General features: G+C 67.4%; 41 protein-coding genes and 1 pseudogene. 23 read left to right on the top strand and 19 right to left on the bottom strand.

The genetic code is table 11. The features are described 5' to 3' along the window. Window positions 1-155: 155 nt before the first annotated feature. Window positions 156-587 (top strand): PaaI family thioesterase, encoded by a 432-nt coding sequence (locus A5652_RS25640; RefSeq protein ID WP_369805875.1) that lies wholly within the window; start codon window positions 156-158, stop codon window positions 585-587. Window positions 588-652: 65 nt separating this feature from the next. Here the strand turns inward: A5652_RS25640 and A5652_RS25635 are convergent, their stop codons facing one another. The 4 genes from A5652_RS25635 to A5652_RS25620 all read right to left on the bottom strand — a co-directional run bounded on the left by A5652_RS25635 (window position 653) and on the right by A5652_RS25620 (window position 4,368). Further along, window positions 653-2,038, bottom strand: coding sequence for an NAD(P)/FAD-dependent oxidoreductase (locus A5652_RS25635; protein WP_067358651.1), 1,386 nt, complete (start codon window positions 2,036-2,038; stop codon window positions 653-655). Window positions 2,039-2,230: 192 nt separating this feature from the next. Then, window positions 2,231-2,611: a DUF4189 domain-containing protein gene (locus tag A5652_RS25630; protein WP_067358649.1), complete on the bottom strand. Its 381-nt coding sequence runs from the start codon at window positions 2,609-2,611 to the stop codon at window positions 2,231-2,233. A gap of 115 nt (window positions 2,612-2,726) precedes the next feature. After that, window positions 2,727-3,644: an LLM class F420-dependent oxidoreductase gene (locus tag A5652_RS25625; RefSeq protein ID WP_067358646.1), complete on the bottom strand. Its 918-nt coding sequence runs from the start codon at window positions 3,642-3,644 to the stop codon at window positions 2,727-2,729. A 52-nt stretch (window positions 3,645-3,696) separates the two neighbouring features. Then, entirely contained in the window at window positions 3,697-4,368 is a 672-nt protein-coding gene (locus A5652_RS25620) for an SDR family oxidoreductase (RefSeq protein ID WP_067358645.1), read from the bottom strand. Window positions 4,369-4,551: 183 nt separating this feature from the next. On the opposite strand from A5652_RS25620, the gene modA reads away from it, so the two are divergent. The 6 genes from modA (at window position 4,552) to A5652_RS25590 (ending at window position 10,002) form a co-directional block, all read left to right on the top strand. Next, on the top strand, window positions 4,552-5,328 hold the full coding sequence (modA, locus tag A5652_RS25615) for a molybdate ABC transporter substrate-binding protein (RefSeq protein WP_067358641.1): 777 nt from the start codon (window positions 4,552-4,554) through the stop codon (window positions 5,326-5,328). A gap of 8 nt (window positions 5,329-5,336) precedes the next feature. Beyond that, on the top strand, window positions 5,337-6,131 hold the full coding sequence (locus tag A5652_RS25610; RefSeq protein WP_067358639.1) for an ABC transporter permease: 795 nt from the start codon (window positions 5,337-5,339) through the stop codon (window positions 6,129-6,131). 2 nt (window positions 6,132-6,133) lie between these two features. Further along, a complete protein-coding gene (locus A5652_RS25605; RefSeq protein WP_067358636.1) occupies window positions 6,134-7,234 on the top strand; it encodes a sulfate/molybdate ABC transporter ATP-binding protein in 1,101 nt (366 codons plus the stop codon). Window positions 7,235-7,355: 121 nt separating this feature from the next. Then, window positions 7,356-8,489, top strand: coding sequence for an alanine and proline-rich secreted protein Apa (locus A5652_RS25600; RefSeq protein WP_067358634.1), 1,134 nt, complete (start codon window positions 7,356-7,358; stop codon window positions 8,487-8,489). A gap of 137 nt (window positions 8,490-8,626) precedes the next feature. Next, complete coding sequence (locus A5652_RS25595) at window positions 8,627-8,926, top strand: GlsB/YeaQ/YmgE family stress response membrane protein (RefSeq protein WP_067358632.1); 300 nt, start codon at window positions 8,627-8,629, stop codon at window positions 8,924-8,926. Window positions 8,927-8,973: 47 nt separating this feature from the next. Continuing rightward, on the top strand, window positions 8,974-10,002 hold the full coding sequence (locus tag A5652_RS25590; protein ID WP_067358630.1) for a zinc-binding alcohol dehydrogenase family protein: 1,029 nt from the start codon (window positions 8,974-8,976) through the stop codon (window positions 10,000-10,002). A gap of 7 nt (window positions 10,003-10,009) precedes the next feature. On the opposite strand, the gene A5652_RS25585 is transcribed toward A5652_RS25590, so the two are convergent. The 4 genes from A5652_RS25585 to A5652_RS25570 all read right to left on the bottom strand — a co-directional run bounded on the left by A5652_RS25585 (window position 10,010) and on the right by A5652_RS25570 (window position 15,221). After that, entirely contained in the window at window positions 10,010-10,771 is a 762-nt protein-coding gene (locus A5652_RS25585) for a CPBP family intramembrane glutamic endopeptidase (RefSeq protein ID WP_067358627.1), read from the bottom strand. Between the two features lie 105 nt (window positions 10,772-10,876). Further along, window positions 10,877-13,270: a phosphoketolase gene (locus tag A5652_RS25580; RefSeq protein WP_067358625.1), complete on the bottom strand. Its 2,394-nt coding sequence runs from the start codon at window positions 13,268-13,270 to the stop codon at window positions 10,877-10,879. A gap of 44 nt (window positions 13,271-13,314) precedes the next feature. Further along, on the bottom strand, window positions 13,315-14,175 hold the full coding sequence (locus tag A5652_RS25575; RefSeq protein ID WP_067358623.1) for an SDR family oxidoreductase: 861 nt from the start codon (window positions 14,173-14,175) through the stop codon (window positions 13,315-13,317). A gap of 128 nt (window positions 14,176-14,303) precedes the next feature. After that, entirely contained in the window at window positions 14,304-15,221 is a 918-nt protein-coding gene (locus A5652_RS25570; protein WP_067358621.1) for an undecaprenyl-diphosphate phosphatase, read from the bottom strand. Between the two features lie 212 nt (window positions 15,222-15,433). Between A5652_RS25570 and A5652_RS25565 the strand changes: the two genes are divergently transcribed. From A5652_RS25565 to A5652_RS25555, 3 genes are all read left to right on the top strand, one after another. Continuing rightward, window positions 15,434-17,842, top strand: coding sequence for a CoA transferase (locus A5652_RS25565; RefSeq protein ID WP_067358619.1), 2,409 nt, complete (start codon window positions 15,434-15,436; stop codon window positions 17,840-17,842). A gap of 53 nt (window positions 17,843-17,895) precedes the next feature. After that, the gene (locus A5652_RS25560) at window positions 17,896-19,380 is read left to right on the top strand and encodes an acetyl-CoA acetyltransferase (protein ID WP_067358616.1); all 1,485 of its coding nucleotides are present in this window, start codon (window positions 17,896-17,898) and stop codon (window positions 19,378-19,380) included. Between the two features lie 113 nt (window positions 19,381-19,493). After that, window positions 19,494-21,620, top strand: a complete 2,127-nt coding sequence (locus tag A5652_RS25555) for an NAD-dependent epimerase/dehydratase family protein (protein ID WP_067358614.1) — start codon at window positions 19,494-19,496, stop codon at window positions 21,618-21,620. A 3-nt stretch (window positions 21,621-21,623) separates the two neighbouring features. On the opposite strand, the gene A5652_RS25550 is transcribed toward A5652_RS25555, so the two are convergent. The 6 genes from A5652_RS25550 to A5652_RS25525 all read right to left on the bottom strand — a co-directional run bounded on the left by A5652_RS25550 (window position 21,624) and on the right by A5652_RS25525 (window position 28,162). Next, window positions 21,624-22,349, bottom strand: coding sequence for a DUF72 domain-containing protein (locus tag A5652_RS25550; protein WP_067358612.1), 726 nt, complete (start codon window positions 22,347-22,349; stop codon window positions 21,624-21,626). A gap of 7 nt (window positions 22,350-22,356) precedes the next feature. After that, the gene (locus tag A5652_RS25545) at window positions 22,357-22,983 is read right to left on the bottom strand and encodes an endonuclease (RefSeq protein WP_067358610.1); all 627 of its coding nucleotides are present in this window, start codon (window positions 22,981-22,983) and stop codon (window positions 22,357-22,359) included. A 41-nt stretch (window positions 22,984-23,024) separates the two neighbouring features. Next, on the bottom strand, window positions 23,025-23,357 hold the full coding sequence (locus tag A5652_RS25540; protein WP_067358608.1) for a TfoX/Sxy family protein: 333 nt from the start codon (window positions 23,355-23,357) through the stop codon (window positions 23,025-23,027). Window positions 23,358-23,397: 40 nt separating this feature from the next. Beyond that, window positions 23,398-23,787: a nitroreductase family deazaflavin-dependent oxidoreductase gene (locus A5652_RS25535; protein WP_067358606.1), complete on the bottom strand. Its 390-nt coding sequence runs from the start codon at window positions 23,785-23,787 to the stop codon at window positions 23,398-23,400. A 719-nt stretch (window positions 23,788-24,506) separates the two neighbouring features. Then, complete coding sequence (gene lon / locus A5652_RS25530) at window positions 24,507-26,828, bottom strand: endopeptidase La (RefSeq protein ID WP_197514106.1); 2,322 nt, start codon at window positions 26,826-26,828, stop codon at window positions 24,507-24,509. 92 nt (window positions 26,829-26,920) lie between these two features. Continuing rightward, the gene (locus A5652_RS25525) at window positions 26,921-28,162 is read right to left on the bottom strand and encodes an alpha-hydroxy acid oxidase (protein ID WP_067358601.1); all 1,242 of its coding nucleotides are present in this window, start codon (window positions 28,160-28,162) and stop codon (window positions 26,921-26,923) included. A gap of 18 nt (window positions 28,163-28,180) precedes the next feature. Here A5652_RS25525 and A5652_RS25520 point away from each other — a divergent pair, with 18 nt between their 5' ends. Beyond that, entirely contained in the window at window positions 28,181-28,618 is a 438-nt protein-coding gene (locus A5652_RS25520; RefSeq protein ID WP_067358600.1) for a DUF1810 domain-containing protein, read from the top strand. A 156-nt stretch (window positions 28,619-28,774) separates the two neighbouring features. Here the strand turns inward: A5652_RS25520 and A5652_RS25515 are convergent, their stop codons facing one another. The 3 genes from A5652_RS25515 to A5652_RS25505 are packed head-to-tail and all read right to left on the bottom strand — an operon-like array spanning window position 28,775 to window position 31,276. Further along, window positions 28,775-30,091, bottom strand: coding sequence for an alpha-amylase family protein (locus A5652_RS25515; protein ID WP_369805873.1), 1,317 nt, complete (start codon window positions 30,089-30,091; stop codon window positions 28,775-28,777). Window positions 30,092-30,113: 22 nt separating this feature from the next. Next, complete coding sequence (locus A5652_RS25510) at window positions 30,114-30,650, bottom strand: alkyl hydroperoxide reductase (RefSeq protein WP_067358598.1); 537 nt, start codon at window positions 30,648-30,650, stop codon at window positions 30,114-30,116. Window positions 30,651-30,688: 38 nt separating this feature from the next. Then, on the bottom strand, window positions 30,689-31,276 hold the full coding sequence (locus A5652_RS25505) for a peroxiredoxin (protein WP_067358595.1): 588 nt from the start codon (window positions 31,274-31,276) through the stop codon (window positions 30,689-30,691). Between the two features lie 102 nt (window positions 31,277-31,378). Between A5652_RS25505 and A5652_RS25500 the strand changes: the two genes are divergently transcribed. The 4 genes from A5652_RS25500 (at window position 31,379) to A5652_RS25485 (ending at window position 34,318) form a co-directional block, all read left to right on the top strand. Next, a complete protein-coding gene (locus A5652_RS25500) occupies window positions 31,379-32,314 on the top strand; it encodes a hydrogen peroxide-inducible genes activator (protein WP_067358593.1) in 936 nt (311 codons plus the stop codon). A 26-nt stretch (window positions 32,315-32,340) separates the two neighbouring features. Further along, window positions 32,341-33,042: an EthD domain-containing protein gene (locus A5652_RS25495; protein WP_067358591.1), complete on the top strand. Its 702-nt coding sequence runs from the start codon at window positions 32,341-32,343 to the stop codon at window positions 33,040-33,042. A gap of 9 nt (window positions 33,043-33,051) precedes the next feature. Then, on the top strand, window positions 33,052-33,495 hold the full coding sequence (locus tag A5652_RS25490) for a PPOX class F420-dependent oxidoreductase (protein WP_067358589.1): 444 nt from the start codon (window positions 33,052-33,054) through the stop codon (window positions 33,493-33,495). Window positions 33,496-33,568: 73 nt separating this feature from the next. Then, complete coding sequence (locus tag A5652_RS25485; RefSeq protein ID WP_067358586.1) at window positions 33,569-34,318, top strand: enoyl-CoA hydratase/isomerase family protein; 750 nt, start codon at window positions 33,569-33,571, stop codon at window positions 34,316-34,318. 8 nt (window positions 34,319-34,326) lie between these two features. Here A5652_RS25485 and A5652_RS25480 read toward each other — a convergent pair whose 3' ends face one another. After that, on the bottom strand, window positions 34,327-34,512 hold the full coding sequence (locus A5652_RS25480) for a bacterioferritin-associated ferredoxin (protein ID WP_067358583.1): 186 nt from the start codon (window positions 34,510-34,512) through the stop codon (window positions 34,327-34,329). Window positions 34,513-34,847: 335 nt separating this feature from the next. On the opposite strand from A5652_RS25480, the gene bfr reads away from it, so the two are divergent. From bfr to A5652_RS25440, 8 genes are all read left to right on the top strand, one after another. Beyond that, complete coding sequence (gene bfr / locus A5652_RS25475; protein WP_067358580.1) at window positions 34,848-35,327, top strand: bacterioferritin; 480 nt, start codon at window positions 34,848-34,850, stop codon at window positions 35,325-35,327. Between the two features lie 87 nt (window positions 35,328-35,414). Continuing rightward, window positions 35,415-37,487 (top strand): MDR family MFS transporter, encoded by a 2,073-nt coding sequence (locus A5652_RS25470; protein ID WP_067358578.1) that lies wholly within the window; start codon window positions 35,415-35,417, stop codon window positions 37,485-37,487. A 65-nt stretch (window positions 37,488-37,552) separates the two neighbouring features. Then, complete coding sequence (locus tag A5652_RS25465; RefSeq protein WP_067358575.1) at window positions 37,553-38,047, top strand: carboxymuconolactone decarboxylase family protein; 495 nt, start codon at window positions 37,553-37,555, stop codon at window positions 38,045-38,047. A gap of 79 nt (window positions 38,048-38,126) precedes the next feature. Then, window positions 38,127-39,011 (top strand): TIGR03854 family LLM class F420-dependent oxidoreductase, encoded by an 885-nt coding sequence (locus A5652_RS25460; protein ID WP_067358655.1) that lies wholly within the window; start codon window positions 38,127-38,129, stop codon window positions 39,009-39,011. Window positions 39,012-39,070: 59 nt separating this feature from the next. Continuing rightward, window positions 39,071-40,423 (top strand): glutamine synthetase family protein, encoded by a 1,353-nt coding sequence (locus A5652_RS25455; protein ID WP_067358573.1) that lies wholly within the window; start codon window positions 39,071-39,073, stop codon window positions 40,421-40,423. Between the two features lie 11 nt (window positions 40,424-40,434). Beyond that, window positions 40,435-41,544, top strand: coding sequence for an amidohydrolase family protein (locus A5652_RS25450; RefSeq protein ID WP_067358570.1), 1,110 nt, complete (start codon window positions 40,435-40,437; stop codon window positions 41,542-41,544). A gap of 31 nt (window positions 41,545-41,575) precedes the next feature. Continuing rightward, window positions 41,576-42,409, top strand: a complete 834-nt coding sequence (locus A5652_RS25445) for a lysophospholipid acyltransferase family protein (RefSeq protein ID WP_067358569.1) — start codon at window positions 41,576-41,578, stop codon at window positions 42,407-42,409. Then, a complete protein-coding gene (locus A5652_RS25440) occupies window positions 42,409-42,843 on the top strand; it encodes an SRPBCC family protein (protein WP_067358567.1) in 435 nt (144 codons plus the stop codon). The genes A5652_RS25445 and A5652_RS25440 overlap by 1 nt, the downstream gene beginning before the upstream one ends. 42 nt (window positions 42,844-42,885) lie before the next feature. On the opposite strand, the pseudogene A5652_RS27275 reads toward A5652_RS25440, so the two are convergent. After that, a pseudogene (locus A5652_RS27275) lies at window positions 42,886-42,996 on the bottom strand (nuclear transport factor 2 family protein); the annotation flags it as partial. Window positions 42,997-43,265: the final 269 nt, after the last annotated feature.

The raw sequence follows: 43,265 nt of genomic DNA, 5'->3' as shown, positions 1-43,265 counted from the left end.
GTCGAGAGATACCGACCGTGTGAGCGTCCTGAGGGCTGCAGCGACCCCCGGTCTACTCGATCGGCGAGCCCCGTGCCTTGACGGCACGGGGCTCAGCCGTTTTCCGCGCCAGCCTTCCGCCGCGAGCCTGCTCGTTGCGGTCATGGTGTAGACACATGGACGTGCCAGAGCCGCAGAAAACGATCCTCCCGCCGGACTTCGCTGCACCCTTCGACCGCGAGATCGGGCTGCAATTCACCGAACTCAGCCCCGACGGCGCCCGCGCACAGCTCGAGGTGACGCCCAAGCTGTTGCAGCCAATGGGTTTGGTTCACGGCGGCGTTTACTGTTCGATGATCGAGAGCATGGCCAGTGTGGCCGCCTACACCTGGTTGGCGACCCGCGGCGGCGGAAATGTGGTGGGGGTCAACAACAACACCGACTTCCTGCGCTCCATCGGCTCCGGCACGGTGTACGGCGCCGTCGAGCCCATCCACCGCGGGCGAAGCCAGCAATTGTGGTTGGTCACCATCACCGACAGCGACGACCGGGTAGTGGCCCGCGGTCAGGTGCGACTGCAGAATCTCGAGATCCGCGACAGCCGATAAGCCGCGCGGCGACCGGCCTTCAACTAAATGCGCTGTCCGGCAATCTCGTTGGATGACGCCGGCGGCTAGCTGGCCCGCCTGGCCGCCGGCCGTTTGGTCTCGGCCGCGAGCACGGCCAACTGTTCGAGCCGGGTGCGGGCGAACGCCTGCTGCTCGGTGATGGTCAGCTGACCACGCCGGGTGCTCAGGAACGTCACCGTCCAGGACAGCAGCGTACTGATCTTGGTCTTGAACCCGACCAGGTAGACCAGGTGCAGCACCAGCCACGCGAACCAGGCGAACAGGCCGCTGAACTCGACCGGACCGATTTTGGCGACCGCGGAGAACCGCGACACCGTGGCCATCGAGCCCTTGTCGAAGTACTGGAACGGCTCCCGCTCGGCCGGGTTGGCGCCGCCGAGTTCGGCCTTGATGGTGCTCGCGACGTACTTGGCGCCCTGAATGGCGCCCTGCGCCACGCCCGGCACGCCCTCGACGGCTGCCAGGTCGCCGATGACGAACACGTTCGGGTGGCCGGGCACCGACAGATCGGGCAGGACCTTGACCCGGCCAGCCCGGTCCAGCTCGACGGACGACTGATCGGCAAGGTCGCGGCCCAGCGGGCTGGCTGACACGCCGGCGGACCAGACCTTGCAGGCCGATTCGATACGCCGGACGGTGCCGTCGGAGTCCTTGACGGTGATGCCGTTGCGGTCGACATCGGTCACCATCGCGCCCAGCTGGATCTCCACGCCCATCTTCTCCAGCCGGGCCGCCGCGCGCTGACCCAGCTTGTCGCCGAACGGCGGCAGCACGGCGGGCGCGGCGTCGAGCAGGATCACCCGCGCCCTCGTCGAGTCGATGTGCCGGAAGGATCCCTTCAGCGTGTAGGACGCCAATTCCGCTATCTGCCCGGCCATTTCGACGCCGGTGGGGCCGGCCCCGATCACGGTGAACGTCAGCAGCTTGGCGCGCCGCTCCGGGTCGCGAGACCGCTCGGCCTGTTCGAACGCGCTTAGGATCCGGCCCCGCACCTCGAGTGCGTCGTCGATCGACTTCATGCCCGGGGCGAACTCGGCGAAATGGTCATTGCCGAAATACGACTGGCCGGCCCCGGCGGCGATGATCAAGCTGTCGTAGGGCGTGTCGTAGGTGTGCCCGAGCAAGTCGGACACCACGAACTTGCCCTCTAGATCGATGTGCGTGACATCGCCGAGCAGGACCTGAACGTTGCGCTGGCGGCGCAGGACGACGCGGGTGGGCGGCGCGATATCGCCTTCGGACACAATGCCTGTCGCCACTTGGTACAGCAGCGGCTGGAACAGGTGATGTGTGGTGCGGGCGATCAGTTTGATGTCCACGTTGGCGTGCTTGAGTTTCTTTGCCGCGTTCAGTCCGCCGAATCCCGAGCCGATGATGACGACCTGGTGACGGCGCTCCGGTCCAGCTGGGGTTCCTGGCTGGGGGCTCATGTTTCCGCTGCTCCTGACGGGGGGCTTCTGGACGCGCGACTGCGATTAGCCACCACGCTAGTAACGCGGGTACCCCGCCACCTAACTGATACGCATGTGTTGTTTGCAACACTAACGGTGTGCGGAAGTGAAATACCTGGTGGACGCCGGCGAGTGTGGCGTAGATATCAGCCTAGCGATGCGAGGCCGGCGTCACGAACTGGAGCCTTCGCCCGCGCAGTGGTCATGGCCTCCCTGAATCGTTCCGCCGGGTGCGCGCCCCAGCGCCGCAGCCTCCGCCTCTTCGCGTGTCGGACCCCAACCCCCGAAGTATCTGGACTTGGCCGAGTTCAAGACGAGGGCCAGGCACCCACCCTCCCCGCTGGCCAGCAGGCGACAGTCGCTGATGCTCTTGCGGCACGTCTCCATTACCGCCTTCTCGGCCGCGCCCTGGCTGGCCGCTCCGTCGGCGATGTTGATGCGGCCCGTGGAGTCCGATATGGCCATGGCGATCCAATTGTTGTCGGCGAGCGCGACGGGGGTCGGGGCGAACGCCACGCCCACCGCGATCGCCACCAAGGCTCGTTTCTTCATCGCGGTCCCGGCCCTTCGCTTCTGCGCTGCGCCGTTGCGGCACAGGTGAACGCTGCTACACGGAAGTATTACCGCGCCACGGCCGATTCGCGACTCCACACACGAACGGCACCGTTTACAGGCCCACGAGCGGACGCAGCGCTTCGCCGGCCGCCTCGATGACGCCGGGTGTGTAGAAGGGCAGATTGATGATCACGCCGTCGACGCCCGCATCGATCACCTTGGTCTTGAGCTGATCGGCGACCGAATCCGGCGTGCCGACCACCATCCGCTGTGTCATCTCCGCGGGAATCTGGTCGAGGCTGGCGTTTTCGTCGATCAGCACCGTGGTCAGCGTGCTGGTTTCCAGGGTCGCGGGGTCACGACCCACCTCCTCGCAGGACCGGCGCACGGCCTCCAGTTTGCGCGGCAGCTCGTCGAAACCCGCGATCACGTTGAGGTGGTCGAAATGCCTTGCGGCGAGCGGGATTGTCTTCTTCTCGCCGCTGCCGCCGATCATCAGCGGAATGTGGTCCCGGAAGCGGGGGTTGGCGAACGCCTCGCTGGCTTGATACCACTTGCCCGAGAAGGTGGCCCGCTCGCCCTTGATCATCGGCAGGATGATGTTCAGGGCCTCGTCGAGCCGATTGAATCTGTCGGTAAAGGTGCCGAATTCGAAGCCGAGCTGATCGTGCTCGAGCCGAAACCATCCGGTACCGATCCCCAGAATCGCGCGGCCCTGACTCACCACGTCCAGCGTGGTGATGATCTTCGCGAGCAGACTCGGATTTCGGTACGAGTTGCCGGTCACCAAGGTGCCCAGCTGCACCCCCTCGGTGGCGGTGGCCAGCGCCCCCAGGGCGGTGTAGGCCTCCAGCATCGGCTGGTCGGGTGAGCCCAACGTCGGCAGTTGGTAGAAGTGGTCCATCACGAAAACCGAGTCGAATCCGGCGGATTCGGCTTCGCGGGCCTGGGCGATGACAGTGGGGAAGAGTTGCTCAACCCCGGTGCCGTAGGAGAAGTTGGGAATCTGCAGACCGAGTCGAATAGCCACGAGAACCACCGTAGCGATCGGCCTCGAGCGGGAGAAGGGTGCGCGCTACGCCTCAGGCGAAACGAGCCAGCGCGCCGTGACTCACGTGCAAGGTCTGGCCGGTGATGTGGCGAGCCGCCGACGTGGTCAAGAACAACGCCAACCTGGCGGCCTCGGCGGCCACCGGCGCCGGCGTGCGGGAGAGGCCGTCGTAACCGGCCTCGGCGCTGCGTCCACTCGCGACGACGTTGACCGTGATGCCGCGGGTGCCGAAAATGCTTGCCTGCCCGGCGGTCCAGTTCGACAGCGTCGCCTTGATCGCGGCGTCGGCGCTTCCCGCCGGCGGGTTCTCGGGCACCACACTGATGATGGAGCCGCCCGAGCGAAGGTGGTCACCAACGGCCTGCACGGTCAACACCGCCGAAAGCACCGTCGCGTCAAGGGCATTGCGCCAGGCGTTGGCCGTGTCGGCGATCGAATAGGCCCGCGGGTCGCCGGCGTCCCAGGTGGGCGACGGCACGTTGACGATGGTGTCCAAATGATGCGGAAACAGGGGACGGGCTTCTTCGAGGCTGGCCGGGTCGGTGGTGTCGCAGACGATCGCGTCGACCTCGAGCTCCTTGGCGGCGATCTCCAGTTCGCTCTTCCGTGCGCCCACGAGGGTCACTTTGTGGCCGTCGTCGCGGAAACCCTCGGCTACCGTGCGCCCCAGGTCAGTATCTCCACCGGTAACCAGCACCTCCATGCCATGGCCTCCTCATGTTCACGCGTTATGGCATCGGTCCCAGATATGTTACTGGACAGTAGCTAGTCGGCGAAACTCTGCCCGTCGCGACGCGCGGATCGTTTGGGTAACTATTTGGCCGCTACTTTCTTGCGGAGATTCAACCGCGAAGCGGCCGCATCATCGGCGGGCTAGGGTTCATTCATGCGTCGGATCGGGATCCTGGCCGCTGCGGTTTCGACGGTACTTCTGGCTGGCTTGATCGGGTGTAGCCCGAAGTCGCCCTCGTCGCAGACCTCGCCCGCACCCGGCAAGATCATGGTGTTCGCCGCTGCGTCGCTCAAGCCGGCGTTCACCCAGATCAGCCAGCAGTTCAAAAACCAAAATCCGGGCATCGGCGTCGACTTCGAGTTCGCCGGTTCGTCCGACCTGGCCACTCAGTTGACGCAGGGCGCGACCGCCGACGTCTTCGCCTCGGCCGATACCGCCCAGATGGACAAGGTCAGCAAGGCCGGATTGCTGTCCGGCAACCCGACGAACTTCGCGTCGAACACATTGGTGATCGTCACCGCGCCGGGCAACCCGAAGACCATTAATTCTTTTGCCGATCTGGCCAAGCCGGGCCTCAACGTGGTGATCTGCCAGCAACCGGTGCCGTGCGGGGCGGCGACCCAGCGCGTCGAAGACAGCGCCGGGGTTCGTCTGCACCCGGTCAGCGAGGAACTCAGCGTCACGGATGCCCTCAACAAGGTCACCAGCGGCCAGGCCGATGCCGCGCTGGTCTATGTCACCGACGCCAAGTCCGCCGGCAACAAGGTCGCGACCGTGAACTTCCCGGAGGCCGCCGGCGCGGTGAACGTTTATCCCATCGGAGTACTGAAGAAGGCGCCGATGGCCGCGCCAGCACAGAAATTCGTCGACCTGGTGACCTCACCGACCGGGCAGCAGATCCTGGTCCAGGCCGGCTTCGCGAAGCCCTGAGGCCGGACATGCACCGCCCGACGGATCTGCCCCGGTGGGTGTATGTCCCCGCGGCGGTCGGGGCCCTCTTCGTGACGCTGCCGCTGCTGGCCATCGCGGTCAAGGTCGATTGGCCCCATTTCTGGTCGCTAATCACCAGCTCGTCGTCGAGTACGGCGTTGTTTCTGAGCCTGAAGACCGCCGCCGCTAGCACGGTGCTCTGCGTGGCGCTCGGGGTGCCGATGGCGCTGGTGCTCGCGCGCAGCACGGCACGCGTGATCCGGTTAATTCGGCCGCTGATCCTGCTGCCCCTGGTGCTGCCGCCCGTGGTGGGCGGAATCGCGCTGCTGTACGCGTTCGGGCGGCTCGGTTTACTCGGGCGCTACCTGGAAGCCGCGGGTGTCAGCATCGCGTTCAGCACCACCGCCGTGGTGCTCGCACAGACCTTCGTCTCGCTGCCGTTCCTGGTGATGTCTTTGGAGGGTGCCGCGCGCACCGCTGGCGCCGATTTCGAGGTGGTGGCCGCGACGCTGGGGGCGCGTCCAAGCGTCGTCTGGTGGCGCGTCACCCTGCCGCTGCTGTTGCCGGGCGTGGTGTCGGGGGCGGTGCTGGCCTTCGCCCGCTCGCTGGGCGAGTTCGGCGCGACGCTGACGTTCGCCGGATCCAGGCAGGGGGTCACCCGCACGCTGCCGCTGGAGATCTACCTGCAACGCGTGACCGATGCGAACGCCGCTGTGGCGCTGTCGATCCTGCTGGTGGTGGTGGCGGCGCTGGTGGTGTTGGGCCTTGGCACCCGCCGGCTAACCGGAAGCGACACCGGGTAACCATGAGCGAATTGCAGCTGCGCGCGGTCGTTGCGGACCGCCACGTGGACGTGGAATTCTCCCTGGCCGCCGGCGAGGTGCTTGCCGTGCTCGGACCCAATGGCGCGGGCAAATCGACCTTGCTGCATGTCATCGCGGGGCTGCTTCGTCCCGACGACGGGGTGGTGCGGCTGGGCAACCGGGACCTGACCGACACTGCGGCCGGGATCAACGTGGCGACCCACGACCGCCGGGTCGGGCTGCTGCTGCAAGACGCGCTGTTGTTCCCGCACATGAGCGTTGCCGCCAACGTCGCGTTCGGACCGCACAGCCGGCGCGCGAAGCTACGCCCGGCCCGCGCCACCCAGAGGGCGACGGCGCTGCGCTGGCTGCGGGAGGTGGATGCCGAGCGCTTCGCCGCCCGGAAGCCGCGACAGCTCTCTGGCGGACAGGCCCGGCGAGTCGCGATCGCCCGGGCGCTGGCGGCCGAACCCGACGTGTTGCTCCTAGACGAACCACTGGCCGGCCTCGACGTCGCCGCGGCGGCCGCGATCCGGGCGGTGTTGCGCAACGTCATCACCCGCATCGGGTGCGCGGCGATCCTGGTCACCCACGACCTGCTGGACGTGTTCACCATGGCCGATCGCGTCCTGGTGCTGGAGTCCGGCAAGATTGCCGAAATCGGCCCGGTACCAGAGGTTCTCAGCGCACCGCGCAGTCATTTCGCGGCCCGCATCGCGGGCATCAACCTGGTGAATGGAACGGTTGGCCGTGACGGTTCGCTGCGCGCGGGCGCCGGCGACCGCTGGTATGCGGCCGCTGCGGCAAGCGGCGAACCGTTGCCGCCGGGGCAGCGAGCGATCGCGGTGTTCCCACCAACGGCGGTGGCCGTCTATCGCGATCGCCCCCACGGCAGCCCCCGCAACACCGTTGAGGTCACCGTGGCGGAGATGGATGTCCGCGGGCCGGCGGTGTGGGTGCGTGGCGCGCAGCAACCCGACGGCGCGCCGGGCCTGGCGGCGGAGATCACCGTCGACGCCGCTTCGGAGTTGCACTTGGCGCCCGGGGATCGAGTGTGGTTCTCGGTCAAAGCCCACGAGGTGGCGCTGCATCGCGTCCACTGAGGCGCTGCGCGCAACGCGTCGCGCGCTTTCGACATTGCACATTGGCAACATCGGTAAATCCACGCAGCATTGGTCCGCAATCACCCTTGCGTCACAGCGGTAACACGGTAGGTTCGTCGCCATGGAACAGGTGGACCCGACCTCGACTCGTCGCAAAGGACTGTGGACGACGCTGGCGATCGCCGCGGTGACCGGTGCCAGCGCAGTCGCCATCGCGTTGCCTGCGACTTCCAACGCCGATCCCGAGGTGCCCACGCCGGTGCCGCCGAACACGCCCGCGGCTCCGCCGGGGGCACCGGCTGGTCAAGCGCCGCCGGCCGCCCAGGCGCCGAATGGGCAACCGGCGCCAGGTGATCCCAACGCGGTCCCACCGCCGCCGCTCAACCCCAACGGGGCCCCGCCACCGCCCGTCGACCCGAACGCACCGCCGCCCCCGCCGGTCGACCCGAACGCCGGGCGGATCACCAACGCGGTCGGCGGATTCAGTTACGTCCTGCCCGCCGGCTGGGTGGAGTCGGACGCGTCGCACCTCGACTACGGCTCGGCGCTGCTGAGCAAGGTCACCGGCCCAGCGCCGGCGCCCGACCAGCCACCGGCGGTCGCCAACGACACTCGCATCGTAATGGGCCGCCTGGACCAGAAGCTTTACGCCAGTGCGGAAGCCAACAACGCCAAGGCCGCGGTGCGGCTGGGGTCGGACATGGGTGAGTTCTTCATGCCCTATCCCGGCACCCGGATCAACCAGGACGCCACCCCGCTCAGCGGAAGCAACGGGAGCACCGGCAGCGCCTCGTACTACGAAGTCAAGTTCAGCGACGCGTCCAAGCCGAACGGCCAGATCTGGACGGGCGTCATCAGTTCGGCTAACGGCGGGACCGCCCAACGCTGGTTCGTGGTGTGGCTCGGTACCTCGAACGACCCCGTGGACAGGGGCGCGGCCAAGGCCCTCACCGAGTCGATCCAGGCGTGGACACCGTCTGCGGCTCCAGGTGGGCCCGCCGCGCCGGGCGCGCCCGCACCGGGAATACCCCCGGCCCCCGGAGCGCCCGCACCGGGAACACCCCCGGCACCGGGTGCACCGGCGCCCGCGGCACCAGGCGCACCGGCACCGGCGCCCGCGGCACCAGGCGCGCCCGCACCGGCGCCCGCGGCTCCGGGCGCTCCGGGAGCACCCGCGCCTGTACCGGGTGGCGCGCCAGCCTCCGGGGTCAGTCCACCCCCCACTCCGACGCAGCAACAGACCCTCTCGGCCTGACCGCGCCGCTCGGCCGGCGCGAAACCGATTGGTCAACCGTCTCCACTTCGGCAGTCGTTTCGTAACCCAGACCCGGTATACCGAAATGACGGTCCAGCAAATAGCTGGGCTTTGCCAGCGAATGTAAGGAGACTTTCATGATCGTCATGGCAGCTACCGAATTTCTCGCCCGTTCCAGCACTTTGACCAGCGTCGGCTGGATCGGTTACATCATCATCGGCGGTCTCGCCGGAGCCCTCGCGAGCAGGATCATCCGAGGCAGCGGAGCCGGCATCGTGATGGACATAGTCATCGGTATCGTGGGCGCCCTGATCGGCGGCTTCATCCTGAGCTTCTTCGTCAACACCGCTGGTGGCGGCATCATCTTCACGTTCTTCACAGCGCTGCTCGGCGCCCTGCTACTGCTCTGGGTTGTCGGGATGGTGCGCAGGACGTAGTCGGCTTAACCCGTTGCGGCCGTGGTGGTTAGCGGCATGATGGATTGATGCCTCCGCCGGTGACCACCACGGCAATGCGCGCCTGGCGCGTACGCCGACCCGGGCCGATGAACACCGGCCCGCTGGAGCACGTCACCACCGACGTGCCACGCCCGGGACCGTCCGAACTGCTGGTGGCCGTGCGCGCGTGCGGGGTCTGCCGCACCGACCTGCACGTCACCGAGGGTGACCTGCCGGTCCACCGCGACGGCGTCACTCCGGGCCATGAAGTGGTCGGTGAGGTCGTCGAAATTGGTTCTGACGCCGGTGACGAATTCCGGGTGGGGGACCGGGTAGGCATCGCCTGGCTGCGCCACACCTGCGGGGTCTGCAAATACTGTCGTCGTGGTGACGAGAACTTATGTCCCCGCTCCCGCTACACCGGATGGGATGCCGACGGCGGTTACGCCGAATTCACCACTGTCCCGGCCGCTTTCGCACACCCACTGCCGAGCGGCTACAGCGATACCGAGCTGGCCCCGTTGTTGTGTGCGGGCATCATCGGCTACCGCTCGCTGCTGCGCGCCGAGCTGCCGCCCGGTGGGCGCCTGGGCCTGTACGGCTTCGGCGGCAGTGCCCACATCACCGCCCAGGTGGCGTTGGCGCAAGGCGCAGAGGTGCACGTGATGACGCGCGGACCCCAGGCGCAAGAACTGGCGTTGAAGCTCGGGGCGGCGTCGGCGCAGGGCGCCGCCGATCCGCCACCGGTGGCGCTGGATGCCGCGATACTGTTCGCCCCGGTGGGCGATCTGGTGCTGCCCGCGCTGGAAGCGCTGGACCGCGGCGGCACCCTGGCGATCGCAGGCATCCACCTGTCCGAGATCCCGGCCCTGAACTACCAGCGTCACCTGTTCCAGGAACGCCAGGTCCGATCGGTCACTTCCAATACCCGGGCGGACGCGCGGGCCTTCCTCGACTTCGCTAAGAATCACCACATCGAGGTGACGACCCCGGAATATCCGCTCTCACAGGCGGATCGGGCGCTGGCGGATCTGAGCGCCGGCCGCATCGCCGGTGCGGCGGTGCTGCTGGTCTGATCCGGCGTCAGGTGGACAGGTGCCACACCAAGGCGGCTGCCAGCGCGCCGAGGCCATTCAACGACCAGTGCAACGCGATGGGCGCGATCAGGCTGCCGCTGCGCCGGCGCAGCCAGCTGAAGACGAATCCGGCGGCTCCGGTCGCGAGTACCGCGCCGGTCACGCCGATCACCATGCCCACCAGGCCGCCACCGAACAGCCGGGTGAAACCCACGTTGCTACTGGTCAGCCCGAACGACGTCGCGACGTGCCACAGCCCGAACAACAGCGAACCCGCCAGCGCGACGCCACGAAAGCCCCAGGCCCGATTGAGCGCGCCGTGCAGGACACCCCGGAATGCGAGCTCCTCGGGAATGACGGTCTGCAGCGGGATGACGACCATGGAGGCGACCATGGCCCCCGAGATCGTGGCGTAACGGTTGTTCATGAACATCGGCCGGGTCTGCGGCAGCAGCACGCCCAGCGCGATCACCGACGCCACGACCGCCACGGCGGCCAGTGCGTAACCGACGCCAGGCCTCCAATGCTCGCGACCCAGGCCGAGGTCCGCCCAGCCCAAGCCCCGCCAGCGCATCAAGATGACCAGGCCGACAGCCGCGGCCGGGACGGTGGCGATGCTCGCCCACGGGGTGGTGAAGTGCGCGACCAGGTTGGTCAGCACCAGCACGACTACGACGACGCCGATGTCGAGGTGAATCCGGAAGCGGTGCAGCGCCGAGAGCTGGGACACCGCGGGATGAATATCGGCGGTCCCGGTGGCGTCAAGCATCCGGCCAGTTTACCGGCGCCGGACGGCCCGGCAGTTCGACGAGATTGCCATCACGGTTAGGGCCGGAACCCCGAGCACAGCCTGCACGACAATGTCGGCGTCCGATCACTCGGCCGTCCAGGTCCAGCCCGCGATCCGCGGGTCGTCCTCGCCGTGCTCGCGGGTGTACATCCTGGCCGCGAGGCGAGCGTCGACCATGCGCTGACGCAGCACGGCCGCGCGACTGGCCAGCCCGTCCACCCGATCGATGACGTCCATGACCAGGTGGAAGCGGTCCAGATCGTTGAGCATCACCATGTCAAAGGGCGTAGTCGTGGTGCCGCGTTCCTTGAAGCCGCGCACGTGCAGGTGGGCATGGTTGGTGCGGCTGTAGGTGAGCCGGTGGATCAGCCAGGGATAGCCGTGGTAGGCGAAGATGACCGGCTTGTCGCGGGTGAACAGCGCGTCGAACTCGCGGTCCGGCAGGCCGTGCGGGTGCTCGGAATCCGGCTGCAGACGCATCAAGTCGACAATGTTGATCACCCGGACGCCCAGCTCGGGCAACTCGGAGCGCAGGATGTCGGCGGCGGCCAGCGTCTCTAGGGTGGGGATGTCGCCGGCGCAAGCCAGCACCACGTCCGGTTCGTCGGTGGCCGTGCTCGCCCACGGCCAGATGCCCAGACCGCGCGTGCAGTGCGCGATCGCCTCGTCCATGTCGAGATAGGCCAGCGCGGGCTGCTTACCCGCGACGATGACGTTGATGTAGTCACGGCTGCGCAGGCAGTGATCGGCCACCGAGAGCAGCGTGTTGCCGTCCGGCGGCAGGTAGACGCGGGTCAGCTCCGGTCGCTTGTTGGCGACCAGGTCGATGAAGCCCGGGTCCTGGTGGGACGCGCCGTTGTGGTCCTGGCGCCAGACGTGCGAGCTGAGCAGGTAGTTGAGCGACGCGATCGGCCTGCGCCACGGCAATTCCCGGCTGGTGGCAAGCCATTTCGCGTGCTGGTTCATCATCGAGTCGACGATGTGCACGAACGCTTCGTAGCAGTTGAACAACCCGTGCCGCCCGGTCAGCAGGTAGCCCTCCAGCCAGCCCTGGCACAGGTGCTCGGAGAGCACCTCCATCACGCGGCCATAGGGTGCCAAGTGCTCGTCGTCGGGTTCGACCCCGGAAAGCCACACCTTGTCGGTCGATCCGAAGACCGCGTCGAGCCGATTGGAGGCCGTCTCGTCGGGTCCCATCAGGCGGAAGCGGTCCCGGTTGCGGGCGATCACGTCGCGCAGGAACGCGCCGAGCACCCGGGTGGCCTCGTGCGTGGTGGCCGCCGGCCGCTCGACGGCGACTGCGTAGTCGCGAAAGTCCGGTAGGTCCAGATCGTGCAGCAACAGCCCGCCGTTGGCGTGCGGGTTGGCGCTCATGCGGCGATCGCCGGTGGGCGCCAGCGCCCGCAATTCGTCACGCAGCCTGCCGTTTTCGTCGAAAAGCTGATCGGGGGAGTAGCTGCGCAGCCACTCCTCGAGCTGGGCGCGGTGCTCGGGATTGTCGTGCGTCTCGGACAGCGGCACCTGATGCGAACGCCAGGTGCCCTCGACCTTCTTGCCGTCCACCACCTTGGGCCCGGTCCAGCCTTTGGGCGTGCGCAGCACGATCATCGGCCACACCGGTCGCTCGGCCTGACCGCCACCGCGGGCCGCTGCCTGGATCGCGGCGATGTCGTCGAAGGCGTCGTCGAGGGCGGCGGCCAGTTGCTGGTGCACGTCGGCCGGGTCCTGGTCTTCGTGCGCGGCGACCGTGATCGGCCGGTAGCCGTAGCCGCGCAGCAGCGATTCCAGCTCGTCGTGCGGGATGCGGGCCAGCACCGTGGGGTTGGCGATCTTGTAGCCGTTGAGCGCCAGGATGGGCAACACCGCGCCGTCGGTCACCGGGTTGAGGAACTTGTTGGAATGCCAGCTGGCGGCCAGCGGCCCGGTTTCGGCCTCGCCGTCACCGACGACGCACGCGACCACCAGGTAGGGGTTGTCGAGGGCGGCGCCGTAGGCATGCACCAACGCGTAGCCGAGCTCACCGCCCTCGTGGATGGAACCGGGCGTCTGGGCCGCCACGTGGCTGGGGATGCCGCCGGGGAAGGAGAATTGGCGGAACAGCTTGCGCAGCCCTTCGGTGTCCTCCTCGATGCCGGTGTACACCTCGCTGTAGGTGCCTTCCAGGTAGGCGTTGGCGACCAGCCCGGGCCCGCCATGACCGGGCCCGGTCACATAGATGACGTCGGCGTCACGATTGCGGATGACCCGGTTGAGGTGCGCATAGACGAGGTTGAGCCCGGGCGTGGTGCCCCAGTGCCCCAGCAATCGCGGTTTGACGTGCTCGGTCGCCAACGGCTCGGTGAGCAGCGGGTTGTCCAGCAGGTAGATCTGGCCGACCGACAAATAATTGGCGGCGCGCCAGTACTTGTCGAGCAGAGCGAGTTCGTCGTCGGAGAGCGGAGATTGCGAGGGCGCGGGGGTGCGGGTTTCTAGGCTCACCCGGCCGATTGTCCGCGCCTCCGGCGAACAATGCTCGTGCGCGGTTAATCCTCGCCCCGGGCGCGGGCCTCGTACGCCTGGCGTTTGGCGACGTCGACGTCGTCGGTGAAGACGTGGTCACCGCCGAGCATCCGGTTGAGCGCCTCTGCGATTCGGCGCGGCCAGAACTTCTGGGACACCACCATTGCGCCCGCCGCTTTGGTGACCCGCACCCGGGGCTTCGGGTGGGCCACCAGGTTGACGATCGCGTCGGCGATCTCGGCGGGCTCGGCGTTGCGGAACCCCTTCATGCCCGGAGTCCCGGCGACCAGCTCGGTGTTGACGAACGTCGGCAACACCGCGGAGAACCGGACCCCGGCCGACCGGTACTCGAGCCGGGCCGAGTCGGTGAACGCGACCACCGCGTGCTTGCTGGCGCAGTAGGTGGCCAGGCCGACGATGTAGAGCTCACCGGCCAGCGAGGCGACGTTGATGACGTGCCCCTTGCCGCGCGGGACCATGCGCTGGGCCGCCAGCTTGCTGCCCAGGATCACGCCGTAGACGTTGATGTCCAGAATGCGCCGGGTGACCGCGTCGGGCTCATCGACGATCCTGCCGACGGGCATGATGCCGGCGTTGTTGATCAGCACGTCGATCGGGCCCAGCTGGCGTTCGACCTCGTCCAGGAAATCGGAGAACGAATGCGGGTCGGTGACGTCGAGCTTCCCGTAGACGTCGAGGCCCAGGTCGGCGCCCGACTCCTTCACCCGCATCTCGTCGACATCGCCGATGGCGACTTTGGCACCCAGTTTGTGCAGCGCGGTCGCGGTGGCCAGCCCGATTCCCCGGGCGCCACCGGTGATCACGACGACCTTGCCTTTCAGCCGGCCGCTGCCCTTCACGCCAATCGAAGCCGTGTCCGCCATGCCGGTCCCCTCCAGATTTCTTGACGGGTGTCAACTGAGACAACTGGCTAAGCACAGCATCCGAAGTCGCCCCGCGCAACAATCCCCGTTACCGCGACCGCGGATCGGCGCCCGCCGGCAGTAGCGACTCAGCTCAGGGCAAACCAGACCAGGCTGGCCCCGCCGGCCAGGGCGCAGTAGATCGCGAACGGCGTCAAGGTGCGGGTCTGGAAATACCGCGTCAGGAAGCGAACGGCGAGGTAGGCGCAGACGAACGAGGCGACACTGCCGGCCAGCACCTGGCCACCGATTCCGGCGCCGAGCGGCCCGAAGAGTTCCGGAATCTTGTACACGCCGGCCGCCAGGATGATCGGCGTCGCGAGCAAGAAGGAGAACCGGGCGGCGTCCTCGTGTGACAAGCCCCGCCACAGGCCGGCCACGATGGTGATCCCCGAGCGGCTGATGCCGGGCAGCAGCGCCAGGATTTGCGCCGCGCCGATCACCACGCCCCGGGGCAGGGAAAGTTGCGCGAGCCGATGGTCGGAGGCCTCGTCGCCGTGTTCGAGTTCCACGCCGGCCGTCGCGGCCTCATCCGGAGGGGGCGCGATGCGCCTGCGAAGCACCTCGCCGACGTAGAGCGCGATGCCGTTGAGTAACAGGAAGGCCGCCGCGGGGACGGGCTTGCCCAGTGTGGTGCGAAACAACTGTTCGAGCGCCAGCCCGGCCAGACCCACCGGGATGGTGCCCGCCACGATCAGCCACGCCAGCCGTTCGTCGGGCGTCTGGATCCGCCGATGCCGCAGCGACGTGAAGAACCCCGTCAGGATGCGCACCCAGTCACGCCAGAAGAACACCAGCAGCGCGGCGGCGGTGGCCACATGCAGGCCCACGATGAACGCGAGGTAGGGCGACTTGGGAGCGGACACGCTGAGGTCCTGAGCCCATCGCCCGCCGACCAGCGCCGGCACCAGTACCGCGTGTCCCAGGCTGGAGACCGGGAAGAGCTCGGTGACGCCTTGGAACGCGCCGACCACGACGGCCTCGACGTAGCTCAGGTGCGCGGTCATAGATAAGCCTCCATGAGACGACGGGTAGGGCCGGGCGGATCGGCCTGTGACGATAGCCGACGCCGCGGCGGCGCGGACCTTCGACTGAGCTTGCTTCGGGGCCGATCGCGCATACGCCGAATCGGCTTGCCCACCCGGCACTTTGGCCGTCACCGTGGCCGCTCGACGAGGGGGGCGGTCGTCGCGCAGCGCCCTGACCAGGCAGGTACGGTGTGCAGATGGCCGACGGGTTGCTCGATGCCGTGCGCGTTCTCGACTTGTCGAGCGGCGTCGCGGACGCGGTCACCCGGCTGTTCGCCGACCTGGGCGCCGACGTCCTGAAGGTGGAGCCGCCGGGCGGTTGCCTGGGACGGGATGCGCTGCCCACGCTGCGTGGAGTCAGCATTCCGTTCGCCGTGCACAACGCCAACAAGCGCAGTACGGTGCTCGATCCGTTCGATGACGAGGACTGCGCCCGCTTCCTGGACCTGGCCGCCGAGGCCGACATCGTCGTGGACACCGGCGCCGACGAGCGCGGGGCCATGTTCGGCACCTCGGGCGAGGAGCTGGCGGCCCGCTACCCGCACCTGGTGGTCCTGTCGATCACCGACTTCGGCGCGACGGGTTCGCGGTCGTCATGGCGTGCCACCGATCCCGTGTTGTACGCGATGTGCGGTGCGCTGTCGCGGTCCGGCCCCACCACCGGCACGCCGGTGTTGCCTCCGGACGGTATTGCGTCGGCGACCGCCGCCGTCCAGGCGGCGTGGGCGGCGCTCGCGGCGTACTACAACCGATTACGTTGCGGCACAGGTGATTACATCGATTTCTCCTGGTTCGACGCAGTCGTCATGGCTCTCGATCCCGCATTCGGCGCGCACGGGCAGGCAGCTGCCGGCGTCCGCCACAGCGGGCGGTGGCGGGGCAGGCCGAAGAATCAGGACGCCTACCCGATCTATCCATGCCAGGACGGTTACGTCCGGCTGTGCGTGATGGCACCGAGGCAGTGGCGTGGCCTACGGCGGTGGCTGGGGGAGCCGGCAGAGTTTCAGGATCCGAAATACGACGCGATCGGCGCGCGGTTCGCGGCCTGGCCACAGATCAGCCGGCTGATCGAGGAGCTGTTCGCCGGACAAAGCATGAAGGACCTGGTTGCCGCCGGCCAGGCGAATGGGGTGCCGATCGCCGCGGTGCTGACGCCCGCGCGGATCCTGGGGTCCGAACACTTCCAGGCGGTGGGAGCCATCACCGACGCCGAACTCGTCGCCGGCGTGCGCACCAGCGTGCCGACCGGATATTTCGTGGTTGACGGCCGGCGTGCGGGTTTTCGGACGCCGGTGGCGGCCGCGGGATCCGACGAACCCTATTGGCGCGACACTCCTTCGGTGGTGCCGTCGTCGTCGGGCCGGCTCGGCGACTATCCCTTTGCCGGGCTGCGGATTCTCGATCTGGGCATCATCGTCGCCGGCGGCGAGCTGAGCCGCTTGTTCGGCGATCTGGGCGCCGATGTCATCAAGGTCGAAAGCGTGGATTACCCGGATGGATTGCGGCAGGCCCGGATCGGCGACGCCATGAGCGAGTCGTTTGCCTGGACGCACCGCAATAACCGGGGATTGGGACTGGACCTGCGCAGCGCCGAGGGCAAGAAGATCTTTGGGCGCCTGGTGGCCGAGGCCGACGCGGTGTTCGCCAACTTCAAGCCGGGAACCCTTACGGCACTGGGCTTTTCGTTCGATGAGTTGCGCGCCATCAACCCGCGGATCGTGCTGGCCGAAAGCAGCGCGTTCGGCGACACGGGGCCGTGGAGCACGCGGTTGGGCTACGGCCCGCTGGTCCGCGCCACCACCGGGGTCACCCGGCTCTGGACGTCCGACGGTATGGAGGGCGAAGCCGGCACGGGTAGGCACGGGTTCTACGACGCGGCGACGGTCTTTCCGGACCACGTGGTGGGGCGGGTGACGGCGATCGGGGCGCTGGCCGCGCTGATCCACCGCGACCGGGCCGGCCGGGGAGCCCACGTACACGTCTCACAGGCCGAAGTCGTGGTCAATCAGCTCGACACGCTGTATGTCACCGAGGCCGCGCTGGCCGCGGGCGTCGCTCAGATCCGCGAGGACACCAGCCTGCATGCGGTCTGCCCTTGCGCCGGCGACGACGAATGGTGCGTCATCTCGATCCGGTCCGACGATGAATGGCATAGCGCTGCTTCGGTTTTCGACCACGAAGGGTGGGCCGACGATCCGCGCTTCGCGACCGGCGAAGGGCGGCTGGCCCATCGCGGCGAGCTGGTGGAGCTGGTCTCCGGCTGGACCCGCACGCGGACGCCGCTGCGGGCGGCCGAACTGCTGCAGTCGGCCGGCGTCCCGGCCGGGCCGATGAACCGTCCGCCGGACGTACTCGAGGACCCGCAGCTGATTGCACGAAACGTCTACAGCCCCATGGTGCATCCGCTGATCGAAAGTCCGTTGCCGGCCGAGACGGGCCCCGCGCCGTTTCGGCACATCCCGGCGGCCCGGCAGGCCCCGGCGCCGTTGCCCGGCCAGGACACGGTCGAGATCTGCCTAAGCCTGCTGGGAATGAACCTCGCGGACATCCAGCGGCTGATCGACGACGGCGTCCTGTCCATCCCGACCGACACCGCCTAGCGCCGGCGGCCCGCCAGGACGAGCAGATCCATAGCCACGCTAAATTCGTTCCCATGAGCGTCGACCCCAGGACCCCGGTGCTGATCGGCTACGGCCAGGTCAACCATCGCGACGAGATCGACCCGGAAACCCGCTCGGTCGAGCCGATGGACCTGATGGTGGCGGCGGCCCGGCAAGCGGCCGCTGCCGCGGTGATCGAGGCCGTGGATTCCATCCGCATCGTGAACATCCTGTCGGCCCAGTACCGCGACCCGGGCCTGTTGCTCGGCCAGCGAATCGGTGCTTCCGACTTCACCACGCTGTACAGCCCCGTCGGCGGCAACGTGCCGCAGTCGCTGGTCAATCAGGCCTGCCTGGACATCCAGCGGGGCCACGCCAAGGTGGTGCTGCTGGCCGGCGCCGAAACGTGGCGCACCAGGCGCGGTCTGCGGGCCAAGGGCGCCAAGCTGGTGTGGACCGAGCAGGACCAATCGGTCCCGATGGCCGAGGTCAGCGGCGACGACGTCCCGATGGCCGGTGACGCCGAGATCAGGATCTCACTCGATCGGCCCGCCTACGTCTACCCGATGTTCGAGGAGGCGATTCGGATCGCGAACGGCGAGTCGATCGACGACCACCTCGAGCGCATCGGAGCGCTGTGGGCACGATTCAACGCCGTGGCGGTGGACAACCCGAACGCCTGGATCCGCAAACCGTCGGGCGCCGACGACATCAGCCAGGCGGGCCCGCAGAACCGGATGATCAGTTGGCCTTACACCAAGCTGATGAACTCCAACAACATGGTCGACCAGGGCGCGGCGCTGGTTCTGACCTCGGTCGGGGAGGCGACGCGGCTGCATATCCCCCCCGAGCGGTGGGTGTTCCCGCACGCGGGCACCGACGCCCACGACACCCCATCCATCGCCGAGCGCCACGAGCTGCACCGCTCGCCGGCGATCCGCATCGCCGGTGCGCGGGCGCTGGAATTGGCGGGCCTGGGCGTCGACGACATCGACTACGTCGACCTGTACTCCTGCTTTCCCTCCGCGGTACAGGTGGCGGCGTCGGAGCTCGGCTTGAGCGCCGACGATCCCGCCCGCCCGCTGACGGTCACCGGTGGCCTGACGTTCGCGGGCGGACCGTGGAGCAACTACGTGATGCATTCGATTGCCACCATGGCGGAGTTGCTGGTGGCCAACCCGGGCCGGCGCGGCCTGATCACCGCCAACGGCGGCTACCTGACCAAACACAGCTTCGGGGTCTACAGCACCGAGCCCCCTGCCGAATTCCGTTGGGAAGACACGCAACCGGCCGTCGATCGGGAGCCCACGACCGACGCGGTGGTCGAGTGGGAAGGCGTCGGCACCGTCGAAGCCTGGACGACACCGTTCGACCGCGACGGCCAGCCCGAGAAGGCGTTTTTGGCCGTGCGCACCCCCGACGGGTCGCGCGGGCTGGCCGTGGTCACCGATCGCGCCTCGGCGCAGGCATCGGTGCGCGAAGATATCGGTGGCGCCAAGGTTGCCGTCACCGCGGACGGCAGCGCGACGCTGCAATAACCCCGGCCGACCGCATCACGCCAAGTCGCCGAACCGTTACCGGACTAACGGTCGCGTAGCCGGTGTCTATTTGCCTATTGTTGAATGCTGAGGGTTGGGGGAGGTGAGCCCAGGTGCACATCCTGGTTACCGACGCCACCGGCGCACTCGGGCGGCTGGTCGCTGGGCAGCTGATCGCTGCCGGGCACACTGTCACCGGCATTGCTGAGCTACCGCATCCATGCCTGGACCGCAACGTCGAGTTTGTTTGCACGTCGCTGCGTGACCGGGTACTGCGGGAGCTGACGGAGGAAGCCGATGCGGTGATCCACCTGGCGCCCATCGACCCCTCCGCCCCGGGCAGCGCGGACATGGACGGCCTTGCGCGGGTGACGGACGCGGCCGCGCGCGCCGGTTCCCGGCTGCTGTTCGTGTCGCAGGCCGCCGGGCGCCCAGAGCTGTATCGACCGGCCGAGGACCTGGTGGCCTCGAGCTGGGGCCCGACCGTGGTCGTCCGGATCGCACCGCCGGTCGGTCGCCAACTCGACTGGATGGTGTGCCGTACCGTGGCCACCCTGGTGCGCGCCAAGGTTACGGCCCAACCCATGCATGTGCTGCATCTCGACGACTTGATGCGCTTTTTGGTTCAGGCGCTCAATACCGACCGCACCGGAGTGGTGGACCTCGCCAGCCCGGACACCGTCAATCTGATCACCGCATGGCGGATGCTGCGGGCGACCGACCCGCGGTCCCGCCTGCATCGGGTGCGCAGCTGGTCACAGCTGATTCCGGAAGTGAATGTCTCTGCGGCACAAGAAGATTGGCTATTCGAGTTCGGCTGGCAGGCCGTGGACGCGGTCGCCGACACCGCGCGCGGGCTCGTCGGCCGCCGGCTCGACACCGCGGGCGCGATCAACCACGGCGGCAGGCTAGCCCTCCCGGTCGAGGTGCTGGCACACTCCCGGCGGCCTGCCGACGACGCACACAGTGCGGCACCCGAAGGCGTCGAGGGCGAATTCGACGACCAGATCGATCCGCGGTTTCCGGTCTTCAGCGGCTCCGCCCTCAACGAGGCGCTGCCCGGACCGCTCACGCCGATCACGCTGGATGTCCAGCTGAGTGGGCTGCGCGCCGCGAGCCGGGTGCTGGGTCAGGTGCTCGCGCTGGGCGGCGCGGTCGACGAGGAATGGGGCAGCAGGGCCATCGCGGTGTTCGGCCATCGCCCCTACGTCGGGGTGTCGGTCAACATGGTCGCCGCCTCCCAGTTGCCCGGTTGGGACCAGGAGGCCGTCGTCCGCGACGCCCTGGTCGGCCGGCCCCACGTCGGGGATCCGCTGCCGTTCGGTGAGCCGGCCCTGGCAGGCGGAGCGCTCGGCTCGGTCGCCAAGGCGGTTGCCGCGGGACGGTCGGTGGCTGCGCTGCGCCATCTGCGGGCCGATACCCGGGCCTACAGTGCCGCCGCGACCGCGGAACACCTCGATGCCGCCCAGCTGGCGTTGCTGCCCGAGGCGGCGCTGGAAGTCCGCTTGCGGCTGCTGCGCGACCGCATTCATCAGGGTTGGATCCTCAACGCGCTGTGGTTGATCGATACCGGCATCAGCGCCGCGGCGCCGGTGCGCAGCCAGACCCGTCGCGGTGTGCCCGGGGTGGGCATGATCACCGACAGCGACTTGGTCGCCACGGAGATCGCCGAGTTGGCGGCCGCGCTCCGCGCCGACCCGCCGTTGTGTGCGCTCGCGGAGGAGGGCAACCTCGCGAGCATTCGCGCGTTGTCGCCGACCACCGCGGCCGCCGTGGATGCCGCCGTGGCGCGGATCGGGCACCGCGGCCCGGGGGAGGCCGAGCTGGCCAGCGCGACATTCGCCGACGACCCGACGATGTTGCTGATCGCCGCGGCCGCCGCCGCCGCCCAGCCCGCCCCGGTGCTGACCCAGGACGAACGGTTGGCCGTCAGCGCCCGCGGCTCGCGGGAGCTGGCGCACGACGCCACCATGCGATTCACGCATGATCTCCGGATGACGTTGCGCGCCTTGGGTTTTCTACGAGTCCAGGCGGATCTGATCGATGACGTCGAGGACATGTACTACCTGACCTGCAACGAACTGGTCACGCTGCCCGGCGATGCGCGGCTGCGGATCAAACGCCGCCGAACCGAACGGGACCGGTTGCAGGTGCAATGCCCACCCGACGTCATCGACGGGAAATGGGCTCCGGTGCCGCACAGCGCTGAGCCATCCGGCACCGGACAAACCGTCAGCTGACGCTCAACTCAAAAGCCCGCGCAAGGCCAGCGCATTGCGGACCGCGTGGCCACCCAGGTCGTTGTTGAAATACATCCACACGTCTGTGCCGGCGCCGTCCCACTCGGCGATGCGCTCCGCCCAGTGCCGTAAGTCGTGGTCGGAATACGAGCCGGCGTAGTTGGCATCCGGGTCCGGGCCGTGCATCCGGATGTACACCAGGTCGGTGGTCGCCCGGGGAATGCACTCGAGTCCGAGACCGCTCATCACCACATAGGCGGCGCGGCGGTGTTTCAATAACTCGAACACGGCGGGGTCGTTCCACGACGGATGACGCAATTCGACGGCAACACGGATCGACTCGGGTATGAGGGCCAAGAACGAATCGAGGCGTGCGTCGTCGCGCCGCTGCTCGGGGTGCAGTTGCACGAGCAGGACCCCGTGCCGATCACCCAGCAGACGCCAGCAACGTTCGAATCGTTCGATCCACGGCTCGGGTGAGGCGAGCCGGCGGTAGTGTGTCAATCCGCGGTGGGCCTTGACCGACATCGTGAAGCCCTCCGGCAGCTGCTGGCGCCAGCCCGTGAAGGTCGAATCCTGCGGCCACCGGTAGAAACTCGCATTCAGCTCGACGGTGTCGAACACTTCGATGTAGCGAGCGAGCCGGCGCCCCGAGGGCGTTCCGGTGGGGTACAGCACATCCACCCAGTGGTTGTACGACCACCCCGAAGTACCGATGCGTATGGTCACGGTTCGCTCAGCCGGTCACGCGCCGACGCACATCGTCGTCGAGCGACACCCTGACCAGCGCGGCGGCGAGGCGCGCATTAGCCTGGGGCGCAAGTGATCCGAGCTGTTCAGGGGTGGCGGGCAAACCCAATTGTTTGGCGGTGCGGATGGCGCGGTCGTCGAAGTATGGACGTACCCACGTCCACACGTCCTGAACTTCGCGCAGGTAGATGTCCGCGCCGGTGTCGCCGATTCCCTTGAATTTCTTGAGCATTCGTTTGATCGCCGCCGGGTCGCACTGGCTGCGATCGGCCAGTCTGCGTAGATCACCTGAGTAATCGTCGCGAACACGGTCGGCCATTTCGGCGAGTCGGGTCGCAGAGCTCTCGTCATAGCGGACGTAATGTGCGCGTCCGAACGCCTCGATCATGGTCCGCCGGTCCGCGGCCTGTACGGCTTTGGGTGTCCGGAGACCGGCCTTGAACAGTTCGCGCGCGGCGGCCATGGCGATGCCCGCGTCGATCGGCTTGCTGGCAAGCATGCACAGCACCAGAAGCTGAAACAGGGGCATCGGCTTGTCGCTCATGGTGATACGCGCCTGCGACGCGTACGTGGTACCCGCGACATCGAGCAGTCGCCGCACCCGCTTGTCCATAGGCACCCGCGTACCCGCGCTCCGGGCGAGCAAACCGGGCGCTACTTGGGCGGCAGGCTTCGCGCGTAGCCGACTCCACGGTTCACCCAACTGTGAAGCTGGCGTTTGGTTTGCACACCGGTGACCTCTACGCGCAGCCAGCCTCGGGCTTCCCGGCCGGCCATCACCATCGGGCTCACATGGGCGCGCTCACAGAGCTTGTCGGTGTCCGCCGGCGGCACCCGCACCAGCAGCCCGCCCTGGCCGCTGACGGCCACCGACATGTTGCCGTTGATCAGAAACGCCAGGCCGCCGAACATCCGTTTCTCCTCGACGCCAGGCTCAGAGCCGAGGAGTTCGCGGATCCGGTTGGCCAGATCCTCGTCGTAAGCCATGCGCCGACCCTAATCCCGCCGACCGACAGATGGGACGGCGTCAGTCCAGATCGACGCGGATGGTCAGCAGCTCGCTTCCCATCAGCCGCACCATCGCGCTGTTCAGTCGCGGCAGGTTGCCCAGCCGCTGGACGGCGTCGTCGTCGGGCAGCAGGTGCGCTGTCCCGTTACGCCATTGCCCGCCAACCCGCACGCGGACAGCAGGATTGGCTTTGATGTTGCGGACATAGTCCGAGTGCTCGCCGTGTTCGGAGACCATCCAGAACTGGTTGTCCAGGACGCGCCCGCCCACCGCGGTACGCCGCGGCTGCCCGCTCTTGCGTCCGGTCGTTTCCAGCATCGTCATTGGCAACTGACGGCCCACCGGATTCACCGCCAACTTCTGAATGCGATGGACGACTTGCCGCTTAAGCTTCGCAAAGTCACTCATGGCTTGGATTGTGCCCGCAAACGAGAACAGCCGCCGCAGAAGCGGCGGCTGCCTCGAACGAGCCGTTTAGACCGGCGGCGCCGGAACGAAGGTACCGTCGGGCAAGAAAACGCCCCACTGGTTTACAGCCGGGTTGAACACGACTGGGTAGTCACCCGGTTGGCCCATCGGTGCCCAGCGGGCCGGATACCCATACCCGCCCGGGTCGTTGTAGTGTCCGGGCGGCGGAAAGCCGTGCTGCCCGGGCGGAAGCGGTGTGCCCGGACCATTGCAGTTGACACCCGGCCCGCCGTTACAAATCGGCTGCCCAGGGATCCACTGCCCCTGACCCGGTCCATCCCGGTCAGGAACGTTCGGGCCTGGCACGTTTGGCCCCGGCACGTTCGGGCCTGGGTGCGGGCCATTGGGGTCGGCCTGTGCCAACCCCACGCCCACTCCGAGCGCGCCTGTCGTCAACGCGCCCGCAATAGCGGCGCTAGCAGCTATTCTGTTCAACCTCACGATGAACTCCTTGTCCGGCCGCTCACCGCCCTTTCAGCGGCTTCACGGCGCGATTTGTTGTTCGTCACCCACGTCCTGCGACGTCGGGTGGAGGTCAAACCCCCCTCGGCTGGCTTTGCCTCTGCGCTTGTGGCTACCCCCGGCCCAAGGAACCCAAAACCTCTAGGCAATCCCCGGGGCTCCACTAAGAAGGCGTGTTCGACTCGGTTAACAGTTCCTCACGCGGCCACCCTGGCGCCGTCGGCCGCCGGTTCCAGCGCCTGGGCCACGATCTCGGCGACGTCGGTCATGGGCCGCACGTCCAGCGCCTCGAGCACCTCGCCCGGCACGTCGTCCAGATCCGGCTCGTTGCGCGCCGGGATGAAAACCGTTGACAATCCGGCGCGTTGGGCCGCCAGCAGCTTCTGCTTGACGCCGCCGATGGGCAGCACCCGGCCGTTGAGCGTGACCTCGCCGGTCATGCCGACGTCGGAGCGGACCTGTCGGCCGGTCGCCATCGATACCAGCGCGGTCACCATGGTGACCCCGGCCGACGGGCCGTCCTTGGGCACCGCGCCCGCCGGCACGTGGACGTGGATGCGCCGGTCCAGCGCCTTGGGGTCGACGCCCAGCTCGGCGGCGTGGGAGCGCACGTAGGACAGCGCGATCTGCGCCGACTCCTTCATCACGTCACCCAGCTGTCCCGTCAGCTGCAAACCGGGCTCGCCGTCGGTGGCCCCGGCCTCGATGTAGAGCACGTCGCCCCCCAGGCCTGTCACGGCCAGGCCGGTGGCCACCCCGGGCACCGCCGTGCGCTCGGCCGACTCCGGCATGAACCGCGGGCGGCCCAGGAAGTCAACCAGGTCCGGCTCGTCGATGGTCAGCGACGCCGGATCCTCGGCCAGCTTGGTGGTCACCTTGCGCAATGCCTTGGCCAGCAGCCGTTCGAACTGCCGCACCCCCGGCTCGCGGGTGTAGTCGGCGGCGATCTTGCGCAGCGCGTCATCGGTCACGATGACCTCGTCCTCGGTAAGCGCCGCCCGCTCCCGCTGCCGGGGCAGCAGGTAGTCACGCGCGATGGCGACCTTGTCGTCCTCGGTGTACCCGTCGATAGCCACCAGCTCCATGCGGTCCAGCAGCGCCGAGGGGATGTTCTCGATGACGTTGGCGGTGGCCAGGAACACCACGTCGGACAGGTCCAGGTCCAGATCCAGGTAGTGGTCGCGGAAGGTGTGGTTCTGCGCGGGGTCGAGCACCTCGAGCAACGCCGCACTCGGGTCGCCGCGGTAGTCGGAACCGACCTTGTCGATTTCGTCCAGCAGCACAACGGGATTCATCGATCCCGCCTCGCCGATCGCGCGCACGATCCGGCCCGGCAGCGCGCCCACATAGGTGCGGCGGTGCCCACGGATCTCGGCCTCGTCGCGCACGCCGCCCAGGGCGACGCGGACGAACTTGCGGCCCAACGCCCGGGCCACGCTCTCGCCCAGCGACGTCTTGCCGACGCCGGGAGGGCCGGCCAGCACCATCACCGCGCCGGAGCCGCGTCCACCGACGACCTGCAGCCCGCGCTCGGCGCGGCGGGCCCGCACGGCCAGGTACTCGACGATGCGGTCCTTGACGTCGTCCAGCCCGTGGTGGTCGGCGTCCAGGACCTCGCGTGCGGCCTTCAGGTCGGTCGAGTCCTCGGTGCGGACGTTCCAGGGCAGCTCGAGCACGGTGTCGAGCCAGGTGCGAATCCATCCGCTTTCCGGGCTTTGGTCGCTGGAACGCTCCAGCTTGCCGACCTCGCGCAGGGCGGCCTCGCGCACTTTTTCGGGCAGCTCGGCCGCCTCGACGCGGGCCCGGTAGTCATCCGAACCGTCGGGTTCGCCTTCGCCCAGCTCCTTACGGATGGCCGCTAGCTGTTGACGCAGCAGAAACTCCTTCTGCGTCTTCTCCATGCCCTCGCGCACATCCTCGGCGATCTTGTCGCTGACCTCGACCTCGGCGAGATGGTCACTGGTCCAATCGATCAGCACACGCAACCGCTCGGCAACATCGACGGTTTCCAGCAGCTGCCGCTTCTGCGCATTAGTCAGGTAGGACGCGTAGCCGGAGGTGTCCGCCAGCGCCGACGGGTCGGTCAACCTGTTGACGTAGTCGATGATCTCCCAGGCCTCGCGCCGTTGCAGCATGGCAAGCAGCAGCTTCTTGTACTCCGCCGTCATCGCCTTGATCTCATCCGTCGCCTCGGTCTCGGGGACCTCGGTCACCTCGACCCACAGCGCCGCACCCGGTCCGGACGCTCCAGCCCCGATCTGGGCCCTGCGCTCACCGCGCACCACCGCAGCGGTGCCGCCGCCTGCGATGCGTCCGACCTGCAATATTTTCGCTATCACGCCGTGTGACGGGTACCGGTCCTCCAACCGGGGGGCGATCAGCAGCTGCCCGGAGTCGCTCGCCTGAGCGGCATCGATCGCCGCGCGGGCGGCCTCGTCCAGCGCGATCGGAACCACCATCCCGGGCAACACGATGGTGTCAGTGACAAACAGCACCGGCACCGACTTGGCTTCAGCCATCAAATCCTCCAAAAGTTGAGTCTGATGCGCTTAACCCAGCCTAGCGCCGGTTTGTTCCCAAACCAGGTTTCGCTGCGAGCGTGAGGCCCGTCTCACACTGGGGGAACCGGACCCAACCGTCTCAGCTGCGTGACGTGCTCCGGTGACAGCTCTTGCAGACAGGTGACGCCGAGCAACGCCATGGTCCGCAGAATGCCGCTCGCGATGATGTCGATCGCACGGCTGACGCCCGCTTCGCCGCCGGCCATCAGGCCGTAGAGGTAGGCCCGCCCCACCAGTGTGCAGCGGGCCCCCAGCGCGATCGCGGCGACGATGTCGGCGCCCGACATGATGCCGGTGTCCACCAGGATCTCGGTGTGTTTCCCGAGTTCGCGAGCGACGATGGGCAGCAGGTGAAAGGGTACCGGGGCCCGGTCCAGTTGGCGCCCACCATGATTGGACAACACGAGGCCATCGACGCCGCGGTCGACGACGGCGCGCGCATCCTCGAGCGTCTGAATCCCCTTCACGACGAGCTTTCCGGGCCATTGCGCCTTGATCCATTCCAGGTCGTCGAAGGTGAGGCTCGGGTCGAACATGGTGCTCAGGTACTCGGAGACGGTGCCCGGCCAGCGATCCAGCGAGGCGAAGGCCAGCGGCTCGGTGGTCAGCAGATCGAACCACCATTTCGGGTGTGGCACCGCGTCGAGCACGGTGCGCAGTGTCAGCGTGGGCGGGATCGTCATGCCGTTGCGGTTATCACGCAGCCGGGAACCGGAGACGGGAACGTCGACGGTCGCCAGCAGGGTGTCGAATCCCGCGGCGGCGGCGCGCTGCACCAGCGCCATCGAGCGCTCGCGATCGCGCCACATGTAGAGCTGGAACCACTTTCGGCCCTGCGGGACGGCGGTGACCAGATCCTCGATCGCGCAGGTGCCCAGCGTGGACAGCGAGAACGGGATTCCCGCGCGGGCGGCCGCCTGCGCGCCGGCGATCTCGCCCTCGGTGTGCATCAATCGGGTGAAACCGGTGGGCGCGATCGCGAACGGCAACACCACCGGCTGGCCCAACACGTCCCAGCCCGCGGTGACTTGGGAGACGTCGCGCAGGATAGTCGGATGAAATTCGATGTCGCGGAACGCTTGTCGCGCACGCGCAAGCGACAGCTCGTCGTCGGCCGCGCCGTCGGTGTAGTCGAACGCCGCCTTGGGGGTGCGGCGTTTGGCGATGGCTCGCAGATCCTCGATGGTGTAGGCGGCGTCGAGGCGGCGCCGGGTCGCGTTGAATAGGGGCCGCTTGAATTGCATCAGCGGTGCCAGGTCGCGCACTTTGGGCACTCGTCGTCGGACTGCCATGTGTGCAACCGTAGTCAAATGGACTCGGCAGCCGACCCGTTCGACCTCAATCGCTTTGTGGACGCGCAGGAGCCGGTGTACGGCGACGTCATCGCCGAGCTGCGCGCTGGGCGAAAACGCAGTCACTGGATGTGGTTCGTCTTTCCGCAGCTGCGCGGGCTGGGCGGCAGCGCCATGGCGGCACGGTTCGGCATCGCCTCGCTCGACGAAGCCGAAGCCTATCTGCGCCATGAGCTGCTGGGGCCGCGGCTGCGCGAGTGTTCCCGGCTGGTCGCCGCGGTGCAGGGGCGATCCATCGGTCAGATTCTCGGCTCGCCGGACGACCTCAAACTGCGCTCGTCGATGACGCTGTTCGCCCGCGCCACCGAGGACAACCAGGACTTCATCGCGGTGCTCGACAAGTACTACGGCGGCGACCAAGACCGGCTGACGCTGGATCGGCTGACGAAGTTCTGATGGGGGCGACCCGCTTCACCCGGCTACGCCGCGCTCGCGATCGCCAGTGTTCTGATGGGGGCGACCCGCTTCGCCCGGCTACGCCGCGCTCGCGATCGCCCCTGTTCTGACGGGGGCGACCCGCTTCACCCGGCTACGCCGCGCTCGCGATCGCCCCTAGGCCGGGCTCAGGATCCGCCAGCCGTGCGCCTCGACCGCGAGGGTGTCGACGACCTCCTGCGGCGGGGCCGCCGATCCGCCGATCACCTTTGCGCGGGCCGTGCCCAGCTCCGGTAGCGAGACGCGCAGCGGCTCGTCGTCGATATTGAGCACCACCAGCAGCGCATCGTCGCCGCTGCGCGTCTCGTACACGTACTGCCGGTTTTTGAGCAGCCGCGCGGTTGTGGATGCCGCGTGCAGCCAGGGGTAGCGGCGCCGCAGCCCGACCAGATACTGGTGCAACCGCCAGGTCTCGACGCCGGACTCATCCAAGTGCAGTGGGGGAGAACCGAACTCGGGTCGAACCGCGTCGTCGCCGCCGTACCGTTCTTCCTTCACTCCCGCAAACCCGAGCTCGTCGCCGGCGTACACGCTGGGCACTCCGCCAATCGTCAGCAACAGCACCAGCGCGTGGGCCACATGTTGGGGCGCGTCCAGCCGGCTGGCGATGCGGGTTACGTCGTGGTTGCCGATGAACGTCAGCGGCGCGAAGGCGGTCAAAAAGTCGTTGTGGCGCTGCAGCGCCCAATCGAGTTCGAAGAAGTTGCCGTCGTTGAGGCTGCTCCAGATCGCCTTCCACAGCTCGTATTGCGTGGCCGAGTCGAAGGTGGCAGCCCGCACGTCCGCGGCGTAGTCGCCGTGGATGAGTTCACCGACGAACCAGGCGTCCGGGTAGCGCTCACGCACCCTCGGCAGGGTCGATGCCCAGAAGTGGTGTGGCACCGCGTAAGCGGCATCGAGACGCCAACCGTCGGCGCCGCGTCCCAACCAGTGCGTCATCACGTCGACGGCGTAGTCGGCGACCTCGGGGTTGTCGTGGTTGAGGGTGATCAGCCCGGAATGGCCCTCGAAGGTGTGGAAACGACCGGGACGTCCGCGAAACCAGCGCGCGGCCCCGTCGTCATCGGCCGCCGCGCGGTAGCGAGCGAAATCCTGGCCCACATGATTGAACACCCCGTCGAGAAGGACCCGCAGTCCGCGGCGATGCGCCTCGGCGACCAAGTGGTCGAAGTCGGCGTCATCGCCCAGCCGGGGGTCGATGCGGTAGTGGTCGGTGGTGTCGTAACCGTGTGTGCGCGAGGCGAAGACGGGACCTAGCGCAATGCCCGATGCGCCGAGTTCGATGGCATGGTCCAGCCAGTCGACGAGCCGCCGCAACCGGCGTTCCTCCGGTTGCGGCGGCTCGGTTGACTGCGGCGTGGGGAATGCTCCCACGAACCCCAGGGGGTAGACCTGCCACCAGATGGCGTGCTGGACCCAGGCGGGTTCGCTCACGGCACTGGTCACGGCGGCGCGATCAGCCGACGGCTGCCAGCGTCTGGGCGGCGACGATCGCTTGTGCCACACCGGAAATGATCGCCGCGGCCTTCAACGCCTCCTGGATGGTTTCCCGGCTCACACCGGATTCGCGCAGCGTGTGCTCGTGAGCGGCCACGCAGTCCGGGCATCCGTTGATCGACGACACCGCGAAGGACCACAGCTCGAAGTTAGCCTTCTCCACGCCGGGGTTGGCGATGATGTTCATCCTCAACCCCGCGCGCAGGTCGTCGTACCTGCCATCCAGGAAGCCCCGGCCACGGTAGAACACGTTGTTCATGCCCATGATCGATGCGGCTCCCAGCGCCGCGTTGTACGCCTCGGCGGACAGGATGCCGGCCGCCTCGGCACCAATCTCCGTGAGCACCTGCGTGTTCCGGGTAGCCGCGGCGCTGGCCAGTAGCGTGCCCCACAGCTGCTCGGAGTTGAGCTCGGTGGTGCGGGTGATCGAACCCAGGTTGAGCTTGAGGTCCTTCGCGTACTCCGGTAGCGCTTCCTTGAGGTTTTCTATGCTCATTTCGCCTCCTAATCCGACCTTATGCGATCAGCGGACAATCAGGCCGACTGCTTGAGCAGCTCGGTGGCGTCCAGCGTCGGGTCACCCTTGCGCCAGTTGCAGGCGCACAGTTCGTCGGACTGCAGCGCGTCCAGGACACGCAGCACTTCTTCGACGTTGCGGCCCACGGAGCCCGCGGTGACCGAAACGAACTGGATCTCGTTGTTCGGGTCGACGAGGAAGGTCGCCCGGTCCGCGACGCCGTCGGCGTTGAGCACGCCGGTACCCAGGCTCAGCTCCCGCTTGATGTCCGAGAGCATCGGGAAGGGCAGCTTCTTCAGGTCCTCGTGCTGTGCGCGCCAGTTGAAGTGCACGAACTCGCTGTCGATCGACACGCCGAGCACCTGCGCGTCGCGGTCTTCGAATTCGTCGTTGAGCTTGCCGAACGCGGCAATCTCGGTCGGGCACACGAAGGTGAAATCCTTCGGCCAGAAGAAGACCACGCGCCACTTGCCGGCGTGGTCCTCATTGGTGATCGTGGTGAAGTAGTCCCCAGGCTGCTTGGCGTCGACCTTGGACAGATCGCCCGCGATCAACGCAGTGAGCTCGTAGGCGGGGAACTGGTCGCCGATGGTCAGCAGAGGCATATCGCTCCTTGTCTGGATTCAATCAAGATTAGCTTTTCCTTCACCATGTTGCCGCGTACCCTAGTTGAAGTAAAGGTGATATTTCCCACTAGGCTCATAGGTATGACCGATAAGTCTTATCAACCCACGATCGCCGGCTTACGCGCGTTCGTCGCGGTCGCCGAGAAGCGGCAATTCAGCAGTGCGGCAACGGCTCTCGGGCTAAGTCAGTCCACGTTGTCGCAGGCGCTGGCGGCGCTGGAAGCCGGGTTGGGCACCCAGCTGATCGAGCGCTCCACCCGGCGGGTCTTCTTGACAACGGAGGGCGGGCAGCTGCTGCCGCGCGCCCAGGCCGTCGTCGAGGCCGCGGACGCGTTCAGCGCCGCGGCCGCGGGTTCGTCGGATCCGTTACGGGCCGGCATGCGGTTGGGCCTGATACCCACGGTGGCACCCTATGTGCTGCCGACGGTGCTGGCCGGTGTCGCCGAACAGCTGCCGGAGCTGGCACTGCGGGTGACCGAAGACCAGACCGAACGCCTATTGGCGGTGTTGCGGGAAGGCGCATTGGACGCGGCCCTGATCGCCCTGCCGGCCGAGGGCCCCGGCATCACCGCGATCCCGATCTATGACGAGGATTTCGTGCTGGCCCTGCCTCCGGGTCATCCGCTGGCGGGCAAGCGCCGGGTGCCGGCGACCGCGCTGGCGGACCTGCCGTTGCTGTTGCTGGATGAGGGGCACTGCCTGCGCGACCAGGCACTCGACGTCTGCCATAAGGCGGGTGTGCGAGCGGAGCTGGCCAATACCCGGGCGGCGTCGCTCGCAACCGCCGTGCAATGCGTGACCGGCGGCCTGGGCGTGACGCTCATTCCGCAGAGCGCGGTGCCGGTCGAGGCGTCCCGAAGCCGCCTGGGCCTCGCGCAGTTCGCCGCGCCCCGCCCGGGTCGGCGCATCGGTCTGGTTTTCCGCTCGTCGAGCGGACGCGACGAGTCCTACCGCCGGCTGGCGGGGATCATCGGCAAATTGGTCAGCAGCCAGCACCAGGTGCGGCTGGTGAAGTAGCCGCGTGCCGACTGTAAGTTCTGCGTATGGAGAAGGTCATCGCAGTGCTGAGGCGTGCCGAGCCGGATGACGCATGGTGCGCTCGGCAACGCGGCCACATCGCCGACGCGCTGCTGCAGCTGGGCGTCGCCGGGCTGCAGATGAACGTTCGTGACGGCGCCGTGCGTCACTCGCTGATGACACTGACTACCTTGGACCCGCCAGTGGCCGCGGTGGTGAGCATGTGGACCCAGCAGTGCTACGGCGACCAGACAACGGCGGCACTCAAATTCCTCGCCCAGGAATGTGAGCAGCTGGCCGCTTACCTGGTGACCGAATCGGTCCCACTGAGCGCGCCGGCCGTCGAGTCCGGCACTCGCACACCAGGTTTGGCCAATATCGCGCTGCTGCGCCGGCCCGACGGCATGGATCAGGCAACCTGGCTGAACCGTTGGCAGCGTGACCACACATCGGTCGCCATCGAAACGCAGTCGACGTTCGGTTACACCCAGAATTGGGTGGTGCGGGCGCTTACGCCGAATGCACCGGGAATCGCGGGCATCGTCGAGGAGTTGTTCCCACCGGAGGCCATCACCGACCTCAAGGCTTTCTTCGGAGCCGCCGATGATGACGATTTACAGGACCGATTGGGCCGAATGGTCGCCAGCACAACTGCATTCGGCGCCAACGAGAACATCGACACCGTGCCGACCAGCCGCTACGTATTCGAGACACCGTTCCGGGATTGAGGACCGCTCATGACAACACTCGACGAGGCAGTCGCCCTGGCCAAGGAAGAAAGCGGTCTGGCGGTGATATCGACGGTTCGCGCCGACGGGACGGTGCAGGCTTCGCTGGTCAACGTGGGCCTGCTGGCGCACCCTTCGAGTGGTGAACAAGTCCTGGGCTTTACCACTTACGGGAAGGTCAAGCTGGCGAACCTGCGTGCCCGGCCGCAGCTGGCGGTGACTTTCCGCAACGGCTGGCAGTGGGCGACCGTCGAGGGCGGCGCCGAACTGGTCGGCCCCGACGACGAGCAGCCCTGGCTGACGGAAGCGGATCAGCTGCGGTTGCTGCTCCGCGACGTGTTCACCGCCGCGGGCGGCACCCACGACAACTGGGACGAGTACGACCGGGTGATGGCTTCCGAGCGGCGCGCCGTGGTGCTGATCGCCCCAACCCGCGTCTACAGCAACGGCTAGCCTCGGGGCTGCTGGCGTGGTGACCCGCTGCGCCCGGCTGCGCCGCGCTTGCGATCCCCACTAGGCTGCTGGAGTGACGCTGCAGATCGATGACGACAAACGGGTACGCACCCTCACGCTGAATCGGCCCGAGGCGCTCAATGCGTTCAACGAAGCCCTCTACGACGCCACCGCCGAGGCGCTGCTCGCCGCCGCCGAAGACCCGGAAGTCGCCGTCGTGCTGCTGACCGGCGCCGGGCGTGGCTTCAGCGCCGGCACCGACCTGGCCGAGATGCAGGCTCGGATCGCCGATCCCGGCTTTACCCCGGGTAAGCACGGCTTCATCGGGCTGATCACCGCGCTCAGCGCGTTTCCCAAGCCGCTGATCTGCGCGGTGAACGGCGTGGGCGTCGGGATCGGCGCCACCATCCTCGGCTACGCCGATCTGGCGTTCATGTCGTCGACCGCACGCCTGAAGTGCCCGTTCACCAGCCTGGGCGTGGCGCCCGAAGCGGCCTCGTCGTACCTGTTGCCCCAGCTGGTGGGCCGGCAGAACGCGGCCTGGCTGTTGATGTCGTCGGAATGGGTCGGCGCCGACGAGGCGTTGCGAATGGGGCTCGTCTGGCGCGTCTGCGAGCCCGACGAGCTGTTGGTGCAGGCCCGCCAGCACGCCGAAATCCTTGCCTCCCGCCCGATTTCGAGCTTGATGGCCGTCAAGCACACGATGATGGAACCGGTCCGCCCAGAGATCGTGGCGGCCACCGCACGGGAGAACGCGCACTTCGCCGAACTCATGGGTGCGCAAGCCAACGCGGCCGCCCTGGCCGACTTCAACAAACTCTGAGGCGGTAGCTAAACCGACTGCGCCGTCCGCAATTTGGCCGAGTCGGCGAGGATGGCACGCAGGGTACGCCGGCAGCGGCCGCAGTCGCCGCCGGCGCCACAGGCAGCGGCGATCTCTTTGGAGGTCGATGCGCCCTGGGCGACGACATCGCAAACGGTCTGGTTGGTTGCCCCAACACAGAGGCACACGTACATCAGCGCACCTCCTGCACGTCCGCGTCCCCTTCGTCGTTTGGTCGAGCGTCTGCGATTCGTCCCCGACACCGGCGTTCCGAATCCTCGGGCACCGTGGCGGTGAGGCCGAATACGCGTGGCGCTTATTAGTGGAGTCTAACCTAAGTTCGTTAGTGCAGTCTAACCTAACCAAGGGGCGACTTACCTCACTCGGGACCTCACTGAGTGCAGCCAAACCTTGCTGGAACATTCCAAGCGGCCGTGGCAAAGTGCTGCTACAGCCCAGGTTTGGTGCGCTTGCGCCCAGCGCACCCACCGCGGCCACACATGACAGCGCTCACACCGTAGGAGTGACAATGCAAGGGGATCCGGAAGTTTTGCGTCTGCTCAACGAGCAGTTGACCAGCGAGCTCACCGCGATCAACCAATACTTCCTGCACTCCAAAATGCAGGACAACTGGGGGTTCACCGAGTTAGCTGAGCACACCCGGGCCGAATCGTTCGACGAGATGCGCCACGCCGAGGCGATCACCGACCGCATCCTGTTGCTCGACGGGTTACCGAACTACCAGCGCCTGTTCTCACTGCGCATCGGCCAGACGCTGCGCGAGCAGTTCGAGGCCGACCTGGCTATCGAATACGAGGTGATGGAGCGACTCAAGCCGGCGATCATCCTGTGCCGGGAAAAGCAGGACTCCACCACGGCGAACCTTTTCGAGGACATCGTGGCCGACGAGGAAAAGCACATCGACTACCTCGAGACCCAACTCGAGTTGATGGACAAGCTGGGCGTGGAGCTGTACTCGGCGCAATGCGTGTCCCGCCCACCCAGCTGAACCCTCGGGCGCCGTCCTACGCGGGTTTTGGTTGCCACCGGTTGACCGTGGGCACTCGTTACCATCGAACGCCGTGGGAAGGCAGGCATGACGAGGGCGACACCAGCAGCGGCTTCGGCCGGCCGCGCTTCGGATTCGCAACCCGTCAATATCGCGGTCGACCCGCAGCGACGCAATTTCATCTTCGTGGCGATCCTGCTCGGCATGCTGATGGCCGCACTGGACCAGACGATCGTGGCGACGGCGTTGCCGACCATCGTCGCCAATCTCGGTGGCGCAGGCCATCAATCGTGGGTCGTGACCAGTTACCTCCTCGCCTCGACCATCATCACCGCCCTCGTCGGCAAGTTCGGTGACCTGTTCGGCCGCAAGCGGGTGTTCCAGGCGGCCGTCGTGTTCTTTGTCGCGGGATCCGTGCTGTGCGGGCTTTCGAGTTCGATGGGCATGCTGGTCGCGTCGCGCGCACTGCAGGGCGTCGGAGGCGGCGGGCTCATGGTGACCGCCATGGCCCTGATCGGCGAGGTGATCCCGCTGCGGGACCGCGGCCGCTACCAAGGGGCGATGGGAGCGGTGTTCGGCGTCACCACCGTGATCGGCCCGTTGCTCGGCGGCTACTTCACCGACCACTTCACCTGGCGGTGGGCGTTCTGGATCAACGTGCCGATCTCGGTCGTGGTCTTCTTTGTGGCGGCAGCCGCCATCCCCGCGCTGACGGAACGCACCAAACCGGCGATCGACTACACCGGGATCCTGTTCGTCGGACTTGGCGCCGCCGGCCTGACACTGGCCACCAGTTGGGGCGGGACCACCTATCCGTGGGGGTCGCCCATGATCATCGGCCTGTTCGTCGGCTCGGTGGTCGCGTTGTGCGCCTTCGCCTGGGTGGAGAGCCGCGCCGCCGAGCCCATCCTGCCGATCCGGTTGTTCGGTAGTTCGGTGTTCACCGTCTGCTGCGTGCTGTCCTTCGTGGTCGGGTTCGCGATGCTGGGCGCCCTGACGTTCCTGCCGACGTACATGCAGTTCGTCGACGGTGTCTCGGCCACGACGTCGGGCCTGCGCACGCTGCCGATGGTGATCGGAATGCTGACCACGTCGATGGGCAGTGGGGTCATCGTCGGCCGCACGGGCAGGTACAAAGTCTTTCCCGTCGCCGGCACCGCCGTCATGGCGGTGGCGTTCTTTTTGATGTCGCGGATGGACCCGTCGACATCCGCTTTGGTCCAATCATTGTTCCTCGTCATCCTCGGGGCCGGGATCGGGATGTGCATGCAGACCCTGGTCCTGATCGTGCAGAACACCTCGAGCTTCGACGATCTCGGCGTCGCGACCTCCGGCGTCACCTTCTTCCGCACGATCGGCAGCTCGTTCGGGGCCGCCATCTTCGGTTCACTGTTCACGAACTTCCTGCACAGCCGGATCGGCCCGGCGATGGCGGCCAGCCACGCGCCCGCCGCGGCCGCCGCGTCGCCGGAGGCCCTGCACCGGCTGCCCCGCGAAGCGGCCGCTCCGATCGTCTCCGCCTACGCCGAGTCGCTCACCCACGTGTTCGGATGGGCGGTTCCGGTCGCCCTGGTGGGATTCGTGCTGTCGCTGTTCCTGCGGCAGGTCCCGCTCCGGGAATTCCACGACAGCACAGTCGATCTCGGCGATGCGTTCGGGATGCCGACCAGCGAGACCCCGGACCAGATGCTGGAGAACGCGATCGCCCGGATGATGCGCGGCGTTCCCGGCATGCGGTTGCGCAGCATCGCAATGCGACCCGACTGCCGGCTCGACGTCGCCGGGCTCTGGGGAGTCCTGCGGATCAACCGCTACACACAGATGTACGGGACCGCCCGCGTCACCGACATGGCCGACTACCTGCGGGTACCGTTCGAGGTTCTCGAACCGACCTTCGCCCGCTTGGTGTCCGGCGGATACGCGCAGCGCGACGGCGAGCAGCTGTGGCTCACGCCGGCCGGGGGACAACAAGTCGCCTACGTGCACTCGCTCCTGTTGGCCTGGCTCGTTGACAAGCTGTCCCGGTCACCGGACTTCGCAGGCCGCCCGGACCGCCGCGCCGTGGAAGCGGCGCTGGACCGCGTCGCGCATCGCCTTCTGGCACAACGTGATTGGCAGGATGAACAACCAACGATGGCCATTCCGGCGGCCGCTCGCTAACCGGTGCCGATAGCCATTCGCCGACATCCCCGCTCCGGGTCCTGACGCGGGCGTACCATCACGCCATGAGCCGAATCGGAACATTTGCTGACGACGACCTGGCCGGCTGGTTTGCGAAGTCTCCGGACATCGGCGGCGCGCTCGGCGGCTTCAGCCAGGCGGTCTACACCAAGAACCGGTTGCCGGTGCGCACCCGCGAACTTGCCCGCGCCGTGATCGCCCACCGCAACGAATGCGTCGTCTGCGTCAACACCCGCGACGAGGACGGACCCGCCGCGGGCGTGGACGAGGAGCTGTACGACCACGTTCACGAGTGGCGCACCTGGCCCGGCTACAGCGAACAGGAGCGGCTGGCCGCCGAGTTCGCGGACCGCTTCGCCACCGACCACACTGCCCTCCGCGACGACGAAGACTTCTGGAGCCGCTGCGCCGAACACTTCTCCGATGAGCTGCTGGCTGACCTGGCCCTGTCCTGCGCGCTGTGGGTGGGGATGGGTCGAGTGCTGCGGACCCTCGACATCGGCCAGGCCTGCAGGCTCACCATCCCCAGCCGCGCATAGTCACCCACGTTCGCGGGCACAAACGGCGCCACCGCCGTGTTGCGATACGTACGCGACGATCGGCATGGAGGGTGAGGCCGTGAAGATTCGGTTTGGCGTCGGGCTCGGCGCGGACACCGCCCCAGATCAGCTGGCCGCCATCGTCGATCACCTCGAGGCCGGCGGGGTGGACTCGCTATGGTTTTCCGAACTGGTGTATTCCCCGGCCGTCGATCCGGTGGTCGGCATGGCGTATGCGCTCGCGCGGACGACCCGGCTGAAGGTGGGCACCTCGGTGGCCGTGCTGCCGGGGCGCCATCCGGTGCTGGTGGCAAAACAGTTGGCGTCTCTGGCGGCCGTCGCACCGAAGCGGGTGCTTCCCGTCTTCGGTCTCCGCTCAGCCATACCGGCCGAACGCGAGGCCTTCGTCGTCCCCGAAGGTGAGCGCGCGGCCGTGTTCGACGAGTCGCTTCGCCTGCTGCGTACGGCGCTAATCGAGGAGTCGGCGACCTTCACCGGCCGATACTTCAGCGTCACCGACGTGGCCGTCGCCCCGAAACCGACACCGCCGCTGGACATCTGGGTCGGCGGCTCGGCGCCGGCGGCGTTTCGACGCGTCGGCGCACTCGGCGACGGCTGGCTGGGCAGCTTCCTCACCCCGGCCGAGGCGCGGGCCGGGCGCGAGGCGATCCAGCGGGCGGCCGCGCAAGCCGGGCGCAGCATCGAGACCGACCACTTCGGCATCTCGTTGGCCGTTGCAGAAGACGGGGAACTGCCCGCCGAATTGGCCGCGGCGGTACGGCGCCGCCGCCCGGACCGTGACCCCGGCGAACTGATCGCCGCCGGGTGGGATCAGCTGCACCGGCAACTCGACGGCTACATCGAGGCGGGATTGACGAAATTCGTCATCCGGCCGGTGGGCAAGGCGCCGGTCGACGGCTTCCTGGATCGGTTCGTCACCGAACTGGTCAGCCGGCAGAACTGAGCGCTGCGGGTCAAGCCGTTTGGCGTACCGGAGCGGTTCGAGGTTGGGAGAATGCCTGCATGACCGGCACACCGCTTGCCGCCGCGGCCATTGCCCAGCTGGAGGCCGAGGGCGTCGACACGGTTATCGGCACCGTGGTGAATCCCGCCGGGCTGACCCTGGCCAAGACCGTGCCGATCCGGCGAACGAACACGTTCGCGGATCCTGGTTTGGGGGCCAGCCCGTCGTGGCACGCGTTCGCCATCGATCAAACCGGCATCGCCTTCACCCCCGACGTCGGCGTGGTGGGCGATCAGCGTCTTCGTATCGACTTGTCCGCGTTGCGCATTGTCGGTGACGGCCTGGCCTGGGCGCCCGCCGCGTTTTTCGAACAGGACGGCACACCGGTTCCCACCTGCAGCCGGGGAACGTTGCGGCGGATCGAGGCCGCGCTCACCGAAGCGGGCGCCGAGGCCGCGATCGGGCACGAAATCGAGTTCCTGTTGGTAGGGCCGGGCGGCGAGCGGCTCCCGTCGACCTTGTGGGCGCAGTACGGCCTGGCCGGTGTGCTGGAGCACGAGGAGTTCGTGCGGGACGTGATCGGATCGGCCACGGGGGCCGGCATTTCGATCGAACAGTTTCACCCAGAGTACGGCGCCAACCAGTTCGAGATCTCCCTGTCGCCGCAGCCCCCGGTTGCCGCCGCCGATCAGCTGATACTGATGCGGCTCATCATCGCCCGCGCGGCCCGCCGCCACGGGGTGCGCATCAGCCTGTCACCCGCACCCTTCGCCGACGGTGTCGGATCCGGGGCGCATCAACACTTTTCGCTGTCGGCGTGCGACGGCCCGTTGTTCTCCGATGGCCTCGAATCCCACGGCATGAAAGTTACGGGGGAGGGCGCGATAGCGGGGGTCGTCCGCGGCCTGCCGGAGGCTCAAGGCGTGCTGTGCGGATCGATCGTCTCCGGCTTACGAATGCGGCCCGGCAACTGGGCCGGCGCCTATGCGTGCTGGGGCACCGAAAATCGCGAGGCTGCAGTGCGATTCGTCAGTGGCGGCCCGGGAAGTCCGCGCGGCGGCAATGTCGAGGTGAAAATGGTCGACCCGTCCGCGAACCCGTACCTGGCGTCGGCGGCGATTCTCGGCCTTGCCCTGGACGGGATCAAGTGCCAGTTGGCACTCCCCCCCGAGATCACCGTCGACCCGGCCGTTCTGTCCGATTCCGACCGTGCGCGGGACGGTATCGTGCGCTTGACCGATTCGCAGGCCGAAGCGATTGCGGCACTCGAGGGTTCGGAAGCGATGCGCCGCATCCTGGGCGATCCCGTGGTCGACATGGTCGTCGCGGTTCGCCGCATGGAACAGGAGCGCTACGGCGACCTGTCGCCCGAGCAGCTGGCGGACAAGTTCCGTATGGCCTGGAGCCTGTGACGGCGCCGGTTATGGTCTCCGACAACGCGCTGACCCGACACATCGGCGAAGTGGCACTGATCGATCAGCATGTCCACGGCTGCTGGCTGAAGCCCGGAGACCGGTCGCGATTCGAGAACGCGCTCAACGAGGCCGACACCGAGCCCATCAGGTATTCGGGTTTCGACTCACAACTCGGGTTCGCGGTGCGGGCTCATTGCGCACCCGTCCTGGGGTTGCCCAAACACAGTGATGCGCGGGCCTATTGGGAGCGTCGTAGCCAATTCAACGAGGACGAACTGGCCCGCCTGTTCTTACCGGTCGCCGGGGTGAGCGACTGGCTGGTGGACACCGGGATCGGATGCGGCGGCGTCGCCGGGGTGACGGACGTGGCCGGGCTGTCCGGCAATCACGCGCACGAGATCGTTCGTCTCGAGGAGGTAGCCGAGCAGGCGGCGCAAGCGCCGGGCGACTACGCGACGGCTTTCGAGGAGATCCTGCGTCGGCGTGCGGACGGCGCGGTCGGCCTCAAATCGATTCTGGCCTATCGTGGCGGATTCGCCGGCGATCTCAGTGAGCCGTCGACGGCGGAGGTCGCTGAGTCGGCCGGCAGGTGGCGTGAGCGCGGCGGCACCCGCTTGCAGGATCGGATCCTATTGCGGTTCGGATTGCACCAGGCGCTGCGGCTGGGCAAGCCGCTGCAGTTCCACGTCGGGTTCGGTGACCGTGATTGCGAGCTGTCCAGGGCGAATCCGCTTCTCCTGATTGACTTTCTGCGACAGGCGGCGGACGTTCCGATCGTACTGCTGCACTGCTATCCCTACGAGCGCGAGGCGGGCTATCTGGCGCAGGCGTTTCACAACGTCTATCTCGATGGCGGGCTGAGCGTGAACCACCTGGGCGCGCGGTCGCCGGCCTTCCTCGCGAGACTGCTGGAGATGGCGCCCTTCTCCAAGGTCCTCTACTCGTCGGACGGATTCGGCCCGGCGGAGCTGCATTTTCTCGGTGCCGTTTTGTGGCGCAGGGGTATTGACCGCGTGTTACGGGATTTTGTGGACCGCGGTGATTGGAGCGAGGCGGACGCCGTCCGGGTGGTCGATCTCATCGCCCGCGAGAACGCCATGCGTATCTACCGCGTTTGACCCCCGGTAACGCCGGGGTATACCCCCGGTCATGGCGACCGTGAAGGGCGTCTTGGGGTGGGCCCGCGACAAGGTGGTGTCGTGGGTGCCCAAAGCCGACCTCGACCAGCGCGATCCCGACTATATCCGCGACCAACTGCCGGGAACCTGGTTGCTGGCGTCGCTCTATTTCAGGGCTGATGTGCGGGGCTTGGACCGCATTCCGTCCGAGGGCCCGGTGCTGCTGGTGGGCAACCACAGCGGCGGCAACGTGCCGCCCGACACCTTCGTCTTCACGCTCGCCTTCTGCTCCTACTTCGGCGTCGAGCGCCCCTTTTACCAGTTGGCGCACGACCTCGTCGTCTCCGCGCCGCCGCTCGGGTCGCTGCGCAAGTTTGGCACCGTCGCCGCCAACCCCGAAAATGCCCGCCTCGCACTGGAATCCGGGGCGGCTTTGCTGGTCTACCCCGGCGGCGACTACGAGGTGTTTAGGCCCTCGTGGGAACGCCACAAGGTCGACTTCGGCGGGCGCATGGGCTACGTGCGGTTGGCCCGCGAGGCCGGGGTGCCGATCGTCCCCGTCGCCAGCATCGGTGGGCAAGAAAGCGCGCTTTTCCTCAACCGCGGGCAGTGGCTGGCCAAGTTGCTGATGGCCGACAAGTTGCTCCGGCTCAAGAGCATCCCGATATCGCTGGCCCTGCCCTGGGGCCTCAACATCAGCGACCTGGCGGGCCACATTCCGTTGCCCACCAAGATCGTGATCGAGGTTCAAGACCCGATCGAGGTCGACGGCGACGATCAAGCGGTGCACGACAAGGTGATGGCCTCCCTGCAGGGGGGCGTCGACCGGCTGGCCGCCGAACGACGATTCCCGGTGATCGGCTGATGCGCGTCGAACGCCGCTGCGTCATCAACGCCGACCGCGACGCGGTCTGGAAAATCGTCAGCGACCCGAACTGCTACCCGTCGTTCATGACGAACCTCGAGCGGTGGGAGTCGTCGAACGATAAATCAGCCGGTGTCGGTGCGCGCTACACCGTCCACTGGAAGATCGGCTCCGTACCCGTTGGCGGGGTGATCGAGGTGGTCGAGTTCGACGACGGCCGCGACCTTGCCTGGGTGGGCATCACAGGGGTGACACTGCGCGGGCGGATGCGGCTGCGCGACGCAGGCGAGGGCTGCACAAAGGTGACGTTCCGGCTGTCGTATCAGGCGCCTGGGGGAATACTCGGGTACATCGCCGACCGGGTCGCCGTGCGCCAGGTGGGACGCACGCTCGCGGATACGTTGAAACGCCTCCGGAAGCTGGCCGAGTCCTAGGACGACCGTGCCACTGCCGCAGGCGGCGTTGCCCCGGGATCGTCAGACCAGTGCCGAAGCGTCAAAGACCCAGCTCACATCACCTGAAGCCAAGCCCTCGAAGTGGTTCGGGGGAGCGAAGGCAACCAGGCTGTTGAAGTCCCAATAGTCTTTCCGTAGCCCGCACCTAGCGCTGTGCTGTGACCTGGGAAAACGGGAGAGATGTGTCGAAAATGGTTCGCTGGATGCGAAAATGATCGGCGTGACTCATTTCCGGGTGATCGGCGGCAACTCCGCGTGGCCCTGACGGACTATGCTGATTGCTGATGTCCAAATAGTTCAGTCCATAGCGTTTACCCCTGACCTCGTTTTCCCAGGTCACAGCACAGCGCTAGGTGCGGGCTACGGAAAGACTATTGGGACTTCAACAGCCTGGTTGCCTT

The sequence above is a fragment of the Mycobacterium sp. 1165178.9 genome (genome assembly GCF_001673555.1).
Classification (GTDB): domain Bacteria; phylum Actinomycetota; class Actinomycetes; order Mycobacteriales; family Mycobacteriaceae; genus Mycobacterium.
The sequence above is the reverse complement of the archived record's forward strand: the minus strand, read 5'-3'. Positions and strand labels throughout refer to the sequence as shown.

What these genes read in the sequence shown, in the direction of transcription:
- A5652_RS25640 (WP_369805875.1), top strand. Translation starts at nt 156, where the DNA reads ATGGACGTGCCAGAGCCGCAGAAAACGATCCTCCCGCCGGACTTCGCT.
- A5652_RS25635 (WP_067358651.1), bottom strand. Translation starts at nt 2,038, where the DNA reads ATGAGCCCCCAGCCAGGAACCCCAGCTGGACCGGAGCGCCGTCACCAG.
- A5652_RS25630 (WP_067358649.1), bottom strand. Translation starts at nt 2,611, where the DNA reads ATGAAGAAACGAGCCTTGGTGGCGATCGCGGTGGGCGTGGCGTTCGCC.
- A5652_RS25620 (WP_067358645.1), bottom strand. Translation starts at nt 4,368, where the DNA reads ATGGAGGTGCTGGTTACCGGTGGAGATACTGACCTGGGGCGCACGGTA.
- modA (WP_067358641.1), top strand. Translation starts at nt 4,552, where the DNA reads ATGCGTCGGATCGGGATCCTGGCCGCTGCGGTTTCGACGGTACTTCTG.
- A5652_RS25610 (WP_067358639.1), top strand. Translation starts at nt 5,337, where the DNA reads ATGCACCGCCCGACGGATCTGCCCCGGTGGGTGTATGTCCCCGCGGCG.
- A5652_RS25605 (WP_067358636.1), top strand. Translation starts at nt 6,134, where the DNA reads ATGAGCGAATTGCAGCTGCGCGCGGTCGTTGCGGACCGCCACGTGGAC.
- A5652_RS25600 (WP_067358634.1), top strand. Translation starts at nt 7,356, where the DNA reads ATGGAACAGGTGGACCCGACCTCGACTCGTCGCAAAGGACTGTGGACG.
- A5652_RS25595 (WP_067358632.1), top strand. Translation starts at nt 8,627, where the DNA reads ATGATCGTCATGGCAGCTACCGAATTTCTCGCCCGTTCCAGCACTTTG.
- A5652_RS25590 (WP_067358630.1), top strand. Translation starts at nt 8,974, where the DNA reads ATGCCTCCGCCGGTGACCACCACGGCAATGCGCGCCTGGCGCGTACGC.
- A5652_RS25585 (WP_067358627.1), bottom strand. Translation starts at nt 10,771, where the DNA reads ATGCTTGACGCCACCGGGACCGCCGATATTCATCCCGCGGTGTCCCAG.
- A5652_RS25575 (WP_067358623.1), bottom strand. Translation starts at nt 14,175, where the DNA reads ATGGCGGACACGGCTTCGATTGGCGTGAAGGGCAGCGGCCGGCTGAAA.
- A5652_RS25570 (WP_067358621.1), bottom strand. Translation starts at nt 15,221, where the DNA reads ATGACCGCGCACCTGAGCTACGTCGAGGCCGTCGTGGTCGGCGCGTTC.
- A5652_RS25560 (WP_067358616.1), top strand. Translation starts at nt 17,896, where the DNA reads ATGAGCGTCGACCCCAGGACCCCGGTGCTGATCGGCTACGGCCAGGTC.
- A5652_RS25545 (WP_067358610.1), bottom strand. Translation starts at nt 22,983, where the DNA reads ATGGACAAGCGGGTGCGGCGACTGCTCGATGTCGCGGGTACCACGTAC.
- A5652_RS25540 (WP_067358608.1), bottom strand. Translation starts at nt 23,357, where the DNA reads ATGGCTTACGACGAGGATCTGGCCAACCGGATCCGCGAACTCCTCGGC.
- A5652_RS25535 (WP_067358606.1), bottom strand. Translation starts at nt 23,787, where the DNA reads ATGAGTGACTTTGCGAAGCTTAAGCGGCAAGTCGTCCATCGCATTCAG.
- lon (WP_197514106.1), bottom strand. Translation starts at nt 26,828, where the DNA reads ATGGCTGAAGCCAAGTCGGTGCCGGTGCTGTTTGTCACTGACACCATC.
- A5652_RS25525 (WP_067358601.1), bottom strand. Translation starts at nt 28,162, where the DNA reads ATGGCAGTCCGACGACGAGTGCCCAAAGTGCGCGACCTGGCACCGCTG.
- A5652_RS25520 (WP_067358600.1), top strand. Translation starts at nt 28,181, where the DNA reads ATGGACTCGGCAGCCGACCCGTTCGACCTCAATCGCTTTGTGGACGCG.
- A5652_RS25510 (WP_067358598.1), bottom strand. Translation starts at nt 30,650, where the DNA reads ATGAGCATAGAAAACCTCAAGGAAGCGCTACCGGAGTACGCGAAGGAC.
- A5652_RS25505 (WP_067358595.1), bottom strand. Translation starts at nt 31,276, where the DNA reads ATGCCTCTGCTGACCATCGGCGACCAGTTCCCCGCCTACGAGCTCACT.
- A5652_RS25500 (WP_067358593.1), top strand. Translation starts at nt 31,379, where the DNA reads ATGACCGATAAGTCTTATCAACCCACGATCGCCGGCTTACGCGCGTTC.
- A5652_RS25495 (WP_067358591.1), top strand. Translation starts at nt 32,341, where the DNA reads ATGGAGAAGGTCATCGCAGTGCTGAGGCGTGCCGAGCCGGATGACGCA.
- A5652_RS25490 (WP_067358589.1), top strand. Translation starts at nt 33,052, where the DNA reads ATGACAACACTCGACGAGGCAGTCGCCCTGGCCAAGGAAGAAAGCGGT.
- A5652_RS25480 (WP_067358583.1), bottom strand. Translation starts at nt 34,512, where the DNA reads ATGTACGTGTGCCTCTGTGTTGGGGCAACCAACCAGACCGTTTGCGAT.
- bfr (WP_067358580.1), top strand. Translation starts at nt 34,848, where the DNA reads ATGCAAGGGGATCCGGAAGTTTTGCGTCTGCTCAACGAGCAGTTGACC.
- A5652_RS25470 (WP_067358578.1), top strand. Translation starts at nt 35,415, where the DNA reads ATGACGAGGGCGACACCAGCAGCGGCTTCGGCCGGCCGCGCTTCGGAT.
- A5652_RS25465 (WP_067358575.1), top strand. Translation starts at nt 37,553, where the DNA reads ATGAGCCGAATCGGAACATTTGCTGACGACGACCTGGCCGGCTGGTTT.
- A5652_RS25455 (WP_067358573.1), top strand. Translation starts at nt 39,071, where the DNA reads ATGACCGGCACACCGCTTGCCGCCGCGGCCATTGCCCAGCTGGAGGCC.
- A5652_RS25450 (WP_067358570.1), top strand. Translation starts at nt 40,435, where the DNA reads ATGGTCTCCGACAACGCGCTGACCCGACACATCGGCGAAGTGGCACTG.
- A5652_RS25445 (WP_067358569.1), top strand. Translation starts at nt 41,576, where the DNA reads ATGGCGACCGTGAAGGGCGTCTTGGGGTGGGCCCGCGACAAGGTGGTG.
- A5652_RS25440 (WP_067358567.1), top strand. Translation starts at nt 42,409, where the DNA reads ATGCGCGTCGAACGCCGCTGCGTCATCAACGCCGACCGCGACGCGGTC.